We start from the raw sequence: 56,882 nt of genomic DNA, 5'->3' as shown, positions 1-56,882 counted from the left end.
CTCAACCGCGATACGTGTCATTACCCGGCCACGATATGCAGCAAGACGAGCAAGAAATTCAGGGAAGCGGCTGGAAGGTAACGCCGGGTAATGCCGCGCTTTGGTAGTTGATAACGCGCCAGCCATGTCACTGGCCGGGTTTGAGTCGATGTAATCATTCTGTACGGCATAGCGCATAATGGCCGTGACACGTTGTTGCAGGCGCTGCGCGACATCATGCTTACCGCTGGCATCAACTTTCTTGATCGGGGCAAGCAGGTGGCTGGTTTTAAGCTGCCGGATATCAGACGAGCCAATATAAGGAAAGATATACAGTTCAAGGTAACGAAGAACACGCGATCGATGGTCTTCGCTCCAGCGCTTATTGCTCGCATGCCATTCGAGGGCGATGGTTTGAAAAGTATATGCCCCAGCGTTTTCGGCCTGGGCTTCCTTCTGTTCAGCTTTTGGGTCGATGCCCTGTACTAACAGCTTTTTAGCTTCATCGCGCTTAGTTCTAGCCTGAGCAAGCGTAACAGTAGGCCAGACACCAAAAGCAAGGCGATCCTCTTTTTTATCAGAGGGTCGTCGGTATTTCATGCGCCAGTATTTAGAACCCTTGGCCGAAACCTCAAGATATAAACCGCCGCCATCGGCCATTTTGTAGTTTTTGTCTTTAGGCTTTGCGGTCTCTACCTGTCTGGCGTTGAGCTTCATTTTGGGGGCACATTTCTAATCGAAGTTAAGATGCCCCCAATTATGCCCCCAGTGCCCCCTGGATTTCAACGGACGGGCTCGGACAACACCGGATACAAAAACCGCTGTATGCCTTGATTTTAAAGGGTTTGATGGACTTTCTCGGATGGTCTTGGAAGAGGTCTTGGTGCCGAAGGCCGGACTCGAACCGGCACGTATTTCTACGGTTGATTTTGAATCAACTGCGTCTACCGATTTCGCCACTTCGGCACTGAAGGGGATGCGGAAACGTGTTGGATTATACCTGCCGCGGGCGGCTATGCAAGTCACGATGTTGTCATACGCCGCTAAGTGCTGAAAAAATCAACGTTCTACAAGCTGTCGCCTCTCTCTTTATAAATCCTTTCCTCCTTAACCCCCTTTTATCCTCTTAATCCCTTACCCGCTGCCCCCTTCGATCCATAACGTTCATCCTTCCAGCACCCATCGTTGAACATTCCACATCAGCCCCTGCCCTTCCAACATCACAATCCGCCAGCACTTCAACCTTCCCTTCTCCCTTCTTCTGCCAGTCTTGCAAATAACCCGACTAGCGAAATATACGTTCGCGCCACTCTGCCGATATTTGTAAAAACAAAGCTTGCTAACAATCCGTAAAATAGCAATGCGACCATTCTTCATATATAATATTTTTTTCATCACTTTATACCATCCAATAATGTTTAAACCGTCATATCGGTTAAAAGACCTATGACAATTAGCCTGTTTCTTTTTTTGCATTTCATTGAATACTTTGATGATTACCAGTCTCAATGGCGAACGCTATTACGTGGAGATAATGTATGCATGTACTCATGATTGACAAGCAGTCAATATTTATTGAAGGAATGGCATCAGTACTATCGCAATATATTCCGGAGGTAAAAGTTCGTGGGCTGAATAATCAAAAAGATATTGATGATACGCTTAATGAATTTCCGGCATCGTTAATTCTGCTCGATGGCGATGGTAATAAAACCTCAAGCCTCGAATTGCTGGATATTTTAGCTTGTCGTCATCCGAATATCCCCGTAGTGATGCTGATGAATAAATGTCAGCCGACATTATTACGGCTTTTTTTAAATCATCATGCCATGGCGTTTATCAGGCGTGATTCTCCCCCGGAAACCATCGCGCAAACGCTCCGTACCGCGTCGCTTGGCATGTTTTGTCTGCCACAGGAGAGCATTACGTTACTGGACAACGGGCAGAGCGCGCTTGCCCGCCTGAGTGAACGCCAGCGTGAAATCCTGAAACTACTGGCCGCCGGGGAGTCAAATAAACAAATTAGCCGCCATTTAAATATCAGCGCGGGCACGGTGAAAGCGCATCTGGAATCGATTTTCCGCCGTCTGAATGTGAATAACCGCACTCAGGCTGCGATGATGTATTCGGAAGAGTAGTCCTGATTATCGTTATTTGATTCACGTTAGCTTATTTTCGTTTTCCTGAGCGTAAAAGGAGCATTATGCGTGGGCATAATGCTCCTGTAGTTTAACTTAATTTCTTGGATAACTTGTTTGTACGCGCCACTGTCCACCGTTATTCACTAAGCGGATAAACGCGTGGCGATCGTTGGCGATATTATAAAAAGCCCCATTGCCATACGCCCTGCCCACGTTCGCAGTGCCATTCCCGCCCAGCGCAATGGTGAAATTAACCGCCGCGGTATGGTTGGCCGCGCCAGCACAGAACGCCTGAATGGTGTTACCGATCGAATTCCACGCCACATTCGCATCCGTCCATGTCGAAGCGGTATTCGTTTGCGGGCATCCCGGCTGGTTGGCAACAGTGCGCTGCTGCAGCCATGCGTCGGCTTTACCGACATGGCAAGTCGTCATATGCCCGCCGGCGTTATCCTGATTCTGCGCCCATTGCGCGGCAGTCAGGCCCGCACCGGGCAGGTTACAGGCCGGACCAACATTAACTGCCATCGCCGCTGTTGAAAAGCAAAATAGTGATACCGCAGCCACAGAAATAATGCTGCGCGTTTTAACCTTACGTGAAAAAACAGAGTTTACAGACATAATCATCTCCTGCGAGTGAAATAAAGGAAGTGCGAATTCGCAGGATTAAATTAGCGCCGCAGTGTATTACTGAATATTTGCCAGGTGACCAGTGCAGACGAGATAAATGGCCTGGGCCACTTCACGGAGCAGCAAAACAAATTTACTACTCCGCGTTAATTATTGGGCGGGCGTCTTCTTACGTGGTGCGCGTGGGGTTGGTGTTTTTTTAGCAACAGGGACTTTTTTAGCGACCGGCGTCTTTTTCACTCCCGCCGTTTTTTTACGTATCGGTGCTTTGCTGGATTTATCATCTTTGTGCATGGTGTGCCAAAAATAATAGATTGAGATTATCCCAATACCTACATCTTTTAAGATCCAGAAAGGTAACTCCTGAGCCATTAATATCACGTTAAACAACAGGTAGGGTAAATTCAAACAGCCCTGCACGGTAAAACCGAACGCCGTAATTAAAAGCCCAATGCGATACCACAGTGGAATATCAAGCATACGGCTGCTAAGGGCGCTAATAAAAATGATCACCGCAATCGCCACATCCACCAGCGTGATGGCCCAAAAAAGGAGTTTAAGCGTCATGATGGTTCCCCTGGTTTGCGTCGCGGCGCACGGCGACGCGGTGCGGCTTTCACGCCGCGAGCTGCGCGTTTTAACTCACCGGCCACCTGTAAAATGTCATGCCCTTCGCGGCGGTTAAAGAAGTTGGCCAGCCAGGCAATCATGCCAACGCTTATCGCGCCCACAAAATAGCCGATCCCCATGGCGATATCGCTGTCTTTAAAGTTCATCCCGAGCCAGCGGGCAATAAACCCGCCGAGCGTGAAAGTGGTGCTCACGCTAATCGCGCCAATGATGATCCCGGCGGCCAGGCGCCCGTGTTGATGCAGTTTTTTCGGCTGCCAGAAAAACGACACGCTCAGCCCGCCGAACAATCCGGCGAGCGCGGCCAGCCCCTGGCTTAGCAATTGCAGCCCATCTGCGGCCATCGTATTTCCCTCCTGAACAGGCGGCCTCAACGAATGGGATGAGGCCGCAATAGCGACTACTGGCAAGGAGGAAGCGTGACGGTTGTGGCGTCGTTATCTGTAGTGAGATAACGCGTCGCGCTTTCCGGGCTGTAAATCAGGTGCTTGTTACTGCGCAGACCACGCACGCTATCGATATCCGCGCTGTACCACTTGCCTTTGCCCGGCAGCGGTTTACCGCTCCACGGGTCGCCGCCCAACTGCTTCTTGTTCAGCGCCCACACGCTCCATAGCGAGTCCTCCGCCTTGCCGCTCCAGCCCAGTTTGATGGCCTGATCGCGCGTGACGTAATCGGCTGGCAGCACGTCATCGCGGTTCAGGGTTTTGAGCAGAGCCGTCAGTTTTTTGTCATCCTGAACGGTTTTCTTATTCAGTTTTGCTAACTCTTGATTAGCCGCCTGCACCACCGCGCTGCACTGCGGCAATTCTGCCCACGCGGGCTGCGTTAGCAGCAGACCGACAAAGGTGACTATCGGCAGATATCGTTTCATCTCTTCACTCCTGGGCTCAGTTAATCGGTGCCAGAAACAGCGCGCGTTCGGCGTCACGTCGGCGCGTCAGCCCCGCCAGAATCTTGCCGCCAGCTTTATTCCAGCGCGGCAGTTGATCGGCCGCCTCCTGATACTGGCCCTGGTTGAGCAGGCGCAGCAGCGTTGAGTTCTGCAGGTTGCCAAGCCCGACGTTAAAGGCGAAGGCGACCAGCGCGTCGAACTGGTTCTGGTTAAGATCCACCGTCACATACTTGTGGATGCCGCGTTCGGTCATCCCGAGATCGGCGCGCAACAGATCTTCCGCCTCCACTTTGCTCAGCGCCTGGGGGAAGTTTTCATTGGGCAAAATCAAATGCCCGTAGCCGATGGTCCATTTGCCTACCGCGTCGCGGTACTTCTCAAGGCTTAGCCCTTCGAAAGATTTAATCAGCGTCAGCCCGGCAACGCCGGTGCTCAGGGGTTGATTAGCCATTGTCATCGCTCCTGTCGGTTACTTGAGGAAGAACTTGTCGGGTGTACTCTTCGATAAGCCGCAGCACGCTCTCCGGCGGCTCCAGCACGGTGAACTGCATTTCGATATCCACATGCCCGCTGTCGCGCCCGCTGCTTCCATGGCTCGGCGGCGACATGCTGACGTGAAAACGGCTGACCGCGTCGTCAGGCGTGCCGGACATTGCGCTCTGCTGTTCCACCGCGTCGGTACGCACGGTAAGAAACACTTTCATTTTCTCGAGCATCAGCCCGCGCGGCGTCGCGAGCGCTACCAGCGGCAACTCAAAGTGGTGGCGATCATCAAGTGCCATTTCGATGATCTTCGGCACCAGCCGCCCGTCGTCGCTGTGTTCAAAAAAAGGATCCAGCGCCTGCATGTACTGGTGCGCAATAAGCTGGTTTGCCGCCGAGGCCGCATGCTGCATGCCGCGGGTGATATCGGCCAGCGTCACACCCGAAGCAGAAGGTGGCGTACCGTCGCCCGGAGACGGGGGCGGATCCTGTGGTGGATCGGCAGGCGGTAATCCGGCGATATCGTCGGGTGGCGGATCGGCAGGTGGCAGCCCGGCCCCCTCCTCCGGCGCAGGCTGCGGCGCGGGGGAATCCGCCTTCGGTGCCGCGCCACGGTTGCCGCGAAGCCAGTCTTTCATTGACATAGTGCGCTCCGTGAGAAATGAGGCTGCCAGGCAGCCTCAGGGTGGAGATAGCGAGAATTACGCCGGCGCTTTTTCCGCTGTGGCAGGCGTTTCGGGGTAGGCATCAAGCTGTTTCGATTCCAGCTTTTTCGCCTCTGACGGCAGGATAGCCGGGCGTGTTGCGGCATCCGTCAGGAAATCAATCACGCGCATCAGAGCTTCCGGCGGTGGCTGACGTTTAACCTGGGTATGGATGCTGTACTTCGCACGGGTATCGCTGGAGCGGGTTTGCTGGGCTTTGTGAGAGACGCGACCGGTGATTTTCACGCTGAACGGCCCCCAGCCAACAGACGCTTCCAGCGAGGCTTCCGCTTCGGTCTGGCTGCTGCTGGCTTCGCTCTGGGAGACTTCCAGCTCGAAGTCGATGGTGCCCTCTTCGATGCTGATGTTAGGGTGGGAAATGGCCGCCAGCAGCGGGATGCGCATGGTCTTTTTCACCACGCCCTGGATAACGCCCTTGTCATCCACCACGGTTTCGTCGTAGTCAAACTGCACCGACTCCGCCTTACCGTCCTTGATACACACCGAGAGCAGGAAGTCGGCGTACGCTTTACTCGCCTGCACCTGCGCTTTGATCATTGCCTGCAGTGGGCCGCCAATCATGTGCTCCAGCGGCAGTGCATTAATGACCGATCCAATAAATTGTGAATCCATAATGCATACTCCTGTGGGTTATACGAAAACATCGCGTTGCGAATTCGCAAACCCACAGTAATAGAGCGAAGAGGCTGAAAATATTGGCTGGATGGCGGTAAAAAACGGGGAAAATGGCCTAAGACACGTGCCCGGTTAAACAGGTTTTAAAAACAGCGCGCGCTCGGCTTCACGCCGCCTTGTCAGCCCGGCCAGCACTTTACCGCCCGCTTTGTTCCAGCGCAGAAACTGGTCTGCCGCCTGTGCGTACTCCCCCTGGTTGAGCAGTTTAAGCAGCGTCGAGCTCTGCAAATTGCCTGCGCCAAGGTTAAAGGTAAATGCCACCAGCGCATCAAACTGGTTCTGATTGAGATCCACCGTCACGGCTTTGTGTACCCCGCGCTCGGTCATCAGCAGATCGGTACGCAGGAGCGCTTCGGCCTCGGCTTCGGTAATCGGGTGGGAGAAGTTTTCATTCGGTAAGATCAAATGTCCGTAGCCAATGGTCCACTTACCCACGGCATCTTTGTATTTTTCCAGCCTAAGCCCTTCAAAAGATTTAATTAGCGCCAGGCCGCCAGCGCCTGTACTTTGCGGTTGATTCACCATGGTGGTTGCTCCGGGTTTGTGGGTGGGTACAGCACCTTTTGAGGATGGTTCGGACACATCGTGTTGCAAAGTCACCGCGCCAAAATAGCCGTATGGAAAATCCGAAAATAGCGGCCTGCGGCGTGCCATACACCGCCATACATTAACGAAACGGGCGGTATGTACACCCGCAAGCTGCCGCAGAGCCTGCCAATGCCCTACACTTCATGCGTCTCCCTCTAAATCAAAGGAATCCGTGATGAGCATCATTAAAAGTTACGCCGCACCGCAGGCTGGCGCCGCCCTGGAGCTGCAGGAGTATGACGCTGGCCCACTGGCGGCGGAAGATGTGGAAGTGCAGGTGGATTACTGCGGGATCTGCCATTCGGATCTCTCGATGATCGATAACGAATGGGGCTTCTCCCAGTATCCGCTGGTCGCCGGGCATGAAGTGATTGGCCGCGTGGTGGATCTGGGCAGCGCGGCACAAAATAAAGGTCTGAAAATCGGACAACGCGTGGGCATCGGCTGGACGGCGCGCAGTTGTGGGCACTGTGATGCCTGTATTGATGGCAATCAGATCAACTGCCAGGAAGGCGCGGTGCCAACCATTCTCAACCGCGGTGGCTTTGCCGATAAACTGCGCGCCGACTGGCAATGGGTGATCCCGCTGCCGGACAGCATTGATATCGAAACCGCCGGCCCGCTGTTATGTGGCGGCATTACCGTGTTTAAACCGCTGCTGATGCACAACATCACCGCCACCAGCCGCGTTGGCGTGATCGGTATCGGCGGGCTGGGCCATATCGCTATTAAACTGCTGCACGCGATGGGCTGCGAAGTGACGGCGTTTAGCTCGAACCCGGCGAAAGAGGCAGAAGTGCGTATTATGGGGGCCGATTACGTGGTGAACAGCCGCGATGCGGATGCGCTGAAAGCGCTGGCGGGTCAGTACGATCTGATCATCAACACGGTAAACGTTGATCTGAACTGGCAGCCCTACTTTGAGGCACTCACCCACGGCGGGCATTTTCACACCGTTGGCGCGGTGCTGAAGCCGCTCGAAGTCCCGGCCTTTACGCTGATCGCAGGCGATCGCAGCGTTTCCGGCTCCGCAACCGGCACACCGTATGAACTGCGTAAGCTGATGAAATTCGCCGGACGCGCGAAAGTGGCACCGACGACGGAGATGTTCCCGATGTCGCAGATTAACGAAGCGTTGCAGCACGTGCGCGACGGCAAAGCCCGTTACCGCGTGGTGTTAAAAGCGGATTTCTGATGTGAAAAAGCCTGGCTATTGCCGGGCTTTTTGATTGCTCTAACCCGTCTTGTTAACGCGACCAGTGCCAGAATTTGGGTTACCTTAATGTCTTTGGTTTGACTTCTGACTGGCCTGGCTGGCGGTTCTTTTACGGTTTTCGGGATACCCTTCAAAAGCGAAATCAAAGCCGCTTTCCAGCAAGGCGGGTTTTACCTGCTAATAGCAGCAAACACTTCCGCAATCGCGACAGCACCCGGATCGGTTACCCCGTCGAGATTTTCGCTGTTCACATACGATGAGCGCCCGGCCCCCGCTTTTTGCATTGTCGCCGTGCTGTCCGCACCAGTTTTAGCCGCAGCGACCGCGGCATCCAGCCCGCTATCGCGTAGCGCTTCAAGCGCCGGTTGCAGCGCGTCGATCAGTGTCCGATCGCCGAGATCCGCACCGCCGTAATGTTTCATCTGCTTCAGCCCCAGCAGTAACGCTGCCGGCAACGGCGTACCGTTGTGTACGGCCTGACCTGCGGCGGTGAAGAAAATCGACATCAGCACGCCGCTGGAACCGCCCATCACTGTCGCCAGCCGCTCGCCAACCAGTTGCAGCAGTTGCGAGGTGTTGTTCAACGGCAGAGCATTCTGCTCCAGCAACTGTTTGATTTCCCGCGCCCCTTCAGCAAAGGTGGAACCAGTATCGCCATCGCCTACCTTCGCATCCAGCGCGTTAAGCCGATTTTCCAGGCCAATCAACGTATTCACCGCCGTACTGACCAGCGCTTTCACCTGCGGGTTGTCGGATGGTTCAATCTCCAGTCCGTCATACACCGCGCTGTGTGGCTGGGTTTTCATCGGCGCGAACGGCACCGGTTTCTGCCAGCCTACGGTCTGCACATCGGCGCAAATCGCCTGCTCGAAAGTGTCATTCAGGCGCAAGACGGATAGCGAAAACCCTTTCATATCCAGTGAACTGACCAGCGGCGCGGGGCCAATCAGATAGGCGATTTGCTCTTTAAAGGCTGAGTGCGCCAGTTCTTTAGTCAGCAGCGCCATTTCCAGCGCCGAGACGCCGCCGAGGTTGTTAATCAGCACCGCCACCCGATCGTCACCTACCGCCGCTTTTAGCGGTTTAACCAGCGTATCGATAAGCTCCTTGCTGTTGTGCGTATCAACAGTGGTCGCGCCAGGTTCGCCGTGGATCCCCAGCCCCAGCTCGACTTTCCCGTGCTGAATGCGCCCCTCTTCGCTATCGCCGCCCGGCAGGTTGCAGGTCTCCATCGCCAGCCCGAGGCTGAAAACGTTGTCGCTGGCCTGCTGGGCGATATCGCGCACTTCGCTCAGTGACTTACCGTGTTCCGCAGCATGACCCGCAATCTTATGCACCAGCGCTGTACCAGCGATGCCGCGCGGCTGCTTGTTGTCTGGCAGGGCGATGTCGTCTGCGACAATCACCATTTCCACCTTCAGGCCGTAGCGCTTGGCTTTCTCTGCCGCGAGGCCGAAGTTCAGCCGGTCGCCGGTGTAGTTCTTCACGATCAGCAGACAGCCGCGATCGCCGGTGACTGCCACAATCGCGTTCAGCACCGCATCCACGCTTGGCGAAGCGAAGACATCACCACAGACGGCGGCGGTGAGCATCCCTTTGCCGACAAAACCGGCATGCGCCGGTTCATGCCCGGAACCACCGCCGGAAATCACCGCGACGCGGCTTTTATCCCAGTCGGCGCGGGCCACAATACGAATAGCGGGATCGATATCAAGTCGAACGAGGTTGCCGTGTGGTGCAGAAATTACCAAACCTTCAATGGCATCATTGACCAGCTGTTTGCGGTCATTGAAAAAGAATCTGGACATAATATTCCAAAAAGTTGTGAATCGTTCCTCAAGCATAGCCCGCGCGGTGCGGGACGGGGTAAAGAACAGATTTTACTGAATGGGTTTTACGGTGCTTTGCGACCAAAATCCACCGCGTATCCGCGCAGGTTGCGCAGCGTGTCGAGACGGTTGCCCAGCACAATCGCGCCGATAATCGCCAGTACCAGCAACGCAGCGTGCAAATACCTGGCAATATGCGAATCCAGCAGAAAGAACCCGGCGATGGCCGGAAGTGAAAAAACGACCCACAGACTGCTCAGCGTGTTTTCCGCCGCGCTAAAACGGGCGAGCACCCGGTCTGCCTGCGACTCTTGCGGCGAACCGCGTCGCACGGTGCCAACCTGCTGCGCCAGCGCATCCGCTCGCTGGATCAGCCAGCGTACCAGGCTCAGCGCAATAATGGCCACCAGCAGTTCAAGTACCAGCACCGCACTATCGCTGAGCATGGAAAGCGCCCACTGCGCGCCAAGCATTGCTATGGTAACCAGCGTACTCAACAAACAAGAGACAATCATGGCTGAGAGATGCGTTGCTGCGCGTATCAACATGCGGTGCTCCTTGCAGAAAAAAGAAGAGAGGCCTCAGCCTCTCTTTTCAGGTATCAACTAGCTTTTTCGCGTCATCAACCACAGGCTAATGAGGAAAAAGCTGGCGCTCGGCAACAGCGCGCCGACGACTGGCGGGATGCCGTACACCAGCGTCAACGGGCCGAAAATCTGATCCAGCACGTAGAAGACAAAGCCGAAACTGATGCCGGTGACAACACGTACGCCCATCGCCACGCTACGCAGCGGCCCGAAGATAAACGACAGCGCCATCAGCATCATCACCGCCACGGACAGCGGCTGGAAGATTTTGCTCCACATATTGAGCTGGTAGCGCCCGGAATCCTGGCCACTCGATTTGAGGTACTTCACGTAGTTGTGCAAACCGCTGATCGAGAGCGCGTCCGGATCCAGCGCCACCACGCCAAGTTTGTCCGGCGTCAGGTTCGTTTTCCAGGTGCCACTCACGGTTTGCGCACCGGTAACTTGTTTCGGGTCCGTCAGGTTAGATTCATCAACCTGCGACAGTCGCCAGAGTTTCTCCTGCGGATCGAACTTCGCCGACGCGGCATAACGCACCGACTGCAAACGACGCTCTTTATTGAAGGCATAAATGCTCACGCCGCCGAGTTCATCGTCGCCTTTTACACGCTCAATATAGATAAAGTTATTACCATCTTTCGCCCACAAACCTGACTGCGTGGAGAGCAGCGAGCCGCCATACATCGACTGCGCACGCTGGTTACGCGCCATTTGCTCACCCTGCGGCGCGACCCACTCGCCAATCGCCATGGTCAGCAGCACCAGCGGAATAGCGGTTTTCATTACCGACAGCGCCACCTGCATGCGGGTGTAGCCGGAAGCCTGCATGACCACCAGCTCACTGCGCTGCGCCAGCATGCCCAGCCCTAACAGCGCGCCAAGCAACGCCGCCATCGGGAAGAAGATCTGAATATCTTTCGGGATGCTGAGAATGGTGTACATCCCGGCGCCCAGCGCGTCATAGCTCCCCTGGCCTGCTTTTTTCAGCTGATCGACAAACTTGATAATGCCGGAGAGCGACACCAGCATGAACAGCGTCATCATGATGGTGGTGAAAATGGTTTTACCGATATAGCGGTCAAGTACGCCAAAAGCCTGCATTATAGCGCTCCTTTACGCGTAAAACGGGCGCGAACCCGGCGCATTGGCACCGTATCCCACAAGTTCAGCACCACAGCCAGCGCTAAATAGGCCAGGTTTACCAGCCACATCCACACCAACGGATCGAGTTTGCCTTTCGCACCGTTCGAGCGCAGCGTGGTTTGCAGCAGGAAGAAGACCAGATAAAGCAGCATGGCGGGGAGCATCGACAGTACGCGGCCCTGACGCGGGTTGACCACGCTCAGCGGCACTACCATCAGCGCCATCATAACGACCGTAAACACCAGCGTTAAGCGCCAGTGCAGTTCGGCGCGCGCGCGCGGCGTATCGGTTTTAAATAGCGTGCGCATGTCCATCTGCTCGGTATCTGACGGATCGAGCGCCACCGCCTGGTGACCAATAATCGCCTGATAGTTCTGGAAATCGGTGATGCGGAAATCGCGCAGCATAGCGGTGCCTTCAAAACGGGTACCAGTATTGAGCGTCACCACCTGAGAGCCATCTTTGTGCTGCGAGAGATGGCCGGAATCCGCCACGACGACTGATGGACGGGCGGAACCTTTAGTACGAATCTGCGCCAGGAAGACATTCTTGAAGTTTTTGCCCTCAACGCCTTCGATAAACAGCACCGAATTGCCATCCGTCGCCTGCTGGAATTGCCCTTGTGCCAGCGCCGCCATGCCGGGGTTCGCTTTCGCGTCGGCAAGCACCTGATCCTGATGGCGGGAAGACCACGGGCCCGCCCACATAACGTTGACCGCAGCGACAATGCCGGTGAATAACGCGAGGATCATCGCCGCTTTCACCAACACCGCGCGGCTCAGGCCGCAGGCGTGCATCACGGTGATTTCACTTTCGGTATAAAGTTTGCCCAGCGTCATCAACAGACCGAGGAACAGACTCAACGGCAGGATAAGCTGCGCCATTTCCGGCACGCCCAGCCCCAGCAGTGAGAGCACGAGGTTCGTCGGGATTTCGCCATCAGCGGCTGCGCCTAAAATCCTGACCAGTTTCTGACAAAAGAAAATCAGAAGCAGGATGAATAGGATCGCAAGCTGGCTTTTTAGCGTCTCCCGTACCAGATATCTTATGATTATCACTTTAAATACGCCCGTAAAAACCAGTGTTTTTGCTGGAAAATAGCTTGTTTCATGGCTTAAACGTCATTTATTCTCTTGAGTCGTCGAAATGATCGCTAAGATTAATATACTCAGCGGATACGCGCGTAAGACCCGATTTTGACGTGCCGAAACCGAAGTAACATTAAGATTAACACGAAGTCACCGCAACAGCGGACACGAGTTACGAAAGCTTGCAATTCTATCCGTAGCCGCCGCCGTTGTCTTTAAGATTCAGGAGCGTAGTGCATGGAGTTCAGTGTAAAAAGCGGTAGCCCGGAGAAACAGCGGAGTGCCTGCATCGTTGTGGGCGTCTTTGAACCGCGCCGGCTCTCTCCGATCGCCGAGCAACTCGATAAAATCAGTGACGGCTACATCAGTGCGCTGCTGCGTCGCGGGGAACTGGAAGGCAAGCCGGGGCAGACGTTGTTGCTGCACCACGTACCGAATGTCCTCTCCGAACGTATTTTACTGATTGGCTGTGGTAAAGAGCGTGAACTGGACGAGCGCCAGTATAAGCAGGTGATTCAAAAAACCATTAACACGCTGAATGATACCGGCTCAATGGAAGCCGTCTGCTTCCTGACCGAACTGCATGTAAAAGGGCGGAATACTTACTGGAAAGTACGCCAGGCCGTTGAGACCGCGAAAGAGACCCTTTACAGCTTCGACCAGCTGAAAACCAACAAAAGCGAGCCGCGCCGCCCGCTGCGTAAAATGGTGTTCAACGTGCCGACCCGCCGCGAGCTGACCAGCGGCGAGCGCGCCATTCAGCACGGTCTGGCGATTGCCGCCGGTATCAAAGCGGCGAAAGATCTCGGCAATATGCCGCCAAATATCTGTAACGCGGGCTACCTCGCTTCTCAGGCGCGCCAGTTAGCTGACACCTACAGCAAAAATGTGGTGACCCGCGTGATTGGCGAGCAGCAGATGCGCGAACTGGGCATGCACTCGTACCTCGCGGTCGGCCAGGGTTCGCAAAACGAATCGCTGATGTCGGTGATTGAATACAAAGGCAACCCGGCCGAAGACACGCGTCCAATCGTGCTGGTCGGTAAAGGCCTGACTTTTGACTCCGGCGGTATCTCCATCAAGCCTGCTGAAGGCATGGATGAGATGAAGTACGACATGTGCGGCGCCGCGGCGGTGTATGGCGTGATGCGCATGGTTGCTGAACTGCAACTGCCGATCAACGTAATTGGCGTGCTTGCTGGCTGTGAAAACATGCCTGGCGGGCGCGCTTATCGTCCGGGCGACGTGCTGACCACTATGTCCGGCCAGACGGTAGAAGTGCTGAACACCGATGCAGAAGGCCGTCTGGTACTGTGCGACGTGCTGACTTACGTTGAGCGTTTCGAGCCGGAAGCGGTAATCGATGTCGCGACATTGACCGGTGCGTGTGTGATTGCGCTCGGCCACCACATCACCGGACTGCTGTCGAACCACAACCCGCTGGCGCACGAACTGATTGGCGCGTCCGAGCAGGCGGGCGATCGCGCGTGGCGTTTGCCGATGGCCGATGAGTACCAGGAACAACTGGAATCTAACTTCGCGGATATGGCGAACATTGGCGGCCGTCCCGGCGGGGCAATCACCGCTGGCTGCTTCCTTTCTCGCTTTGCCCGTAAGTATAACTGGGCGCACCTGGACATCGCCGGTACTGCATGGCGTTCCGGTAAAGCCAAAGGCGCAACCGGTCGTCCGGTGGCGTTGCTATCGCAGTTCCTGCTGAACCGCGCCGGGTTTAACGGCGAAGAGTAAGCCTCATAAGGCCGGATAGCTGTGTTTGCCGGATGGCGGCTACGCCTTATCCGGCCTGGAGCCTCAGCAATGCTGAATTCAATACCCAATGGATTTCGCGTTGCATCGCGGCGGCAACTGAGCAAATCCCCGGCAGCATAGATAACTATGTGACCGGGGTGCGCCACAAATCTGCCGGGAGCAGATTTGAACGCTGCCTGTAGCGGCCCCTTGAGGGCGAGGCCCGGGGATGGGCAGACTATTCGCAGCCAACAAAGAGGCAGCGTGAAAGACCGACAGCAATAGCGTTTAAATCCTCAACCAAAAGCCCCATATATGAAAAATGCGACGTTCTACCTTCTGGACAATGATACCCAACAGGATGGCTTAAGCGCCGTCGAACAACTGGTGTGTGAAATTGCCGCAGAACGTTGGCGTAACGGTAAACGCGTGCTGATTGCCTGTGCCGATGAACAACAAGCTATTCGTCTGGATGAAGCGCTGTGGGCGCGCCCGGCGGAGAGCTTTGTCCCGCACAACCTGGCAGGCGAAGGACCTCGCGGCGGTGCGCCAGTGGAGCTGGCCTGGCCCCAAAAACGCAACAGCAGCCCGCGCGATATTTTGATCAGCCTGCGCGCGGAATTTGCAGATTTTGCCACCGCTTTCACAGAAGTGATAGACTTCGTTCCTCACGAAGATTCTCTGAAACAACTGGCGCGCGAACGCTATAAAGCGTACCGCATGGCTGGTTTCAACCTGAACACGGCAACCTGGAAATAATGGAAAAGACATACAACCCCAAAGATATCGAACAGCCGCTGTACGAGCAGTGGGAAAAGCAGGGCTATTTCAAACCGAACGGTGATGAAAGCCAGGAAAGCTTCTGCATCATGATCCCGCCGCCGAACGTCACCGGCAGTTTGCATATGGGCCACGCCTTCCAGCAGACCATCATGGATACCATGATCCGTTACCAGCGCATGCAGGGAAAAAACACCCTGTGGCAGGTCGGTACCGACCACGCCGGTATCGCGACCCAGATGGTGGTGGAGCGTAAAATTGCCGCGGAAGAAGGTAAAACCCGCCACGACTACGGCCGTGACGCCTTTATCGACAAAATCTGGCAGTGGAAGGCGGAATCGGGCGGCACCATCACCAACCAGATGCGCCGTCTCGGCAACTCCGTGGACTGGGAGCGCGAGCGCTTCACCATGGACGAAGGCCTTTCTAACGCCGTAAAAGAAGTGTTTGTCCGCCTGTATAAAGAAGACCTGATTTACCGCGGCAAACGCCTGGTGAACTGGGACCCGAAACTGCGCACGGCGATTTCCGATCTGGAAGTGGAAAACCGCGAGTCGAAAGGCTCAATGTGGCATATCCGCTACCCGCTGGCTGACGGCGCGAAAACCGCCGACGGTAAAGATTATCTGGTAGTTGCCACTACGCGTCCGGAAACCCTGCTCGGTGATACCGGCGTGGCGGTGAACCCGGAAGATCCGCGCTACAAAGATCTGATTGGCAAATTCGTGGTGCTGCCGCTGGTCAACCGCCGTATTCCGATTGTCGGCGACGAACACGCCGACATGGAAAAAGGCACCGGCTGCGTGAAAATCACCCCGGCGCACGACTTTAACGACTATGAAGTCGGCCGTCGCCACAAGCTGCCGATGATCAACATCCTGACCTTTGACGGCGATATCCGTGAAAGCGCACAAGTGTACGACACCAACGGCAATGAATCCGACGTTTACCCGGCGGATATCCCGGCAGAGTTCCAGAAGCTGGAGCGTTTTGCCGCGCGTAAAGCGATTGTCGCGGCGGTGGACGCGCTTGGCCTGCTGGAAGAGATCAAACCGCACGACCTGACCGTTCCGTACGGCGATCGCGGCGGCGTGGTTATCGAACCGATGCTCACCGACCAGTGGTACGTCCGTGCGGATGTGCTGGCGAAACCGGCGGTAGAAGCGGTGGAAAACGGCGATATCCAGTTCGTGCCGAAACAGTACGAAAACATGTATTTCTCCTGGATGCGCGACATTCAGGACTGGTGTATCTCCCGCCAGTTGTGGTGGGGCCACCGTATTCCGGCGTGGTACGACAACGATGGCAACGTTTATGTTGGCCGCAACGAAGAGGAAGTGCGCCAGGAAAACAATCTGGCCGCCGATGTTGCCCTGCGCCAGGACGATGACGTGCTGGATACCTGGTTCTCCTCCGCGCTGTGGACCTTCTCAACCCTCGGCTGGCCGGAAAACACCGACGCGCTGCGCCAGTTCCACCCGACCAGCGTGATGGTTTCTGGCTTCGACATCATCTTCTTCTGGATTGCGCGCATGATCATGATGACCATGCACTTCATCAAAGATGAAAATGGCAAGCCGCAGGTGCCGTTTAAAACGGTCTATATGACCGGACTTATCCGCGACGACGAAGGCCAGAAGATGTCCAAATCCAAGGGCAACGTCATTGACCCGCTGGATATGGTTGACGGTATTTCGCTGGCGGATCTGCTGGAAAAACGCACCGGTAACATGATGCAGCCGCAGTTGGCGGAGAAAATCCGCAAGCGCACCGAGAAACAGTTCCCGGACGGCATTGAACCGCACGGCACCGACGCCCTGCGCTTCACCCTCGCGGCGCTGGCTTCTACCGGTCGTGACATCAACTGGGATATGAAGCGCCTGGAAGGTTACCGTAACTTCTGTAACAAGCTGTGGAACGCCAGCCGCTTTGTACTGATGAACACCGAAGATCAGGATTGCGGCTTCAACGGCGGCGAAATGGTGCTGTCGCTGGCAGACCGCTGGATCCTCGCGGAATTCAACCAGACCATCAAAGCCTACCGTGAGGCGCTGGATAACTTCCGCTTCGATATCGCCGCAGGCATTTTGTATGAGTTCACCTGGAATCAGTTCTGCGACTGGTATCTGGAGCTGACCAAACCGGTAATGAACGGTGGTACTGAAGCGGAACTGCGCGGTACCCGCAACACGCTGGTCACCGTGCTGGAAGGTCTGCTGCGCCTTGCGCATCCGATCATTCCGTTTATCACTGAAACCATCTGGCAGCGCGTGAAAGTGCTGAAAGGCATTACCGCCGACACCATCATGCTGCAGCCGTTCCCGCAGTACGACGCGGCGCAGGTGGATGAGAAAGCGCTGGCAGACACCGAGTGGCTGAAGCAGGCGATCATCGCGGTACGTAACATTCGCGCCGAAATGAACATCGCGCCGGGTAAACCGCTGGAGCTGCTGCTGCGTAGCGCGAGCGAGGACGCGAAGCGCCGTGTGAACGACAACCTGAGCTTCCTGCAAACGCTGGCGCGTCTGGAGAGCATTACCATTCTGCCTGCCGACGATAAAGGCCCGGTTTCGGTAACCAAAATCGTTGATGGCGCAGAGCTGCTGATCCCGATGCTGGGTCTTATCGACAAAGAGGCGGAGCTGGCGCGTCTGGCGAAAGAAGTGGCGAAAGTTGAGCAGGAAATTGGCCGCATCGAAAGCAAACTGGGCAACGAAGGTTTCGTGGCGCGCGCGCCGGAAGCGGTAATTGCCAAAGAGCGCGAGAAGCTGGATGGCTATGCGGAAGCGAAAGCGAAGCTGATTGAGCAGCAGGCGGTTATCGCCGCGCTGTAATCACCGAGCATAAGAAAAAGCCGGGCATCGCTGCCCGGCTTTTTTATTTTGCAGGCCAGATAAGGCGTCACCGCCATCCGGCAAGTTTTCCCGAATTACAGTACCGCCGGGTAGAACGACAAACCGCGAGCCAGCAGGTTCGCCGGATCTTTTGCGGGCTGCACACCATGGTCTTCCAGCGGCAGCGCTTCCAGGTCACCATGAACATGGGTATTTTCCAGCAAATAACGGGTCATACGCACTTTCGCCCACGGCCATGCCAGGAACAGCGTGACGCCACACACCAGCATATTGGTAATGGAAATCCAGAACATACGCCCCATCGCCACCGTCGAGGAGAAACGAATGTTCCCTTCCAGCGCAAGTTGCCCGTAAATATAGGCGCGCAGTTTCACAAACGCGAAAAGGAAGCAGACAATCGCCCCGGCAATATAGATCAAATAGCTCAGCACCAATTTGCCGTAAATCGGCCCCATCATCATCGCTAATTGTTCCGGATCGCCACCTGCTGCGTAGGCATTCTCTTGCAGAGTCATCAGTGACGGCATAACCAGTACCATTACCAGCAAAATAAACGGTACAAACAGCAGCATCGATAGCACCACAATGGTGATGCATTTTTTCATTGAAATTTCAGCGGAGAATTTCAGTTTGCCGTACTGCAAATTATTAATCAGCATGCCAAACCATTGCGCAACATATACGCCCTGCATAATGGCAATCCCCAGCAGCAATACCAATGTACCGATACCAATTATCACAGAAATAGCGCCATATGAGCCGCTACTTAATGCAGACGTCACAAAGAGGGAGAACACCACCACCGAGGCGATAATAACCAGCAACGGGCATCCCATCATCACCCACCAGGCACGCAACGGACTGGCGTAGAAATTAAAACGCACACCGTTAATCTCTGTCATCAGCATTTGATAACGCAGGCCCTGAGTAATCAACCACGGGAAGAAAATCAGGAACAGCCCCATCATACAGAGCTGTAACAGCACGTTCTGGTAGGCCACGTTAATAAAGAAAATCACATACAGCACCAGCAGGCAGAGCCAGCCGACAAAAATAGAACGCCCGGTCGCGTGATAAGAAAAACGCGCACCGCTAAGTTCAGTATTCTCATAAAAATAACGACGCGCGCGCACTAACGCCCACGGCAAATATAACCCCAGCGTTATTAAGGTCAGTAAAATATTAACCAGCCAAACCACTAAATAGCCTTTCCCGCTGCCCTGAAAGAGAAAACGGCGCACGGGAACCGCCACGGAACCATGAGTTTCGGGAGTCATAACAATCCTTATCGAAAAAAAGAAGCCAGGAAAAAGGCAGTCAACCATAACAATATTGCGAAATGGTTATCTCCACTATTAAGTCTAAATAGCTGCCGGTCAAAAAAATAGCGCCCAATATTCCTGGTCTTGCCAGAACGCCCCTGTAGTGGTATTAAGCAGGATCAGCTTATAACCCCGAAAACAGAGTGCAGAGATGAATGTGACCGCGCCGGTAGAGGTAAAAATGCGCCGGATTGCTGCCGCCGACAACGCAGCAATCGCATCTGTGATCCGCCAGGTATCTGCGGAATATGGCCTCACTGCCGATAAAGGCTACACCGTTGCCGACCCCGAACTGGATGAGCTCTATCAGCTTTATAACCGACCGGGTTGCGCCTATTGGGTGGTGGAGCAAAACGGCGAAGTCGTGGGCGGCGGCGGCGTCGCGCCGCTGAAATGTAGCGAGCCGGATATCTGCGAACTGCAAAAGATGTATTTCCTGCCCAGCGCGCGTGGGCAAGGGCTGGCGAAGAAACTGGCGCTGATGGCGCTGGAACATGCCCGCGCGCAGGGCTTTAGCCGTTGTTATCTGGAAACCACCGCATTTCTGACCGATGCCATTGGGCTTTATGAGCACCTTGGTTTTGAGCATATCGACGGCCCGCTCGGCTGCACCGGTCACGTAGACTGTGAAGTGCGGATGCTGAAAACGCTGTGACGCCAACGCGTACCGGCGTTTTACACCGGTACGCCGCTGTGAAAACGAAACTCCGCATCCGGTGTGGAGATAAGCGCCGCTTCCACTTCGCCGAAATGGCGTACGCGCGGGCTGATATCCGTAGTCGAAATCTGCTGCGCCAGCGCCAGGTAATCCTGATAATGGCGCGCTTCTGAACGCAGCAACGACAGGTAAAATTTCTGCAAGTCATCGTCAAGCCACGGCGCCAGTGCAGCAAAACGCTCGCAGGAACGCGCTTCGATATAGGCACCGCAGATTAACTTATCGACCAATGTCAGCGGTTCATGCGTGCGAACCTCTTTTAGTATCCCTTTCGCATAACGGCTGGCGGTAATTTTCACGTAGGGAATGTTACGGGCGAGCATCGCTTCCCGCACCTGCCAAAAGTGGTGCAACTCCTCTTTGATCAACAGCACCATGCTGTCAATCAGCGCCTGGCCCCAGGCATCGTCCGTTTGTGGCATCACACTTTTGCCAATCTGCTTATGCAGCGCGACAAAATCCGGCTCCGGTCCTTCGCGAAAGGTAAATTCTTCATAGGGTTTCAGCCACGCCAGTAGCGCGTCCGACCCGCTTTTATCCGCCACATAACGGCGCACCAGCAGCATGGCGGTTTGCGCCGCTTTCAGTTCGCACACCATATGATCGGTAAGCAGCAGCGGCAGCATTGATGGATCGCGTGCTTTGTCCAGCCAGGATTGCGGTGTCGGGCAGTGCAGAAAGTTTAAAACCGGGGAGAGTATTTGCGGGTAATCCATTGTGGTTCCTTGCATTGCGGCAGCGAGCGCTGCCGCAATATTTACTCAGTGACGAACACCGTCATCTTCTTCGTCGACGTAATCCTCGTCATCATCGTCACCCTCTTCGCCGTTCGGGTCTTCGTAGTAGGTTCCCCAACCGTCGTATTCCACATCGAATTTCTCAGCCAGGTTAAGCAGCTGTTCAACTTGCGCGTCGATCAAATCAGCGTTCAGCGCGCTTTCGCTCAGCACATCGCAGCAAATAACCACTTCGCCTTCGTCCAGTTCCAGCTCTTCCGGCTCTGTTACTTCGTAGCCCAGTTTAAAGGCTTCAACAGCGGCTTTTTCCAGCGTTTCGAAATCATCTGCCGACAGGTGATGCTCAATGGTATACAGCGCATCAGGATCGCTGCCGTCTTCGAGCAGTTCTTCAATAATCAAACGCGTCTCTTCGCGCTGTTCTTCCAGGTGTTCCGGGTTCGCCATGGCTCGTTCCTCATCAATGTGGCAGATACACTTATTGTCACACACCGCTGGCATTGCCTCCACTCCTCGCCGAAAAGATTTATATCCCGGGGTTGCAAATGCATATTCATACATATAAATTGAATTTTAATTCAATAAGTGGCCTTCGCCATGTGAGGGGAATATGTCCGCGTTTTATCAAAAGCATTTTTTGAAACTGCTCGATTTTACACCTGCTGAAATCAATACCCTGCTGCAACTCGCCGCTCAGCTGAAAGCGGATAAGAAAAAAGGCCAGGAAGTCCAGAAACTTACCGGGAAAAATATCGCGCTCATCTTCGAAAAAGACTCAACCCGCACACGATGCTCTTTCGAAGTTGCCGCATATGATCAGGGTGCTCGCGTGACATATCTCGCCCCAAGCGGCAGCCAAATCGGGCATAAAGAGTCAATTAAAGACACCGCGCGCGTGCTGGGGCGCATGTACGACGGCATTCAGTATCGCGGTTATGGCCAGGAGATTGTCGAAACGCTGGCGCAATACGCCGGTGTGCCGGTGTGGAACGGCTTAACCAATGAATTTCACCCGACCCAGTTGCTGGCCGATCTGCTGACCATGCGCGAGCACTTGCCGGGCAAAGCTTTTAATCAGATGAAACTGGTTTATGCCGGTGACGCGCGTAACAACATGGGCAACTCGATGCTGGAAGCCGCCGCGCTGGTGGGTTTGGATCTGCGCCTTGTCGCGCCAAAAGCCTGCTGGCCGGACGCGAGCCTGGTCGCCGAATGCAAAGCGCTGGCGGTGAAAAACGGCGGCAACATTCTGCTGACGGAAGATATCGCGAACGGAGTGAAAGATGCCGATTTCATTTACACCGATGTGTGGGTATCGATGGGCGAAGTGAAAGAGAAATGGGCGGAGCGTATCGCGCTGCTGCGGCCTTACCAGGTCAATAGCAAAATGTTGTCGCTCACCGGCAACCCGCAGGTGAAATTCCTGCACTGCCTGCCCGCGTTTCATGACGATAAGACCACGCTCGGCAAAAAAATGGCAGAAGAGTTTGGCCTGCACGGCGGCATGGAAGTAACTGACGAGGTGTTTGAATCACCGGCAAGTATTGTGTTTGATCAGGCGGAAAACCGGATGCACACCATCAAAGCGGTGATGGTCGCCACCTTAAGCCAGTGACCTAACAAGCCCGGTTGCGCAGCGCGACCGGGCATTACGCTTACGCCATCAGCAGTTTCACCACCACTTTACGCACCTGGGCTGGCGCGTTTACCGCACACAGCGGTTTGTGCACTTCACCCGGGTAGAACACTACAAAATCCCCTTCGTTCAGTACCACGGTTTTTTCCTGCACGCCTTCCGGCAAAAAGGCGATGTCTTTATCCGCCAGCCAGTCGGTGTCCGGCGCGCCCGCAGGCTGGGTGCTAAAAGTCATCCCTTCCTGGCCTTTCAACACAATCTGGATATCCAGATAACGGGCGTGATACTCGGCGCGGCGTTCTGCAAACGGCTGGGTCATATCTTCAGAAACGAGGAAAAACAGGCGGTTGCCGTCGATATCATGTTTGCCAACAGGCGTGGCATCGGTAACGTGCTGCTTAACGTGCTCAATAGCCTGGCGCAGCTCTTCCGGTAGCCAGGATTGTAAATTGTGAATATTGCCAACGATCATGGTGTAGCCCTCAACATAAAACATCGTTTCATTTTCAGCTTTTATACGAAAATTCACACTGCCATACCACCACTTTTTACGGGAGATTTGTTGCAACGCATGTTTATCGGAAAATATGTTATATGCCTGTTAAGGCCGATTACGCTTTTATGCAACATAGATGCATAAAGCAGACGCCTGTGCGCGGGCGTAAAGTTGTTACTCACTGATTAACAAGTATTTATTTAAATAAACCTTTCCCGATCACACTTCAGCAGCCTGGTAATTTGCGCATTCATTCACTGGTTATTTCCGTTTTTTGCGCCCGGCAGCACCGCTCTATTCATTTTTATGCATATCTATTCCACTCACTGTTGAAAAAACTTATCAATCAACGGGTTACATATTCACAAAAATAGGTGTATAGCTACAAAACAATAACAACCATGAATAAGTCCAGCCGTTAATGCGTAAGCATTCATCCTGATAATTAGGCTAATTGTCTATTCTCTGATGCGAATCATGCATTTGAACGGCGGCGATTTAATTCCCTATTCGACGTGAGCACAATCACACTATTAATTCTTACGGCTTCTACTATGAGCCATGAAATTAATCGTTATTAATGCGCGATGAAATTAATCACATTTCATTGCCGCCCCCTTTTTATTCTGAAAAAAGTTAAAGGAATAATTATGGAAAAGCACTACGTCGGTTCTGAAATAGGTCAATTGCGTAGCGTTATGCTGCACCGCCCCAATTTAAGCCTGAAACGGTTAACACCCTCGAATTGTCAGGAGCTGTTATTCGATGACGTGTTATCAGTCGAGCGCGCCGGGGAAGAGCATGACGCCTTCGCAAACACACTGCGCGAGCAGAGTGTGGAAGTCCTGCTGTTGACCGATCTTCTGACACAAACGCTTGATATTGCAGAGGCAAAAGCCTGGCTGCTGGAAATGCAGATCTCCGATTATCGCCTTGGCCCGACCTTCGCCGCAGATGTGCGCAGCTGGCTGGCGGATATGCCGCACCGCGAACTGGCGCGGCGGCTCAGCGGTGGACTAACCTACGGCGAGATCCCGGCATTTATTAAAAATATGGTGGTTGATACCCATACAGCGAATGATTTTATTATGAAGCCGCTGCCCAACCATTTATTTACCCGTGACACATCGTGCTGGATTTATAATGGCGTGTCGATTAATCCGATGGCTAAACCGGCCCGCCAGCGTGAAACGAATAATCTGCGTGCTATTTATCGCTGGCACCCCGCATTCGCCGATGGCAATTTTATTAAATATTTTGGCGACGAGAATATTAATTACGATCACGCCACCTTAGAGGGCGGCGATGTATTAGTCATTGGTCGCGGCGCGGTATTAATTGGCCTCTCTGAACGAACCACACCGCAGGGCGTGGAATTTCTTGCCAATAGCCTGTTCAAACACCGCCAGGCCGAACGCGTTATCGTCGTTGAACTGCCAAAACACCGTTCCTGTATGCACCTCGACACGGTGATGACCCATATCGATATCGACACTTTTTCTGTTTACCCCGAAGTAGTGCGCAAAGACGCCCAGTGCTGGACGCTCACCCCGGACGGGCGCGGCGGTCTGCAACGCACGCAGGAAAGCGACCTGCTGCACGCCATCGAAAAAGCGCTCGGTATTGACCAGATCCGGCTTATCACCACCGGCGGCGACGCTTTTGAAGCCGAACGCGAACAGTGGAATGACGCCAACAACGTCCTCACGCTGCGCCCCGGCGTAGTCGTCGGCTACGAGCGCAATATCTGGACCAACGAGAAATATGACAAAGCCGGGATCACCGTGCTGCCCATTCCCGGAGATGAGCTGGGACGCGGGCGCGGCGGTGCACGCTGCATGAGCTGCCCACTGGAACGCGACGGCATTTAAAGGAGCCATCATGGAAAGAAAACCTACCCTGGTTGTCGCGCTGGGCGGCAACGCGCTGCTAAAACGCGGCGAACCGCTGGAAGCGAACATCCAGCGCCAGAACATTGATCTTGCCGCGCGTACCATCGCCGGGCTGACCGCGCAGTGGCGCGTGGTGCTGGTACACGGCAACGGGCCGCAGGTCGGCCTGCTGGCGCTGCAAAACAGCGCTTACGACAAAGTTACCCCCTACCCGCTCGATATTCTCGGTGCGGAAAGCCAGGGGATGATTGGCTACATGCTGCAACAGTCGCTGAAAAACAGCCTGCCACAGCGCGAAGTGAGCGTACTGCTCACCCAGGTGGAAGTCGACGCCAGTGACCCGGCGTTCAGCAACCCGAGCAAATACATCGGCCCGGTTTACAGCGAGGCGCAAGCCCAGACGCTGCAGCAGGAGAAAGGCTGGGTATTTAAGGCTGATGGTCGCTATTTCCGCCGCGTTGTGCCCTCCCCGCAACCCAAACGCATTGTCGAAAGCGACGCCATTAGCGCGCTGATAAACCGCGATCACCTGGTGATTTGCAACGGCGGCGGCGGCGTGCCGGTGGTGGAAAACGCCAACGGCTACCACGGCATCGAAGCGGTGATCGACAAAGATCTCTCGGCGGCACTGCTGGCGCGGCAAATCGAAGCCGACGCGCTGTTGATTCTTACCGACGCCGACGCGGTGTACCTCGACTGGGGCAAACCCACGCAGCGCCCGCTGGCGCAAGTCACCCCGGACATGCTGCAGGGCATGCAGTTTGACGCAGGCTCGATGGGGCCGAAGGTCGCCGCCTGCCGCCAGTTTGTTGAGCAGTGTCACGGCATTGCGGGCATCGGTGCGCTGGCGGATGGTCCGGCCATTCTCGCCGGGGACAAAGGCACATTGATTCGTTACTGATTTAAAAAAGGAAATCTCATGAGCATCAACCTGAAAAACCGCAACTTTCTCAAACTGCTCGACTACACCCCGGCGGAGATCCAGTACCTGATCGATCTGGCTCTTCAGCTCAAAGCAGACAAAAAAGCAGGTCGTGAAAAGAAAACGCTGGTCGGCAAAAACATCGCGCTGATTTTTGAAAAAACCTCCACCCGTACCCGCTGCGCGTTTGAAGTCGGTGCATTCGATCAGGGCGCACAGGTCACTTATCTCGGCCCAAGCGGATCGCAGATTGGCCACAAAGAGTCGATGAAAGACACCGCCCGCGTACTGGGACGCATGTATGACGGCATCGAATATCGCGGTTACGGCCAGCAGATTGTGGAAGAGCTGGGTCAATACGCAGGCGTGCCGGTGTGGAACGGGCTGACCAATGAATTTCACCCCACGCAGATCCTCGCCGATCTGATGACCATGCTGGAACACGCGCGGGGCAAACGCTTGTCGGAATTGCGTTTTGCTTATCTGGGTGATGCGCGCAACAACATGGGCAACTCGCTGATGGTCGGCGCGGCGAAAATGGGCATGGATATTCGCCTGGTGGCACCGAAATCCTTCTGGCCAGAGGCTGCACTGGTGGAACAGTGTCGCGCCATCGCCCGTGAAACCGGCGCGCGCATCATGCTCACCGAGGATGTGGAAGAAGGCGTGCAGGGCGTTGATTTCCTCTACACCGATGTGTGGGTGTCGATGGGCGAGCCGAAAGAAGCATGGTCTGAGCGCGTCAGCCTGATGAAACCCTACCAGGTAAACGCTGCGGTGGTGAAAGCCACCGGTAATCCGCAGGTGAAATTTATGCACTGCCTGCCCGCGTTTCATAACGAGCACACCAAAGTGGGCGGCGAGATCGAAATGGCGTATGGCCTGAAAGGGCTGGAAGTCACCGAAGAGGTTTTCGAATCGCCTAACTCTATCGTTTTTGATGAAGCAGAAAACCGGATGCACACCATCAAAGCGGTGATGGTGGCAACCCTCGGCGACTAACCACTCCCCCGGCGCGCCGCGGGTGCGCCGGGGTTAAGGAGCACATCATGGGCAAGTTCAAGTTCCCTTCCGCTTACACCATCCTCTTTTTGTTGATTGCCATTGTCGCCGCGCTCAGTTGGGTGATCCCCGCCGGGCAATACCAGATGGCAATGAACCCAGCCCTCGGTAAAGAAGTACCGATTGCCGGTACTTACGCGCATGTCGCCGCGCATCCTCAGGGGTTAATCGCGGTGATCATGGCGCCAATAAGCGGCCTTTACGATCCTGATACCGGCCAGGCCGGCGCAATTGATGTGGCGCTGTTTATTCTGATCATCGGCGGGTTTCTGGGCATCGTCACCAAAACCGGTGCCATCGACGCCGGGATCGAGCGCGTCACCACCCGTTTGCGTGGCCGTGAAGAGTGGATGATCCCGATCCTGATGGCGCTGTTCGCCGCAGGCGGCACCATCTACGGTATGGCCGAAGAGTCGCTGCCGTTTTATACGCTGCTGGTTCCCGTGATGCTCGCCGCCCGTTTTGATCCGGTTGTCGCCGCCTCCACCGTGCTGCTCGGCGCGGGGATCGGCACGCTGGGATCGACCATCAACCCGTTCGCCACGGTGATCGCCGCTAATGCCGCCGGGATCCCGTTTACCCACGGCATCCTGCTGCGCGTTGCGCTGCTGGTGATTGGCTGGGTGATTTGCGTTGCGTGGGTGATGCGCTACGCCCGCAACGTGCGCGCCAACCCGGCGCGGTCGATCGTCGCCGACAAGCAGGACGAAGATCGGGCGTTTTTCCTCGGCAATAAATCGCCGGAGATGCTCGAATTCACGCCGGTGCGCAAACTGATCCTGCTTATTTTCGCGCTGGCCTTTGTGGTGATGATTTACGGCGTGGCGGTGCTCGGCTGGTGGATGGCGCAGATTTCGGCGGTGTTTCTGGCAAGCGCCATCATCGTGGGTTTGATCGCCCGCATGAGCGAAGAGGAGCTGACCTCAACATTTATCAACGGCGCGCGGGATCTGCTGGGCGTAGCGCTGATTATCGGCATTGCCCGCGGTATCGTAGTGATCATGGATAAAGGTATGATTACTCATACTATTTTGCACAGTGCCGAAGGCATGGTCAGCGGGTTATCCACCGTCGCGTTTATCAACGTTATGTACTGGCTGGAAGTGGTGCTGTCGTTCCTCGTGCCCTCGTCCTCTGGCCTTGCCGTGCTGACCATGCCGATTATGGCGCCGCTGGCCGATTTCGCTAACGTCAACCGCGATCTGGTCGTTACCGCGTACCAATCGGCGTCCGGCATCGTCAACCTGGTGACGCCTACGTCGGCGGTGGTGATGGGCGGGCTGGCTATCGCCCATGTCCCCTATGTGCGCTACCTGAAGTGGGTCGCGCCACTGCTGGCGATATTGACGGTGGTGATCATGGCGGCGCTCAGCCTTGGCGCTCTGCTGTAACGCACCGGGTGGCGCTTTGCTTACCCGGTCTGTGGCTAATATACAGGCCCGGTAAGCATGGCGTTGCCGGGCGTTTTGTTTCGGCAACCAATACGGGAAAAGAGATGATGGAATATGGAGATTATTCACCGAAAGAGCAGCTACAACTGGCGGTCTGCCAGCGCCTGATTAGCGAAAAAAGTTATCTTTCACAGGAGGAGATCCGGCGCGATTTGCAGCGCCACGGCTTCGATAGTATCAGCCAGTCCACCGTTTCACGCCTGTTGAAGCTGCTCGGTGTAATCAAAATTCGCAACGCCAAAGGACAAAAAATTTATTCGCTGAATCCGCAGTCACGCCCGGTGCCGGACGCCGCCCGCTCCGTCTCCGAAATGGTGGTTAGCGTTGAGCACAATAGCGAATTTATCCTTATTCACACCGTGGCGGGATATGGCCGCGCAGTGGCACGTATTCTGGATTACCACCAGTTGCCGGAGATCCTCGGCGTGGTGGCAGGAAGCAGTATCGTCTGGGTCGCGCCGAGAATAGTGAAGCATACGGCGCTGGTGCATAAGCAAATTAATTATTTACTTAGAACGCATTAATATTCAAAGAGAACCGTTTGCATTGCGTAAAATGTGCATCAATCGCTTGATCCGCGAAAACAGCTGCGTATAATCCGGGACAATTTGCCGGGAGGAAGCATGAATCAGTGTGTACGACAAACTGTCTTACCGCGTCTGAAAAAAGGCGCTGGCCTGCCGTTTTCCTTCCCGTTGATCACCGAATTCCACAGCCCCTCTATTGAGGGGCTTTTTTTTGCGCAGTCGTCAGGAGATAACCATGGCTAACCCGCTATATCAGAAACATATCATTTCCATAAACGATCTCAGCCGCGAAGAACTCGAACTGGTGCTACACACCGCCGCACGACTGAAGGCCAACCCGCAGCCGGAGTTGCTCAAGCATAAAGTGATCGCCAGTTGCTTCTTTGAAGCCTCCACCCGCACGCGTTTATCGTTTGAAACCTCCATGCACCGCCTCGGCGCGAGCGTGGTCGGCTTCTCCGACAGCAGCAACACGTCGCTGGGCAAAAAAGGCGAAACGCTGGCCGACACCATTTCGGTAATCAGCACCTATGTGGACGCCATTGTGATGCGCCATCCGCAGGAGGGCGCGGCGCGACTGGCCACCGAGTTCTCCGGCGGCATTCCGGTACTCAACGCTGGCGACGGGGCTAACCAGCATCCGACGCAAACGCTGCTCGATCTGTTCACGATTCAGGAAACGCAAGGCCGCCTTGAGAACCTCAACATCGCGATGGTCGGCGACCTGAAATATGGTCGCACCGTGCATTCGCTGGCACAGGCGCTGGCGAAATTCAGCGGCAACCGCTTTTACTTTATCGCCCCGGACGCGCTGGCGATGCCGCAGTACATTCTCGATATGCTGGACGAAAAAGGCATGGCCTGGAGCGTACACGCCAGCATCGAAGAGGTGATGGCAGAGGTGGATATTCTCTATATGACGCGCGTGCAAAAAGAGCGTCTGGATCCGTCGGAATACGCCAACGTCAAAGCCCAGTTTGTCCTGCGCGCCAGCGACTTAACCCACGCGCGCAGCAATATGAAGGTGCTGCACCCGCTGCCGCGCGTGGATGAAATCACCACCGACGTGGATAAAACGCCGCACGCCTGGTATTTCCAGCAGGCCGGTAACGGCATCTTCGCTCGCCAGGCTCTGCTGGCGCTGGTTCTCAATCGCGATTTGGCGCTGTAAGGAGAAACGACAATGACACACGATAACAAACTGCAGGTCGAAGCCATCAAACGCGGCACCGTGATTGACCACATCCCGGCGCGCGTCGGATTTAAACTGCTGACGCTGTTTAAGCTGACGGAAACCGATCAGCGCATCACCATTGGCCTGAACTTGCCGTCCGGCGAGATGGGGCGCAAAGATTTGATCAAGATCGAGAACACATTTCTGACCGACGAGCAGGTAAACCAGCTGGCGCTGTACGCACCCCAGGCCACCGTTAACCGCATTGATGAGTATGAAGTGGTGGGTAAATCGCGCCCGAGCCTGCCGGAGCGCATTACTGGCGTGCTGGTGTGCCCGAACAGCAACTGCATCAGCCATGCTGAACCGGTCGCCTCCAGCTTTGCGGTGAAAAAACGCGAAAGCGACATCGCGCTGAAGTGCAAATATTGTGAGAAAGAGTTCTCGCACCATGTAGTGCTGGCTAACTAATTGCGGTTGGTATTGCGTTTTTCCCTCCCTATAATGGGGCGGAACCTCAATACCGCTGTCATTCAGGAGTTATTATGACCAAAGTTATCGCCACGGAAAACGCGCCAGCAGCGATTGGCCCTTATGTTCAAGCTGTTGATCTTGGCAACATGATCCTGACCTCAGGTCAGATCCCGGTTGATCCGAAGACCGGTAGCGTACCGGAAGATGTGGCGGCGCAGGCGCGTCAGTCGCTGGACAACGTGAAAGCGATTGTTGAAGCGGCGGGTCTGAAAGTAGGCGACATCGTGAAAACCACCGTTTTCGTGAAAGATCTCAACGATTTCGCTACCGTTAACGCCACGTATGAAGCCTTTTTCAACGAACATAACGCCAGCTTCCCGGCGCGTTCCTGCGTGGAAGTCGCCCGTCTGCCAAAAGACGTGAAAATCGAGATTGAAGCCATCGCCGTTCGCCGTTAATGACGGCTAAGCGAGAGATAAAAGGCAGCTTACGCTGCCTTTTTTATTGCCCACTTAAAACTAAAACGCGACCGGTTTTTGGCTCTGCCCGCTTACCTTTAAATTTAAATCTCACAGGCTGCCAGAGATTTCTTTCGAAGAAGTGGGTACACCTTTCCAGGGAATCAATTTATGTACGCTTATCCCCCAGGCGTTCAGCGGTTGCGCGTAGCGCGCAGCAGCTTTTCCAGCGGATAGACCGCAGCTATCACCACTTCGTCCTGAATTTGCGCCGCGTTATCCAGTTCTCCCTGAATAGACGCTATCTCGCCATCGTCCAGCGTCCCCTGACGCGCTACCAAATCCGTCAGCCGCAGCCCAATAGTGGCGAGCTTATCCACCTGCAAAATCACCGGGCGCATCGCTTTTAGCTGGTAATTGCTGTCGCTGAGCGCCAGCGCATCGCTGGTGTTACCCTGCCAGCGGCTAAAGAGGTGGCGCAGCGCCACCGCGCTGGTGTTGTCTTCCGCATCGCTCACCAGCCTGTCGACCCACTGGTTCATCTGGCGAACGGTGCTGCTCTCCGGTGCCAGCGCATCGGCAAAGCGGTTCAGCGGCTCGAACTGATGATAGTTACCGGCCTGGAATTTCAGATGCTGGCGCGTGTAGTAGTGCGCTGGTTCGACAGTCTGGGCGAGGATCTGCAGCGGCAATGTATCGGCGCTGTTCGCAAGGCGCGTGAACTGCACCGATTGCTGGTTGTGTTGTTGCAGGCCGACCGATACCGTCGACCAGCTGTCCATCGCCTGTAAACGGCTGTACATGTTATCGGTGTCGTTCACATCCTGCGCCGACCATAACCGTTCCGCCACGGCAAACGCACGCGGCCACAGTTTGATATCCAGCACCGGCGCGACCACATTTTCCGCCCACAGCGCGGCTTCGCCTCCCAGTAAATTCGCCTGCTGGCTGGCGTCCGGCACCGCGGGAGCAATGCCTTTCGGCACCTCGTTTAACCGCGTGCCGGTGACGGGGTAGCGCGCGTTGCCCAGCAGGAAGTAACCGCCAAGTTTATCGTCGGTGAGAGTGATGACCGGGCGGGTTTCGCCCATCCACGTATCGACGACAAAACTCACCTGGCGATCGCTGCGCCAGTCGATATGCTGCACGGCGCGACGAGATTTGCCTTTGAAATCAATAAATCCGCGCCATCCACTTTCGCCTTTCACCAGCGTAAACGTCCCTTCCACCGGGCTGCCTTTCAGGCGCGGCATCGAAAACGACCAGCTTTGCGCGCTGTCATTATCGGCAATCACATCCACACCATTTAAGCCCTGCGGCACAATCTCATTGCGGTAGTGATAGGCGGTGTACTGCGGCTGATCGAGGTAGAAACCGGTCGAGAGAATGCCTTTGTAACCCTGCTTTGCCACCTCGCCCAGCGCGTCCTGCCCCTGCCAGGACTGGATGACAATACTTTTGGGCAGATCCGGGTGGAAGATCTCATCCCAGCCCACCATCTGACGCTGATGTTTTTCGAGGATCGCCTCCAGTTTGCGGTTGAAATAGGCCTGCAACGCGTGGCTGTCGGCCAGTTTGTTGTCGCGCATAAATTGCTGGATCGCCGGGTTGTTTTTCCACTGCGTATCGTCCACCTCATCGCCGCCGATATGCAAATACGCATCCGGGAAGATCGCCGCCAGTTCGCTGACTATCGCTTCAGCAAAGGTGTACGTCGCCGCTTTTGTCGGATCCAGCACCGGTTTCAGCACGCCCCAGTGGCGCTCCATCTGATACGACCCCGGCGCGCTCATCAGTTCCGGGTAGGCGACGGCAATCGCCGACGCGTGTCCCGGCATGTCGATTTCCGGCACCACGCGAATACCACGCGCCGTGGCGTAACGCACCACATCGCGCATTTGTTCTTCGCTGTAAAAGAGACCATCGCTGGCAAGCTGCGTCAGTTTGGGGTAGCGCCTGGAGCTAAAACGCCAGCCCTGGTCGTCGGTTAAATGCCAGTGCAGCACGTTCAGTTTCGCCGCCGCCATGCCGTCGATCTGCCGTTTAATATCCTCGACCGGTATAAAATGGCGGGCGGAATCGAGCAGCAAACCGCGCCACGGGAAGCGCGGCGAATCGTCAATGGTCACCCACGGCAAGGTGGTATTTTCCGTGCCGTTTTGTATCAACTGGAGCAACGTTTCCATGGCGCGTAGTGCGCCAAAGCGGGTATTTGCGGCGATCTGCACACCATTCGCATCAATGGTCAGCGTGTAATGCTCATCGCTATCCAGCTTCGGCAGCGGTGCCACTTTTTTGGCAATGGTTATCGAAATGGTGGGATGTTGCGGTTTTTCGGCCTGCGGTTGCAGCGTCCAGCCGGTTTGCCGGGCGATGCGCTGGCGCAATCGCGTAACGGCGTCGCCCAGATCGTCGCCGCTGACGCTGACAGAGAGCGTCTCCGTCAGTACCAGCGAGCCCTGCGTTGCCGGACGTTCAACCTTTGCCGGCCACGGCATCAGTGGCAAGTCACCTGCGGGTGCAGCAAAAGCGGAAGAACCGAGCAGCAACCCGGCAGTTAACAGGCTGTAACGCAACATAAATGTTCCTTCAGACGACGTCAGGCGAGGGAAAACATTTTGTTAACATGCGCCCTCAGGAGCGTCAAGCGCGCCGGGCGACGGGGATCACAGCTTGCGGGAATTGAGATAAATACCCGGCCTGCACAGAGTGCGCAGACCGGGTTTAAGACAAAAGTTTATTGCCAGCCGTAGCGACGGCTATAGAAGCCTTTCATCCACTGCGTGAGCGTCATATAACCTGCGAGGATCGCCACCAGCCACGGGAAGTACGCCAGCGGCAGCTCCTGTAATTGCAGGTATTGCGCCAGCGGCGAGAACGGCAGCGCGATGCCGACACAAATCACCATCAGCGTCATCGCCACCAGCGGCCAGGCGGCGCGGCTCTGGATAAACGGCACGCGGCGGGTGCGGATCATATGCACAATCAGCGTTTGCGACAGCAAACCGACGACAAACCAGCCGGACTGGAACAGGGTTTGCGCTTCCGGCACGTTAGCTTTAAACACCCACCACATCACGCAAAACGTCACAATGTCGAAGATCGAACTGATCGGGCCAAAGAAGATCATAAAACGGCCCAGATCCGCCGGGTTCCAGCGTTGTGGTTTGGCGATCTGTTCTTCATCGACGTTATCAAACGGGATCGCCACCTGCGAGACGTCATACACCAGATTCTGAATCAGTAAGTGCAGCGGCAACATGGGCAAAAACGGCAGAAACGCGCTCGCCACCAGCACACTGAAGACGTTACCGAAGTTGGAACTGGCGGTGATTTTGATATATTTCAGCATGTTGGCAAAAGTACGGCGCCCTTCGATTACGCCCTCTTCCAGCACCATCAGGCTCTTTTCCAGCAAAATAATATCGGCCGCTTCGCGGGCGATATCGACGGCGCCATCGACGGAAATCCCGATGTCCGCCGCGCGCAGCGCCGGGGCGTCGTTTATGCCATCGCCCATAAAACCGACCACGTGCCCTTCGCGTTTCAGCAGACGGACAATGCGTTCTTTATGCATCGGCGTCAGGCGGGCAAAGAGCGTGATGTGCTTCGCCATCTGAGCCAGTTCATCATCGCTCATGTGCTCAATTTCGCTGCCGATCAGCGCATCGCCCACTTCCAGCCCCACCTCGTGACACACTTTCGCCGCCACCAGTTCGCTGTCGCCGGTGAGGATTTTGACGGTGATCCCGCTCGCTTTTAGCGCTTTGAGCGCTGGTGCGGTGGTCTCTTTCGGCGGATCGAGGAAAGCGATGTAGCCTTCGAGGATCAGATCCGACTCGTCAATACGCTGGTAGTCACCGCTACGCGCCGGCAGATATTTGGTCGCCACCGCAACCACGCGCAGCCCCTGGCGGTTCAGTGTGCTGGTTACGCGCTCAATGCGGCGCAGCATGGTGTCATCCAGCGGGAAAATTTCGCCGTTGAAACGCACCTGCGAGCAGACGCTGAGGATCTCCGTTAACGCGCCTTTGCAAATCAGTTGATGAACATCCGTCTGCTGCGCCACCACCACCGACATGCGGCGGCGCTCGAAATCAAAGGGGATCTCATCCACTTTGCGCCAGCTCGCCGCCAGCGTCTGCGCCGCTTCCGCGTCCACACCTTCCAGTACGGCGGTATCGAGCAGGTTTTTCAGTCCGGTCTGGTAGTGGCTGTTCAGCCAGGCGCTGTGCAGCACCAGCTCGCTGACTTTACCGCTGATATCTGTATGATTTTCCAGCACAATTTTGTCCTGCGTCAGGGTGCCGGTTTTATCGGTACAGAGGATATCCATCGCGCCAAAGTTCTGAATGGCGTCCAGATGTTTAACGATCACTTTCTGTTTCGACAGTTTCACCGCACCGCGCGCCAGCGTGGAGGTGACAATCATTGGCAGCATTTCCGGCGTCAACCCCACGGCAACCGACAACGCAAACAGCGCCGCTTCCCACCAGTCACCTTTGGTAAAGCCGTTGATCAGCAGCACAATCGGCGTCATCACCAGCATAAAACGGATCAACAACATGCTGACGCGGCTGATGCCTTTCTGAAATGCGTTTTGCTCGGTTTCTTGCTCACTGACACGCCCGGCCAGTTGGCCAAACCAGGTATTGCCGCCGGTGGCGATGACTATCGCCTGCGCCGTGCCGCTCACCACATTGGTGCCCATAAAGCACAGCGTATCGGCTTCCAGCGGGTTGCGCTGCGCGGCCTGGCGCGTCGTCGCCACTTTCTCTACCGGCAAGGATTCGCCGGTCAGCGAAGCCTGGGCGACAAACAGATCCCGCGCCTGCAACACGCGCAGATCCGCCGGGATCATATCTCCTGCGGCCAGCTTGACGATATCGCCCGGCACCAGTTGGTTGATAGGCAATTCGCACCAGCCATTTTCACCTTTCTCATTCACCACGCGCAGCACCGTCGCGGTGTTGCTGACCATTGCTTTCAGCGCATCGGCCGCTTTGGTCGAGCGCGCCTCTTGCAGGAAATTGAGCAGCGTAGAAATCGCCACCATCAACGCAATTACGCAGGCGGCGAACAGATCTTCCGAGGCATAGGAAATAATGCCTAAGCAGGTCAGCAGCAGGTTAAACGGGTTGCGATAGCACACCCACAGATGCACCCACCAGGGGGCGGGTTTCTGCGCCGGGATCAGGTTTTCGCCGTGGGTTTCCCGCGCCAGTTCCACTTCCTGCGGGTTCAGCCCTTCCGGGTGGCTGGCAAAAGTGTGCCAGAGCTGCTCATGTTCCATCGCAGCAATCTGCAGACAGCGTTCACCCATCGAGGCGGGGATAGCGCCCTGGGCGATATGTTGTACGCCGGGAAGCGGATCGCGCTGCACCAGACGACGCGGTAAATGGCGGTTGAGGCGAGCGAAAAGCTGCCGGGTAATGTTTTTCAGCATGATAGTGTCCTTGCCCCCGCATCACGCGGGTGCGATTGACAACTGGCGTAACAAAGCCGCGCCAGCTGGCGTTTTTAATCGGGCAGGGACGAAAACGACGTCGCTGCCTTACGCATCCGGTAAGGCAGCAACAGCAGGCTTACCGGAAAAAGTATCTCCGTCGCGGGAGAGGGGTGGGATCGGGATCCATCTGGCCTCCGGTAAGGTGTGAAGGGCGAATCATAACGTAGCGGTATCATAGCTCCGCTGAATTAAACCAAACATATACACACCATCAATTGGTAGCACAAAGTGCATAAACCAGACTTTGCTCATTGCTGGCGCTTGGAAGGGATGCAAAACTCCTTTATCCTGCAACCCGCCCCCATCAGGAAAGGATTGAAGTATGCAAAACCGGCTGACAATCAAAGACATCGCACGCTTAAGCGGCGTGGGCAAATCCACTGTTTCCCGTGTGCTGAATAACGAAAGCGGCGTCAGCCAGCGCACACGCGAACGGGTGGAAGCGGTGGTCAATCAGCACGGTTTCTCCCCTTCCCGCTCCGCGCGCGCCATGCGCGGACAGAGCGATAAAGTGGTGGCGATTATCGTCTCGCGTCTGGATTCACTCTCGGAAAACCTTGCCGTACAGACCATGCTCCCGGCGTTTTACGAACAGGGTTATGACCCGATTATGATGGAAAGCCAGTTCTCGCCGCAGTTAGTCGAAGAGCATTTGCAGATGCTGAGCCACCGTAATATTGATGGCGTGGTGCTGTTTGGCTTTACCGGCGTCACCGAAAGCCTGCTTACTGCCTGGCAGTCGTCGCTGGTGCTGCTGGCGCGCGATGCCAGCGGTTTCGCCTCGGTCTGTTACGATGATGACGGCGCAATCCAGCTATTGATGGAAAATCTTTATGCCCGTGGGCATCGCCATATCAGTTTTATTGGCGTCCCGCACAGCGATGCCACCACCGGCAAACGCCGCCACGACGCCTATATGGCGTTTTGTCAAAAACACCAGCTCGAACCAACGTTCGCCTTACCGGGCCTTGCCATGAAGCAGGGTTATGAACATGTCGCCCACGTTTTAACCCCTGACACCACCGCGCTGCTCTGCGCGACCGATACGCTGGCGCTCGGTGCCAGTAAATATTTGCAGGAACAGCGCATTGATAATCTGCAACTGGCCAGCGTCGGCAATACGCCGCTGATGAAGTTTCTGCACCCGGAAATTGTAACCGTTGATCCCGGTTACGCCGAAGCGGGTCGCCAGGCCGCCGCGCAATTAATAGAACAGGTTAATGGCCGCGCCACGCCTCGCCAAATCGTGATCCCTGCCCGCCTCGTTTAAGCCGCTTTATCGTTTATTGTGATCCTCGCCAAGTTTCGGGAACGTTCCCATTTTTAATTTTTTTGCCTGCGGTTACGCTTTGCCTCGGTCATGTTACGCATCATTTCTCCCCCCGAGAGGCACCAGGATGAGCAAAGTCAATCCATCAGATATTGAACAACTTATTACGCTGGTTGGCGGACGCGAAAACATCGCGACGGTCAGTCACTGTATTACCCGCTTGCGTTTTGTATTAAATAACCCGGGCGCCGCCGACCCAAAAGCGATTGACCAGCTTCCGATGGTCAAAGGCTGTTTCACCAACGCCGGGCAGTTCCAGGTGGTGATCGGCACCAACGTCGGCGACTACTATCAGGCGTTGCGCGCCGCCACCGGTCTGGCTCATGCGGATAAAGAGCAGGCCAAACAGGCAGCGCGACAAAATATGAAATGGCACGAGCGCTTAATCTCCCACTTCGCGGAAATCTTCTTCCCGCTGCTGCCCGCACTGATTAGCGGCGGTTTGATCCTCGGTTTTCGCAACATTGTCGGCGATGTGCCGATGAGCAACGGCCAGACGCTGGTGCAGATATTTCCGCCATTGAAAACCGTGTATGACTTTCTCTGGCTGATTGGTGAAGCGGTCTTCTTCTATCTGCCGGTCGGCGTTTGCTGGTCTGCGGTGCGCAAAATGGGCGGAACGCCAATCCTCGGCATCATCCTCGGCGTAACGCTGGTTTCACCACAGTTGATGAATGCTTATTTACTGGGTTCGCAGGTGCCGGAAGTGTGGAACTTTGGTCTGTTCAGCATCGCGAAAGTGGGCTATCAGGCGCAGGTGATCCCGGCATTGCTGGCGGGCCTGGCGCTCGGCATTATTGAAACGCGGCTTAAAAAGCTGATACCGGACTCCCTCTATCTGGTGATTGTTCCGGTCTGTTCGCTGATCCTGGCGGTCTTCCTGGCACATGCGCTAATCGGCCCGTTCGGTCGCATGATTGGTGACGGCGTGGCGTGGGCGGTTCGCCATCTGATGACAGGCAGCTTCGCCCCGATTGGCGCGACGCTGTTTGGTTTCCTCTACGCACCGCTGGTGATTACCGGTGTGCACCAGACCACGCTGGCTATCGACATGCAGATGATTCAGAACATGGGCGGTACGCCGGTGTGGCCGTTGATTGCGCTGTCAAACGTTGCACAGGCCTCGGCGGTAGTGGGCATCATTATCTCCAGCCGTAAAGAGAATGAACGTGAAATCTCGGTTCCGGCGGCTATCTCCGCGTTTCTCGGCGTAACCGAGCCGGCCATGTACGGCATCAACCTGAAATATCGCTTCCCGATGCTGTGCGCGATGATCGGTTCCGGCCTTGCCGGGTTGTTGTGCGGCCTTAACGGCGTGCTGGCGAACGGAATTGGCGTGGCGGGTCTGCCGGGTTTCCTCTCGATTCAACCCGCTTTCTGGCAGGTCTTCGCACTGGCTACAGCGGTGGCGGTTGTCATCCCGCTGGTGCTGACCTCCTTTGTTTATCAGCGTAAGTTCCGTCACGGCACATTGCAGATTGTGTAATTTTTGGGGCGCGTTTGCGCCCCTTCGTTTTCGCAGGAAATCATGATGAATACCCTTCCCCACTGGTGGCAAAACGGCGTTATCTACCAGATTTACCCAAAGAGTTTTCAGGACACGACCGGCACTGGCACCGGTGATTTACGCGGCGTGATTACGCGCCTCGACTACTTACAAACCCTCGGCGTCGACGCCATCTGGCTGACACCATTTTATATCTCCCCGCAGGTGGATAACGGCTACGACGTGGCGAATTACACCGCCATCGATCCGCTTTACGGCACACTGGCAGACTTTGATGAACTGGTCGCCCAGGCGCACCAGCGCGGTATCCGCCTGGTGCTGGATATGGTGTTCAACCACACCTCGACCCAGCATGCCTGGTTCCAGGCATCGCAGGATCCGGACAACCCATACCGTTCTTTCTATATCTGGCGCGACGGCGAACCAGAAACGCCGCCGAATAACTGGCGTTCGAAATTCGGCGGCAGCGCATGGCGCTGGCACAGCCAGAGCGGCCAGTACTATTTGCATCTGTTCGCGCCAGAGCAGGCAGATCTCAACTGGGAAAACCCGGCGGTACGCGACGAGCTGAAAAAAGTCTGCACCTTCTGGGCCGATCGCGGTGTCGACGGTTTGCGTCTCGATGTGGTGAATTTAATCTCCAAACAGCAGGATTTCCCCGACGATCACAGCGGCGACGGGCGACGTTTTTATACCGATGGCCCGCGCGCCCATGAGTTTTTGCAGGAGATGAGCCGCGAGGTTTTTCGCCCGCGCGAGTTGATGACGGTCGGTGAGATGTCATCCACCACGCTGGAACATTGCCAGCGCTACGGCGCACTCGACGGCAGCGAGCTGTCGATGACGTTTAACTTCCACCATCTGAAAGTTGACTATCCCGACGGCGAAAAATGGTCGCTGGCGAAACCGGATTTTGTGGCATTGAAATCGCTGTTCCGCCACTGGCAGCAAGGGATGCACAACGTGGCGTGGAACGCGCTGTTCTGGTGTAACCACGATCAACCGCGCATTGTGTCGCGCTTTGGCGAAGAAGGCGCGCTGCGCGTGCCCGCCGCCAAAATGCTGGCGCTGGTGCTGCACGGCATGCAGGGCACGCCGTACATTTATCAGGGCGAAGAGATCGGTATGACCAACCCGCACTTTGCGCGCATTACCGACTACCGCGATGTGGAAAGCCAGAATATGTTTGCCGAACTGCGTGCCGCCGGGCGCGAGCCGGAAGCGCTGCTGGCGATCCTCGCCAGTAAATCGCGCGATAACAGCCGCACGCCGATGCAGTGGACCGCGCGTAAAAACGCCGGTTTCACCACTGCCGATCCGTGGATTGGTCTGTGCGATAACTATCGGGAAATCAACGTCGAAAACGCGGTCAACGATCGCGATTCGGTGTTCTATACCTACCAGTCGTTGATTCGCCTGCGTAAAAACTTGCCGATACTCAGTTGGGGCGATTATCAGGATCTGCTCCCCTCTCACCCACATTTATGGTGCTACCGCCGTCAGTGGCAGGGAGAAACGTTGTTGGTTATCGCCAACCTCAGCAATCAGTTCCAGCCGTGGCGGCCAGAAACCCTGCCGGGCGACTGGCAGGTGGTCATCAGCAACTATGCGGAAGTTTCCCCTGTTCCCGGTGAAATGACCCTGCGGCCGTTCGAAGCCGTGTGGTGGCATCAAAAATAAGCGTTTTTCACTTCCCTGGCGCAAAAAAACAGCAGGCTTAAACCTGCTGTTTTTGTTGAATTTTTAGTCAAAACAAGAATGCCTGAATTTACATTTCCTCAGAGCGCCCGTCCTCTGCGCTATCCGGTTTTTACTTTGTCCTGAGTCAATAAAAACGCAAACATGTTTGATGCAAATCACTATATATAGAAATTAGAATGCACCCCGGCCCTATATGTTGTATTAATCGACTACTATTCGAACAAGCTGACCACCGCGAAAGCGATACACGCTGTGGATAACACGGGCCTGGATGGGACGAACTTATTGGTTTTAGTAATGAATAACCAGCCAGTCTGCGCGTCCTCATATTGTGGATAACCTGTTTTCTAAAATGGAGTGATCATGACACCGCATGTGATGAAACGAGATGGCTGTAAAGTGCCTTTCAACTCAGAGCGCATACAAGAAGCCATTTTGCGTGCAGCTAAAGCAGCGGGAGTCGATGACGCAGACTATTGCGCCACCGTCGCAGAGGTAATTAGTCGTCAGATGCAGGGCCGATCGCAGGTCGATATTAGCGAAATCCAGACTGCCGTCGAAAACCAGTTGATGTCCGGGCCGTACAAACAACTGGCACGTGCCTACATTGAGTATCGCCACGATCGCGATATCGCCCGTGAAAAACGCGGCCGTCTGAACCAGGATATTCGCGGTCTTGTTGAGCAAACCAACTCGGCACTGCTCAATGAGAACGCCAACAAAGACAGTAAAGTGATCCCGACTCAGCGCGATCTGCTGGCGGGAATTGTCGCCAAACACTACGCGCGCCAGCACTTGTTGCCGCGCGATGTGGTACTGGCGCACGAACGCGGTGAGATCCACTATCACGATCTCGACTACTCCCCGTTCTTCCCGATGTTCAACTGTATGCTGATCGATCTGAAAGGCATGCTGACCCACGGCTTCAAAATGGGCAACGCGGAGATTGAACCGCCAAAATCGATCTCAACCGCCACGGCGGTTACCGCGCAGATCATCGCCCAGGTCGCCAGCCATATTTATGGCGGCACCACCATCAACCGGATCGATGAAGTGCTGGCACCGTTCGTCAGCGCCAGCTTCGAAAAACACCGCAAAGTCGCCAGCGAGTGGAACATCCCGGATGCCGACGGCTATGCGCGCAGCCGCACCGAGAAAGAGTGTTACGACGCGTTCCAGTCGCTGGAATATGAAGTTAACACCCTGCATACCGCGAACGGCCAGACACCGTTTGTCACCTTCGGTTTCGGGCTGGGCACCAGTTGGGAATCCCGCTTGATCCAGCAGTCGATCCTGCGTAACCGCATTGCAGGTCTGGGTAAAAACCGTAAAACCGCCGTGTTCCCGAAACTGGTATTCGCCATTCGCGATGGTCTGAATCACAAGTTCGACGATCCGAATTACGACATCAAACAACTGGCGCTGGAGTGCGCGAGCAAGCGCATGTACCCGGATATTCTCAATTACGATCAGGTCGTGAAAGTGACCGGTTCGTTTAAAACGCCGATGGGCTGCCGCAGCTTCCTTGGCGTGTATGAAGAGAATGGCGAACAAATTCATGACGGGCGTAACAACCTCGGTGTCATCAGCCTTAACCTGCCGCGCATCGCGCTGGAAGCGAAAGGCGATGAAGCGGCGTTCTGGAAACTGCTGGACAGCCGCCTGCAACTGGCGAAAAAAGCGCTGATGACCCGCATCGCGCGCCTCGAAGGGGTGAAAGCCCGCGTTGCGCCGATCCTCTATATGGAAGGAGCCTGCGGCGTGCGCCTGAAAGCGGACGACGATATCGCGCCGATCTTTAAAAACGGCCGCGCGTCGATTTCGCTGGGTTATATCGGCATACACGAAACGATCAACGCGCTGTCCGGCAACAAACATATCTACGACAGTGAAGCACTGCGCGCCAAAGGCGTGGCAATTGTGGAACGCCTGCGCCAGGCGGTGGATCAGTGGAAAGAAGAGACCGGTTACGGTTTTAGCCTTTACAGCACGCCGAGCGAAAACCTGTGTGACCGTTTCTGCCGTATCGATACCGCCGATTTCGGCGTGGTGGAAGGGGTAACCGATAAAGGTTACTACACCAACAGCTTCCACCTTGATGTCGAGAAAAAGGTGAACCCGTACGACAAAATCGATTTCGAAGCGCCGTACCCGCCGTTAGCCAGCGGTGGTTTTATCTGCTACGGCGAGTATCCGAACATTCAGCACAACCTGCGCGCACTGGAAGATGTCTGGGATTACAGCTATCAGCACGTGCCGTATTACGGCACCAACACGCCAATTGATGAGTGTTACGAGTGCGGTTTTACCGGCGAGTTCGAATGCACCAGCAAAGGCTTTACCTGCCCGAAATGCGGTAACCACGACGCGTCCCGCGTCTCCGTTACCCGCCGCGTTTGCGGCTACCTCGGCAGCCCGGACGCGCGTCCGTTCAACGCTGGCAAGCAGGAAGAAGTGAAACGCCGCGTGAAACACCTCGGCAACGGGCAAATCGGTTAACAACTCCGTCGCCCGGTGAGTGGCGTTTACCCGCGCCGGGCACGCGGTCAGTGATTTCACCGTACCTGATTGCCCGATGGCGCTACGCTTATCGGGCCTACGTTTTCTGCCGCTACGATTGTTCTCTGATACGTTTTCTCTAAGCAGTTGACGTTGTAGCAAGGCGGCAAACGAGTAAATCCCGGGGAGCTTACATAAGTAAGTGACCCGGGTGCGCGAGAGTAGCCAACGCAGCTACAGCGCCAAATGCGACGAGGAAACATGAATTACCACCAATACTACCCAGTCGACATCGTCAACGGCCCCGGCACCCGCTGCACACTGTTCGTCTCCGGCTGCGTACACGAATGCCCTGGCTGCTACAACAAAAGCACCTGGCGGTTGAATTCCGGCGTGCCGTTTACCGAAGAAATGGAAGATCGGATCATTGCCGATCTCAACGATACGCGCATCAAACGCCAGGGAATTTCGCTCTCCGGCGGCGATCCGCTGCACCCGCAAAACATACCGGATATTTTAAAGCTGGTGACCCGCATTCGCTCGGAATGCCCGGGTAAAGATATCTGGGTGTGGACCGGTTACAAAATGGACGAACTGAACGCCGCGCAGCGGGAGGTGGTCGGGTTGATCAACGTGCTGATCGACGGCAAATTTGTTCAGGATCTGAAAGACCCGATGCTTATCTGGCGCGGCAGCAGCAACCAGGTTGTACATCACTTGCGTTGATTTCCTCGCGCAATTTTCACAATACTTCCCTGCATATTTTCATTTCAGTGCGACGATATGTATTCCGACGCTGAATGCGCCGGAGGAACGGCAAAACTGTTTTGCATACGTCTGACCTCCTCCGCCGGCGGTAAACCGAAGAGCCGTTTGAATTCGCGGTTAAACTGTGACGGGCTTTCGTAACCGACGGCGTAACAGGCCGCTGCGGCAGTGAGTCGCTGGCGAACCATCAACATCCGTGCCTGGTGCAGCCGTACCGATTTCACATACTGCATTGGCGGCATGCGGGTTATCGCTTTGAAATGGCTGTGGAATGTTGGCACGCTCATCCCGGATTGCTGAGCCAGTTGCGACAGCGTTAAGGGTTGAGCATAAGTCGCATGAATGTAACGCAGCGTTTTGCCAATTTTACCGAACTGCCCCTGCAAGGCTAACGCGGCGCGCATCGCATTGCCTTGTGCGCCGGTCAAAACACGAAAATAGAGTTCCCGTACCCGCGCCGGACCAAGGATTGCCGCCTCAAGCGGGTTACCGAGCGTCTCCAGTAAACGCAGCACCGCTGTTTTCAGCGTCTCGTCCATCGGGCTGGAGATCATGCTTTGCGGCGAAGCGGATAACAGCGGAAAGCCGTGCTGTTCAATTTGCAGCATCACATCTGCGGCGACCTGAAAATCCAGATGCATGTAAATTGCCAGCAACGGGTGGTCTGCCGATGCATCCGTTTCCATCACAAAAGGCACAGGAACCGATACCGCCAGGTAGTGCTGTTCGTCGTAAAGATAGATCTGCTGACCGAAATACCCCCGCTTGCTGCCCTGGCAGACAATCACGATCCCCGGATCGTACAGCACCGGCGTGCGGGCCAGCGGGCGATCGGAACGCAAAATGCGCACATCCGCCAGCGCGGTCAGGTTGTACCCCTCCTGCGGGGCAAGTTCCATTAACCTCGCGATCATGTCAGACATCGCGCACCTCATAAGATCAGGCAATAAAAAAAGAAGATATGGCCTAAAAAGCCAGCAAATCTGAGAATACTATGCAGCTTCCATTTTTCATGGGAGTAGGCGTTATGTCACCTGTAAAAACACTTTTCATCACCGGCGTCAGCAGCGGCTTTGGTCGTGCGCTGGCGCAGGAAGCACTGGCTGCGGGTCACAAGGTCATTGGCACGGTGCGCAACCACGACGCGCAGCAGGCATTTGAAGCCCTGCATCCGCATCGGGCGTTTGCCCGTCTGCTTGATGTCACTGATTTTGCGCAAATCAATGACGTAGTCGCAGAGGTTGAATCACACATCGGGGCCATCGACGTGCTGGTAAACAACGCCGGTTACGGCCATGAAGGGATCATGGAAGAGTCCTCGCTTGCAGAGATGCGCCACCAATTCGACGTCAATGTATTTGGTGCCGCGGCCATGATGAAAGCCGTGCTGCCCGGCATGCGCCAGCGCCGCAGCGGGCACATTATCAATATCACCTCGATGGGCGGTTATATCACCATGCCGGGGATCGCCTGGTACTGCGGGAGCAAATTCGCGCTGGAAGGGATCAGCGAAACGCTGGGCAAAGAGGTGAAGCCTTTTGGTATCCACGTCACGGCAGTAGCGCCGGGATCGTTTCGTACCGAGTGGGCCGGGCGCTCGATGATCCGCACCCCGCGCGCCATTGCCGATTACGATGCGCTTTTTGATCCGATTCGCCAGGCGCGCGAGGAAAAGAGCGGAAAGCAGCCCGGCGATGCCGTCAAAGCGGCTCGCGCCATGCTGGCGATAATAGACAGTGACACGCCGCCCGCGCACCTGCTGCTGGGCAGCGATGCGCTCAGCCTGGTGCGTGAAAAACTGGCGGCACTCACTGCGGAGATTGACGCATGGGAGGCACTGACCCGCTCTACCGATGGTTAACGGGCACGGGGCGTGCAAGCGCCCCGGTATAGGCTCAAAAGCGGCTCAGCGACTCCATCGCCACGCTTTTAAACGACGCGAAATCCGCGCAGGCACAGAGCCTCGCCGTTACGCGCTCGCGCAGGAAGGTGACGAAAATATCGTAGATAGCCATCGCTTCTTCATACTCGCTCTTGCTGATCGCCAGCAAGAAGATGACATGCGCGGTTTCATCGCCCCACGCGATCCCCTGCGGAGCCAGCACGGTGTAGACCACCGTCTTTTTCGCCAGCAGCCCGAGGGCGTGCGGCAACGCAATACCCTCGCCGAGCAGGGTGCTGACAATCGCTTCACGCTCGACCACCGAATCGAGAAACTCCGCATCGACAAAGCCTTCATCCTGCAATTGATGGCATAAGGTGTTGAACAGCGTTTGTTGATCCATCGCGCCGTTAATGATGCGGAAATGCGCGGCATCAAAATACTTTTCCAGCATCCACGGCCGCGTTCTGTCTACCAGCACCAGCTTGCCGATCTGCTCCAGTTGATACTCGCTGGGAAACGGCGCGATGGTGACGACCGGCTTATCTTTTTCATTTACCCGCGCGGTGGAGATGACAAAATCTTCCGCGATGCCGTCGCACTGCTCGTACTCACGCAGCGTCACGGTGCGTGTTACCAAAATCTGCGGATATTTACGCGACAGCACCGCTTCAATCATCCGCACCATCGCATTTCCGACATCGCATACCAGCAACACCCGCGGCTGGCGCTGATAACCCACGTTGTAATGGCGCTCAAGACCCACGCCGATATGCAGCACCAGAAAACCGATCTCGTTTTCGCTGATCACATACGGCGTGTATTTCCCCCAACTGGAGACCGCCGCCAGCGTCATATCCCACGCCATGGGGTAGTGCTGTTTAATGTTATCCAGCAACGGGTTAGGGATCATTATCTGGTAGCGCACGCGGGTGATCATGGTTTTGATATGGGTGAGCAGATCCGCATGTAGCTGGTCATCGTTTTGCAGGTTGTAGTTATAGTGCGTGTTGATGTAGCCAAGGATGTAGTTGACCAGCGCTTCGTCGTCATCGGCGCTGATGGCGCTGGGTGCGATCGCCTGCACGCGTCGCCCGGCGATATGCACCCGCAGCCAGTGCTCTTCCGCCGCCGCCAGCGGTTTTCCCGCCAGATGTTGCAGCGCAGCAGAGATATCCCGCGCCGCCTCTTTGACATTTTCGTCCCCATCTTCGGCGCTGAATTCAGAGAGCGGATAGCCCTCGCTGATGCGGCGAACCGCCACCGCGCAGTAAAGGCGGATAAACAGATCGCCCTCATCCGTCAGGCGAATATGATGGCGGTTAAAACAGTCATGCAGAATAGTAGCCAGCGCCTCAGGCACCCCCGGATTAAGCGCTTCTTCCGTGATCAGCGGGTTATCGGCATTTTGCTGCGCCAGTTCCCACAACAGATCCGTCAGACAGGCGCGCAGCGCCATTTCGCTGCCAAACAGTTTCATGCCGTGGCGCGGGCGCGTTTCCAGCGTCAGACGGTAGCGGGAAAACCACTCCCGCACCTCGGTCATATCATTTTGCAGCGTGGCGCGGCTAACAAACCACTCATCCGCCAGATCTTCCAGCTTGAGCGAGAAGGCGGAGGTGAGAAAACGCACCACCAGATAATGCACGCGCTCCGGCCCGCTACGCGGAATGCGCAGCGCGCGCGGGCGCGACGCCTGCAAGCTCTGGTAACGCGTGACGTCATCAATTTTCAGTTGATAGCCGCTGCCGCGCGTCAAAATAAACTGCGCGCCGTGGTGCAGCAGCAGAGCGTTCAGTGCGGTGATATCGGCCCGAACGGTACGCGTCGAGACCGACAAGCGCTGTGCCAGCTCATCCTGCGGTAGCGTCTCGTTTTGCAACATCATGAACAGTTGCGCCAAACGTTGGTTCGGGAATCGCACGTCGCTCTCCAGGCTTAGGGGTGAGATGAAATAACCATCTGAGATGGGCTGCCTATCGGCGTGTAGTCCGGCTCAAACTGCAATTTACCGTCGCGTTCCACGCGAAAACGGGTGATGTTATCGCTGCGCTGATTCATCACGTATAGCCAGCGGCCATTCTCCGCCAGCGTTAGCGTGCGCGGGTAATCGCCGCGCGTCCAGACATCGTCCTGATGGGTTAGCGAACCATCGGCTTTCACCGTAAAGTGCGCGATGCTGTTATGCAACCGGTTGGCGACATACAGCTGTTTACCGTCACCACTTAATACCAGCCCGGCGGCAAAACTGGTGCCTTTATACTCTTTCGGCAGCGCCGAAAAGGTTTTCCCCGGCTGCAACGTGCCGGTGGTTTTGTTCAGCGCATAGTGTGTAAGCGTTGAGGCCTCTTCATTGATCAGCCACAGGCCATCGCCCTTTGGCGTGAACACAAAATGGCGCGGCCCGGCACCTTGCGAAGAGGCGCTAATAAAGGGTGGATCATTCGGCGTTAACGCGCCCGTTTTGCCATCAAACTGATACTGATAAATGCGATCCAGCCCAAGATCGGTGGAAAAGACGAATTTCCCGCTCGGATCGACGGCGATCATATGCGCATGCGGACCATTGTGATCGCTAATCGCAAAACTACCTTCCACCGCCGCAGCCGGTTTCGCGGCCCCCGGTTCGCCCTGATCCTGACGCGTATCCACCGCTTCGCCGAGGCTGCCATCCGCTTTCACCGGCAGCACGGCAATCGATCCGCTGACATAGTTCGCCACCAGCAGAAAACGCCCATCCGGCGTCAGCGACAGATAGACCGGTCCGGCACCGCCGGACGCCACCTGGTTCAGCACACTTAACTCGCCGTTAGCGCCAATACGCAGCGCCTGTACCGCGCCCTTTTCCACTTCGCTGGCGAGGTAGAGGGTTTTACCATCCCGCGCCACCGTTAGCTGTGCCGCATTCGGCAACGGGCTGACCAGCGTTTTATTGCCAAGCGCACCGGATTGCGGATCAACGGTAAAGCGATAAAGCCCTTCGCCGTTCGGGTTGTAGGTTCCGACCCAGGCGTACTGCGTTTGTGCCATGGCGCTGGTTGCCAGCAGAGAAAGTGAAGCGGTAAGCAGATGACGAGCGGTAAGCATGGTGGCTCCTTACGTGACGAGGTGGCCCTCCCGTATCGGGAGGGAAGATCGTTTACTTCACCAGTGCTTTGGTCATATCCAGCAACTGGCGAACATCCGCCGGGCGCGTGTCGCCACTCGCCTTATCAATGATCGAACTGTAAATATGCGGGATCACCTTGCGAACACCCGCATCCAGCGCGATTTGCAGGATTTCACTGAAGTTGTCCAGATCGATGCCGCCGGTCGGCTCCAGCCAGAAATCATGGCGCGCACAGGCTTGCGCCACGGCGATAAATTCGTCGCGGCATTTCAGCCCGCCCATCGGGAAGTATTTAATGGAGCTGCCGCCCATATCTTTTAGCAGTGCAATGGCGGTTTCCACCGGCACAATGCCGTCTGGCGCCTGGCTGCTCAGCGGCCCGGTGGAAATTTTTACCCTTCCCGGCGTACCGGTTGGCGAGACCAGGCCATTAACCACCGTGTCGTTCTGCCCGAGCAGCGCGCGGCTGGTCGCCACGCCGGTGAACACCTGGTTAACGTGCTGCGGTTGAACTTCACGGGAGATGGCGCTGACCATGGCCGACTGGTTTGGATCGCCTGCGCCGAGGCCAACGGAAAGTGCATTATCGATACGCGCCGCGTAGTCGCGCATATCCGCGACGGCAGTAGCGACATCGGGGTAGTTTTTCGACAGCACGCCGACCAGCACATGGCCTTCCGCGGCCTCGTAAATCGCGCTGGCGTTCTCTTTGCTGCCCGCCAGCACGTTCAGGCATACGCGGTCGCGGTAAAAATTCGGCGTCAGTTTCATGCATTTGCTCCCTTGTTCAGTTCTTCGGCGATGCGGCGATAAATGATCGTCAGTTGATCGGCGGTGACGCTGCGCACATCGGCTTCGATAATCCCTTCGTTGGCTTTATAACCACGGAAGTAAATGGCGTATTCCCCCTGTTTCAGGGCGCTGACCAGCTCGCCGGTAGAGATACCGGTGACGGCTTCATCAAATTTGATTTCGCTGCGGGCAATATCGCGCCCGGCGCTATCCCACACCACGCGCGCACTCACGCCTTTTAGCGTGTTGAGCTGCTCAATAAACGGTGTCATTTTGGCGACCATCTCCGCCCCGCTCTCTTTGCTGGCAGAAAGATAGTGTTCAATGGCGCAGGTCAGACCGAGAATGCCTTCCTTGCCCACTTTCATTGCGCGGCCAATGCCCGCCGTCTGGCGTTTTACCCACTCCACATACTGCGTTTTGCCGATCACCAGCCCGCTGGTTGGCCCTTCAATCGCTTTTGCGCCGCTGTAGATAACGAGGTCGGCTCCGGCGCGGTAGTAGCACTGCAAATCCTCTTCGGCTGCGGCATCGACAATCAGCGGCAGGTTGTGCTTGCGTGCCACCACGGCGGCCTGCTCCACGCTGAGCATGCTTTTTTGTACGCAGTGATGAGATTTGATAAAGAGGATCGCTGCAGTACGCGGTGAGATTGCCGCCGCCAGTTGATCGGCAGAGCATTCATTGGCGTAACCGGCTTCCACCACTTTGCCGCCGCCCAGCGCCACCATGGTGCCTACCGGCGCGCCAAAGTTAACGTTGTGCCCGCGCGGCAGTACGATTTCGTTGTTCTCAATCGGTGTGCTGTGCAGGTTTTCCAGCAGCCAGTCGCTGTCTTTCACCAGCACGGCGGCGACAGATTGCGCAATGCCGGCGGAAGCGCACGACACCACGGTCGCGCCTTCGACATCCAGCAGTTTTGCAATGTACTCCCCGGTTTTATTCACCAGGTCTTTCATTTCGAAGTAGTGATTCATGCCGCTGACTACAGCGTCGACCACTTCCGGGCGCGGCGTGGAAACGCCGAGCGCCGTCATGCGCCCGGAAGCATTAATCACCTGTTTTAGCTGGTACTTATCATAAATCGAAGGCATGTTCGGCACTCCCTTGTTCGGTCATATAGCCCTTGCCCGCGCGAATGGCGGCAAGCGGCGTGAGGATCTGTTCGGCCTGTAACGTCTCGTTTTCCGCATCGGTGAACAGCACCGGCTGGCGTTTCAGGTCGAAAATGGTCAGATCGGCGTCGAAACCCACGGCAAGACGCCCTTTATGCTGCAGGCGCAGACCATCAGCGGCGTGGTCGGTCACACAGGCGATCACCTGCGGCAGCGACATGCCGATGGCGAGGAATTTCGCCATCACATTCGCCAGCGAGCGCACCGGGCCATCGATGCGGTTGCGGCAGTAAATGTCGGAGCTGATGGTCTGCGGCAAAATACCCAGCGCGATGGCCTGCTGTGCCACCGCAAAGCTGAAACTGGCGCTGCCGTGCCCGACATCAAGCCGCACCCCGCGCGCAATGGCGCGCATCACCGAGGCGCGCAGCTCGCCGGAAGGCGTCAAAATGCGGTTCGGTTTGCCGTTATAGCAGTGGGTAATGATGTCGCCGGAGGTCAGCAGCTCAGCAATCTCATCAAGGTTTGGCGGGTTGTTGCCAATATGCACCATCAATGGCAAATCGCCGTTTTCCTGCTGGATGACTTTGGCGCGTTGCAGCGGTGTGATGCCGTTGTCGCCGACCACGCTGCTGCTCATGCGCGCTTTCAGGCCGACAATAAAATCCGGGTGGCGTTTTATAGCCTCACGCGCAGCTTTGGCGTCGATATTATTCAGGTTCGCCAGCTCGTTTTGCGCAATCAGCCCGACGCGCGAGATATTCAGCAGCGCATAGACGTCCGTCGACGCCTTACGGGTAATGGCATAGAAATCATCGATGTCATCCGCGCCGGTGCTCCCGGCGTCAATGACCGTGGTAACACCGGTCTGGATACCGACGCTATCGGGCTCGTCGTGATAAATGGGTGAGTTCGGGTAACAGTGGACATGGGAGTCGATCCACCCGGCGCTGACATAGTGTTCGCCGCGTAAATCCACGCTTTTCGCCGCCGGGCCGTCGATATCGCCAAGCGCTGCGATTTTGCCCGCCGCGATGGCGATATCCGTCACCGTATCGTCAACCAGACGCGCCCGGCGCAGGAGTAAATCAAACATGCGTATCTCCAGGAGTAACGGGCGCCGCAGCGCCCGTGGGTGTCAGAGGGCTACCGGGAAAATGGAGCCCAGCAGCATCGCGCCGAGGATCGCGCCCCCGGTGATCGGCTTCTGCCAGAGGTAAAACAGCAGCACGCCAATCAGCGAACCAATACCAATCGGAATGGAAGCGGTCATCGCGCTGAGGATAATCAACGGGCCGAGGAAGCGGCCGGACGCGTTACCCGCGCCCATCATCACGTCTGCGCCGTAGGTGGAGTCGCTCTGGTTGATGGTGAACTTACGCGCCAGGATAATCAGGTAGCCAATCGCCAGGCCGATGATCAGCCCGGTAGCCAGCGAAGCCACAAAGTTCGCCACCGGGAAGACAAAGCCCGCGCCGAGCAGCAGCGCCGGCACGCCAAGCCCCACTCCGGTCTGGATAGCGCCGCCGATATCGAGAATACCGACCAGCGAACCTTCGATAATGCGGGCAAACAGGAAGCTCGCGCCAAATGCCGCCACCGCGCCGTAAACGCCGGTATCCATGCCGGAACGCAGCATCGAAACAAACGCCACTTCGTTAAACGCGCCAATGCCGTACAGGTAGTACATATGTGTCCCGGCGAACACGCCGGAAGAGAGCAGGCCGACGAAAATCGGGAATGACCAGTCGGCGTACCAAAAGCCTTTATTCTGTTCCATCTCGGTTCCTTATTTGCCGCTGAGCGAGTTGTGGATAAGCGACAGCCAGTCCGGCGCGCTCAGGTGGAAGGACTCGATCATTTTCAGATCAAAGCCGCGGAAGAACGCACTCAGCACAAACAGCGCGACAATCGCTGTCATCATCACTTTGGTGACGCGGTTCCAGCCGCTCTCTTCCACACCTTTACCAATCAAAATGCCCAACACCAGACCCGGTACGGCGTTACCCATAATGAGCTGTGCCGCGCCGCCAAAAACGGTCGCCCAGAAACCGGATTTCTTGCCTGCATCAATTGCCGCCAGCCAGAAAATCACCGGCATCACGGTGTTGACCAGCAGGTTCGCGGCCGGAACCAGCACTTTCACCGCCGTCACCTGCAACGCCGCCGGAACGGAGGAAGCAGTCAGGTTGAGGAAGGTGACGACCACCATGCCGATCAAGCCGCAGGCGATAGCCATCTTTTTCGGATCGTGCAGGGTTTCGCCCACGTTGCGGTTTTTCACCATCAACGCAGCAGCGCCCCAGTTCGGAATAATGCGGTGGTCAACGTCCTGGGTGAACGACCCCGCCGCAACGGATGACGCCCAGGCGTTAAAGAAGAAACCCAGACCAAAAGAGAAGTGCGAAGCCGGGTCCCCTTCGCAGGAGTTCAGTTCGCCCAGTGTACGAAACGCGCCCATCCCTTGCGTGGTCGGCGCATGGAACATGCGTGCAGCCCCTGCGCCCACGCCGACGCCCACCAGGCCGCCGATAATGAGCGATTTTATTAGTATGATTAAGAACATCAGTCTGCCCTCTTCTACCCTGTGATAGTGATTTCTGGGGTATGCGGTGAGTTATTGCGTGACGAAATCCACTTTATCGAGATTGATGGCGGTCACGTTGACGGTGACGTCCAGCTCCACGCTGTACGTGCGTCTTATACGGCGCAGAAAGAGGAACAAAAACGCCTCTTTGCGCGTCGTTTCCTGCGCCTGAACAACCTGCACGTCCTGTGGCTCAATGCGCAGTAAAATGTGCGGCGACGTTTTCATCACCGCGGCCTGAACATGGTTCAGCGCATCGGCGAAGGCGCGCGCTTTCGCATCGCCCTTGCCCTTTACCCTGACCGTGGTGGTGAACTGTTCTTTCATGGTTATGCGCCGTATTTTTTCTGCCACGCCTGCACCAGACGCTCGCCTAACTCTTCTTTGTCCATAAAGCCAAAGCCCAGCACGTTGCAGCCTTCATTAATCGCCGTCACGCCCTCTTCCACAGAACGCATGCCGTATTTGGCTTTGTAGCCATGTTTGTTTTGCGCGGTGATTGCGCCCGCGCCGCCGCTGCCGCAAAAGGAGATGCCAAAGGTGGCGTTTTCCGCTTTCATCACGTCGCCAAGTTTCATATCCGCCGCCACGCCCGGCACGACCACCGCGCGGCCGCCCGCTTTTTCTACACCGGCCGCCACTTTCTGGCCTTTCCCCAGACGGTCGCCAATCACTACGGTAATCTGTTCCATTGTTCGCTCCTTAAAGGTTGTCTTTCGCCACTTCGAAATGCACCGACAGCAGCCAGGCTTCTTCTTCCGGAAGGTTGCCAAAGGCCGCCACGACGTCGCGGGCAAGGTTCATGGAATCCGCCGAGATCTCATCAAACAGGCTGGCGTCCACTTCCGGTAGCGGTTCGCCGGTTACCGACCGGTGCGCCATCGCGCGGACATGAGAGGTCAGCATCTGTTGCTGCACCGCGTTCGGCGTAATGTTCTGAGAACTGAGTAAGGCATACACCTGCTTCAGCATGCGTTCAGCGAGGGTTGCCGTTTGCGCAGCCTGCTCCGCGTCGTTTATTACCGCTCCGTTATTCACTCGTCGTACCCCGTTAATGGCTTCGGAATAAAACTAACGTTGCAGGTTAAGAGTTTGTAGCGAGGAGTTTTCCACTTCGAAGTGGAAACGCGGAAGGCTTTAGTGATCTGCGCCTCAAAATAAGGCCGCTGAGGGATTTTTCACTGTATTGCGGTCACAATTTTGACCAAAAGCGGCGGAAAAACGGCAGCCCAAAAGCACAAAAAAACGGCGGACGGGAGAGGAAAAGTGTGAGGTGAATAAGGTTTACTTATTCCTGCCCGTTGTTCAGCGCCCGCAACAGATAATCTGTGAATGACGACACCAGCGGCAGCAACGGCCTGCCGGGTAAATGTAATAAGTGCATCGGGCGCGGCGGCGGTAAATAGCCCGGCAGTACAGCACACAGGCGACCTGCGTCGATATCCCGCTGCAACATGATGTCGGCGTGCTGCACAATCCCCAGCCCGGCCAGCGCCGCCTGGCGAATCGCCTCGCCGGAATCTACCATCAGCCGCGGGGTAATCGCCACCTCTTGCTTACCGTCCGGCCCTTGCAGCTGCCAGCTGTGATCGGATCGCCACTGGCTAAAACTGATGCAGTGGTGCTGTTTCAACTCTTCCGGGGTTTCGGGCGTGCCGTGTCGCGCTAAATAGTCTGGCGATGCGGCGAGGATCATCTGGTACGGCGCCAGCGGAATGGCAATCATCCCTTCATCGTTGACAGCACCGACGCGCACAGCGAGCTGGAAGCGCTCCTCAATCAGCGAGACTTTGCGATCGCCCAGCACCATTTCCGCATTCACGCCGGGATATTGCTGTAAAAAACGCGACAGAATGGGGGTTAAAACATGGTTGCCCCAGGCCACCGGCGCGCTGATGCGCAGCAGGCCAGAGACATTTTCATAAAGATGACTGGCTAACCCGTCTGCTTCGCGAACAGTGGCGAGGATTTGCAGACCATACTGGTAAAAACGCTGGCCCGCTTCGGTGAGACCCTGGCGGCGCGTGGTGCGGTGCAGCAGCTTGCAACCGGTGCGACGCTCAAGTTCGCGCACATGTTTACCGACCATTGCCGGCGTGATGCCTAACGAGTCGGCGGCGGCGGTAAAACTGCCGAACTTGATGGTGCTGACAAACGACTCAACGCATTTGAGATAATCCATTTTCCACCCGCATTCTAAACCCACAGTATCAAATGAAGATAACAACGCCCCATTTATCCGCAACAGGACGCGGAAAATAATAGCGCCATTATCGTTTATAGGGTTCTTAATGATGCAATCGCTGGTTTTCAATGAATTTGGCGCATCGGATGTGCTGTACCTGCACAATCACCCTACACCGCAGCCCGGCGCGGGTGAGTTGCTGGTTGACGTGTCTGCCGCCGGGCTGAATTTTGCGGATATTTATCGCCGCCAGGGGCGTTACCCGCTGGCAGGAAGTGCCCCCTGGGTTGCCGGATATGAAGGCGCCGGTCAGGTGATTGCTGTGGGAAGCGGGGTAAGCGGCTGGCAGCCGGGCGATCGCGTGGGTTTTGCCGATGTGCCGCTGGCGCACGCCAGCCATATTGTGGTGGCACAGGAAAAAGCTATTCGCCTTCCCGACTGGCTTTCTGAAGCGCAGGCCGCGTCGATTCTGTTGCAAGGCTTAACCGCAGATTATCTGGTGCATGATGTGTTACCGGTGCTACCCGGCATGCGTGTCGCCGTGCTGGCCGCCGCTGGCGGCGTGGGCAGCCTGCTGACGCAAATGCTGGTACACCGGGGGGTGCAGGTGTTCGCCGTGGCTTCAAACCAGGCCAAGCAACGCCTCTGCCTGCGTAACGGCGCAGACGCCGCCGCCGATTACGACTCATGGCCTGAACAGGTTCGCGCGTGGTATACGCCGGGTTGCGATATCGTGTTTGATTCGGTTGGCAGCACGCTGCAACAAAGCCTGGACAGCCTGAAAGATGGCGGGCGCGTTGTGCTGTTCGGTATGTCCGGCGGCACGATCCCCACGCCGGATCCGGCGCAGTTTTTGTTGCGTTCCACCGGCGTTATCGGTGCCGATCTGTGGACTTATCTGACCTCGCAGCAAGAGCGGCAGCGCCGCGCCGATCGCCTGTTTGCGCTGCTGAAAGCAGGACATATTAAATTGCCGGAGGTGACATCTTTTCCGCTCTACCGGGGTAAAGAGGCGCATGACTTGCTGGAAAACAGA

At 56.0% G+C, this 56,882-nt stretch carries 57 protein-coding genes and 1 tRNA gene (2 of these 58 running past the window's edge); 24 read left to right on the top strand and 34 right to left on the bottom strand.

Translation table 11 applies throughout. The annotated features are described in order from the left end of the window. Positions 1 to 696: the 5' portion of a tyrosine-type recombinase/integrase gene (locus tag O3S68_RS21495; RefSeq protein WP_269232423.1), read on the bottom strand. The gene continues 564 nt to the left of window position 1, outside the view; only the first 696 of its 1,260 coding nucleotides appear in the window; the start codon lies at positions 694 to 696; the stop codon falls past the left edge of the window. Between the two features lie 164 nt (positions 697 to 860). Continuing rightward, a tRNA-Leu gene (locus O3S68_RS21490) sits at positions 861 to 945 on the bottom strand. A 572-nt stretch (positions 946 to 1,517) separates the two neighbouring features. On the opposite strand from O3S68_RS21490, the gene O3S68_RS21485 reads away from it, so the two are divergent. Further along, entirely contained in the window at positions 1,518 to 2,117 is a 600-nt protein-coding gene (locus O3S68_RS21485; protein ID WP_045513596.1) for a response regulator transcription factor, read from the top strand. 96 nt (positions 2,118 to 2,213) lie between these two features. On the opposite strand, the gene O3S68_RS21480 is transcribed toward O3S68_RS21485, so the two are convergent. The 8 genes from O3S68_RS21480 to O3S68_RS21445 all read right to left on the bottom strand — a co-directional run bounded on the left by O3S68_RS21480 (position 2,214) and on the right by O3S68_RS21445 (position 6,683). Then, the gene (locus O3S68_RS21480) at positions 2,214 to 2,741 is read right to left on the bottom strand and encodes an RNase A-like domain-containing protein (RefSeq protein WP_020456329.1); all 528 of its coding nucleotides are present in this window, start codon (positions 2,739 to 2,741) and stop codon (positions 2,214 to 2,216) included. Positions 2,742 to 2,900: 159 nt separating this feature from the next. Beyond that, entirely contained in the window at positions 2,901 to 3,317 is a 417-nt protein-coding gene (locus tag O3S68_RS21475; RefSeq protein WP_269232422.1) for a hypothetical protein, read from the bottom strand. Continuing rightward, positions 3,314 to 3,724, bottom strand: coding sequence for a hypothetical protein (locus O3S68_RS21470; RefSeq protein WP_045513587.1), 411 nt, complete (start codon positions 3,722 to 3,724; stop codon positions 3,314 to 3,316). The genes O3S68_RS21475 and O3S68_RS21470 overlap by 4 nt, the downstream gene beginning before the upstream one ends. A 56-nt stretch (positions 3,725 to 3,780) precedes the next feature. Further along, complete coding sequence (locus O3S68_RS21465) at positions 3,781 to 4,254, bottom strand: ribonuclease domain-containing protein (RefSeq protein ID WP_045513584.1); 474 nt, start codon at positions 4,252 to 4,254, stop codon at positions 3,781 to 3,783. 16 nt (positions 4,255 to 4,270) lie between these two features. After that, positions 4,271 to 4,726: a lysozyme gene (locus O3S68_RS21460; protein ID WP_269232421.1), complete on the bottom strand. Its 456-nt coding sequence runs from the start codon at positions 4,724 to 4,726 to the stop codon at positions 4,271 to 4,273. Further along, positions 4,719 to 5,402 carry a DUF2589 domain-containing protein gene (locus O3S68_RS21455; RefSeq protein ID WP_020456324.1) on the bottom strand — a complete coding sequence of 228 codons (684 nt, stop codon included), beginning with the start codon at positions 5,400 to 5,402 and terminating at the stop codon, positions 4,719 to 4,721. Before O3S68_RS21455 ends, O3S68_RS21460 begins: the two co-directional genes overlap by 8 nt. A gap of 57 nt (positions 5,403 to 5,459) precedes the next feature. Continuing rightward, a complete protein-coding gene (locus tag O3S68_RS21450; protein WP_045513580.1) occupies positions 5,460 to 6,095 on the bottom strand; it encodes a DUF2589 domain-containing protein in 636 nt (211 codons plus the stop codon). Positions 6,096 to 6,230: 135 nt separating this feature from the next. Next, positions 6,231 to 6,683, bottom strand: a complete 453-nt coding sequence (locus tag O3S68_RS21445) for a lysozyme (RefSeq protein ID WP_020456323.1) — start codon at positions 6,681 to 6,683, stop codon at positions 6,231 to 6,233. A 238-nt stretch (positions 6,684 to 6,921) separates the two neighbouring features. Between O3S68_RS21445 and ahr the strand changes: the two genes are divergently transcribed. Next, entirely contained in the window at positions 6,922 to 7,941 is a 1,020-nt protein-coding gene (gene ahr / locus O3S68_RS21440) for an NADPH-dependent aldehyde reductase Ahr (RefSeq protein ID WP_020456322.1), read from the top strand. 191 nt (positions 7,942 to 8,132) lie between these two features. Here ahr and O3S68_RS21435 read toward each other — a convergent pair whose 3' ends face one another. The 5 genes from O3S68_RS21435 to O3S68_RS21415 form a co-directional block, all read right to left on the bottom strand. Further along, on the bottom strand, positions 8,133 to 9,770 hold the full coding sequence (locus O3S68_RS21435) for a dihydroxyacetone kinase subunit DhaK (RefSeq protein WP_269232420.1): 1,638 nt from the start codon (positions 9,768 to 9,770) through the stop codon (positions 8,133 to 8,135). An 86-nt stretch (positions 9,771 to 9,856) separates the two neighbouring features. After that, complete coding sequence (locus tag O3S68_RS21430) at positions 9,857 to 10,339, bottom strand: hypothetical protein (RefSeq protein WP_160271281.1); 483 nt, start codon at positions 10,337 to 10,339, stop codon at positions 9,857 to 9,859. A gap of 57 nt (positions 10,340 to 10,396) precedes the next feature. Further along, positions 10,397 to 11,479, bottom strand: coding sequence for an LPS export ABC transporter permease LptG (lptG, locus tag O3S68_RS21425; RefSeq protein ID WP_017459070.1), 1,083 nt, complete (start codon positions 11,477 to 11,479; stop codon positions 10,397 to 10,399). Beyond that, entirely contained in the window at positions 11,479 to 12,579 is a 1,101-nt protein-coding gene (gene lptF, locus O3S68_RS21420; RefSeq protein WP_020456319.1) for an LPS export ABC transporter permease LptF, read from the bottom strand. The genes lptG and lptF overlap by 1 nt, the downstream gene beginning before the upstream one ends. 63 nt (positions 12,580 to 12,642) lie before the next feature. Beyond that, a complete protein-coding gene (locus O3S68_RS21415) occupies positions 12,643 to 12,693 on the bottom strand; it encodes a hypothetical protein (RefSeq protein WP_216848985.1) in 51 nt (16 codons plus the stop codon). A gap of 153 nt (positions 12,694 to 12,846) precedes the next feature. Here O3S68_RS21415 and pepA point away from each other — a divergent pair, with 153 nt between their 5' ends. The 3 genes from pepA (at position 12,847) to O3S68_RS21400 (ending at position 17,972) form a co-directional block, all read left to right on the top strand. Then, a complete protein-coding gene (gene pepA, locus O3S68_RS21410; RefSeq protein ID WP_269232419.1) occupies positions 12,847 to 14,358 on the top strand; it encodes a leucyl aminopeptidase in 1,512 nt (503 codons plus the stop codon). Between the two features lie 315 nt (positions 14,359 to 14,673). Then, positions 14,674 to 15,117, top strand: a complete 444-nt coding sequence (gene holC, locus O3S68_RS21405; protein ID WP_020456318.1) for a DNA polymerase III subunit chi — start codon at positions 14,674 to 14,676, stop codon at positions 15,115 to 15,117. Further along, positions 15,117 to 17,972, top strand: a complete 2,856-nt coding sequence (locus O3S68_RS21400; RefSeq protein ID WP_097406645.1) for a valine--tRNA ligase — start codon at positions 15,117 to 15,119, stop codon at positions 17,970 to 17,972. Before holC ends, O3S68_RS21400 begins: the two co-directional genes overlap by 1 nt. A gap of 95 nt (positions 17,973 to 18,067) precedes the next feature. On the opposite strand, the gene O3S68_RS21395 is transcribed toward O3S68_RS21400, so the two are convergent. Beyond that, positions 18,068 to 19,270 carry a YjgN family protein gene (locus O3S68_RS21395; RefSeq protein WP_269232418.1) on the bottom strand — a complete coding sequence of 401 codons (1,203 nt, stop codon included), beginning with the start codon at positions 19,268 to 19,270 and terminating at the stop codon, positions 18,068 to 18,070. 196 nt (positions 19,271 to 19,466) lie between these two features. Here O3S68_RS21395 and O3S68_RS21390 point away from each other — a divergent pair, with 196 nt between their 5' ends. Then, entirely contained in the window at positions 19,467 to 19,970 is a 504-nt protein-coding gene (locus O3S68_RS21390; RefSeq protein ID WP_020456315.1) for a GNAT family N-acetyltransferase, read from the top strand. Between the two features lie 20 nt (positions 19,971 to 19,990). Here the strand turns inward: O3S68_RS21390 and miaE are convergent, their stop codons facing one another. Both miaE and rraB read right to left on the bottom strand, forming a co-directional pair. Further along, positions 19,991 to 20,749: a tRNA isopentenyl-2-thiomethyl-A-37 hydroxylase MiaE gene (gene miaE, locus O3S68_RS21385; RefSeq protein ID WP_269232417.1), complete on the bottom strand. Its 759-nt coding sequence runs from the start codon at positions 20,747 to 20,749 to the stop codon at positions 19,991 to 19,993. Between the two features lie 45 nt (positions 20,750 to 20,794). After that, the gene (gene rraB, locus O3S68_RS21380; RefSeq protein WP_017459078.1) at positions 20,795 to 21,217 is read right to left on the bottom strand and encodes a ribonuclease E inhibitor RraB; all 423 of its coding nucleotides are present in this window, start codon (positions 21,215 to 21,217) and stop codon (positions 20,795 to 20,797) included. 98 nt (positions 21,218 to 21,315) lie between these two features. On the opposite strand from rraB, the gene argL reads away from it, so the two are divergent. After that, positions 21,316 to 21,411, top strand: a complete 96-nt coding sequence (gene argL / locus O3S68_RS24330; RefSeq protein ID WP_238328355.1) for a putative translational regulatory protein ArgL — start codon at positions 21,316 to 21,318, stop codon at positions 21,409 to 21,411. Next, the gene (gene argF / locus O3S68_RS21375) at positions 21,381 to 22,385 is read left to right on the top strand and encodes an ornithine carbamoyltransferase (RefSeq protein WP_269232416.1); all 1,005 of its coding nucleotides are present in this window, start codon (positions 21,381 to 21,383) and stop codon (positions 22,383 to 22,385) included. The genes argL and argF (O3S68_RS21375) overlap by 31 nt, the downstream gene beginning before the upstream one ends. Positions 22,386 to 22,425: 40 nt before the next feature. On the opposite strand, the gene O3S68_RS21370 is transcribed toward argF (O3S68_RS21375), so the two are convergent. Next, positions 22,426 to 22,878: a YhcH/YjgK/YiaL family protein gene (locus tag O3S68_RS21370; RefSeq protein WP_269232443.1), complete on the bottom strand. Its 453-nt coding sequence runs from the start codon at positions 22,876 to 22,878 to the stop codon at positions 22,426 to 22,428. 674 nt (positions 22,879 to 23,552) lie between these two features. Between O3S68_RS21370 and arcA the strand changes: the two genes are divergently transcribed. From arcA to ridA, 9 genes are all read left to right on the top strand, one after another. After that, positions 23,553 to 24,773, top strand: coding sequence for an arginine deiminase (gene arcA, locus O3S68_RS21365; protein ID WP_269232415.1), 1,221 nt, complete (start codon positions 23,553 to 23,555; stop codon positions 24,771 to 24,773). Between the two features lie 10 nt (positions 24,774 to 24,783). After that, positions 24,784 to 25,695, top strand: coding sequence for a carbamate kinase (gene arcC / locus O3S68_RS21360; protein WP_020456311.1), 912 nt, complete (start codon positions 24,784 to 24,786; stop codon positions 25,693 to 25,695). 18 nt (positions 25,696 to 25,713) lie between these two features. Beyond that, positions 25,714 to 26,718, top strand: coding sequence for an ornithine carbamoyltransferase (argF, locus tag O3S68_RS21355; RefSeq protein WP_269232414.1), 1,005 nt, complete (start codon positions 25,714 to 25,716; stop codon positions 26,716 to 26,718). Positions 26,719 to 26,765: 47 nt separating this feature from the next. Continuing rightward, positions 26,766 to 28,169, top strand: coding sequence for a YfcC family protein (locus O3S68_RS21350; RefSeq protein ID WP_020456309.1), 1,404 nt, complete (start codon positions 26,766 to 26,768; stop codon positions 28,167 to 28,169). Between the two features lie 104 nt (positions 28,170 to 28,273). Then, entirely contained in the window at positions 28,274 to 28,753 is a 480-nt protein-coding gene (locus tag O3S68_RS21345; RefSeq protein WP_020456308.1) for an arginine repressor, read from the top strand. Positions 28,754 to 28,852: 99 nt separating this feature from the next. Beyond that, on the top strand, positions 28,853 to 28,999 hold the full coding sequence (locus tag O3S68_RS21335; RefSeq protein WP_020456307.1) for a pyrBI operon leader peptide: 147 nt from the start codon (positions 28,853 to 28,855) through the stop codon (positions 28,997 to 28,999). After that, entirely contained in the window at positions 28,992 to 29,927 is a 936-nt protein-coding gene (gene pyrB / locus O3S68_RS21330) for an aspartate carbamoyltransferase (RefSeq protein WP_020456306.1), read from the top strand. Before O3S68_RS21335 ends, pyrB begins: the two co-directional genes overlap by 8 nt. A gap of 12 nt (positions 29,928 to 29,939) precedes the next feature. Next, a complete protein-coding gene (gene pyrI / locus O3S68_RS21325) occupies positions 29,940 to 30,401 on the top strand; it encodes an aspartate carbamoyltransferase regulatory subunit (RefSeq protein WP_017459088.1) in 462 nt (153 codons plus the stop codon). Positions 30,402 to 30,475: 74 nt separating this feature from the next. Beyond that, positions 30,476 to 30,862, top strand: coding sequence for a 2-iminobutanoate/2-iminopropanoate deaminase (gene ridA, locus O3S68_RS21320; protein WP_017459089.1), 387 nt, complete (start codon positions 30,476 to 30,478; stop codon positions 30,860 to 30,862). Between the two features lie 194 nt (positions 30,863 to 31,056). On the opposite strand, the gene O3S68_RS21315 is transcribed toward ridA, so the two are convergent. The 3 genes from O3S68_RS21315 to mgtL all read right to left on the bottom strand — a co-directional run bounded on the left by O3S68_RS21315 (position 31,057) and on the right by mgtL (position 36,498). Continuing rightward, positions 31,057 to 33,441: a beta-N-acetylhexosaminidase gene (locus O3S68_RS21315; protein WP_269232413.1), complete on the bottom strand. Its 2,385-nt coding sequence runs from the start codon at positions 33,439 to 33,441 to the stop codon at positions 31,057 to 31,059. 158 nt (positions 33,442 to 33,599) lie between these two features. Then, positions 33,600 to 36,308, bottom strand: coding sequence for a magnesium-translocating P-type ATPase (gene mgtA, locus O3S68_RS21310; protein ID WP_269232412.1), 2,709 nt, complete (start codon positions 36,306 to 36,308; stop codon positions 33,600 to 33,602). Between the two features lie 139 nt (positions 36,309 to 36,447). After that, positions 36,448 to 36,498, bottom strand: coding sequence for a mgtA regulatory leader peptide MgtL (gene mgtL / locus O3S68_RS24325; RefSeq protein WP_228007843.1), 51 nt, complete (start codon positions 36,496 to 36,498; stop codon positions 36,448 to 36,450). A gap of 195 nt (positions 36,499 to 36,693) precedes the next feature. Here mgtL and treR point away from each other — a divergent pair, with 195 nt between their 5' ends. From treR to nrdG, 5 genes are all read left to right on the top strand, one after another. Next, complete coding sequence (treR, locus tag O3S68_RS21305; RefSeq protein ID WP_020456302.1) at positions 36,694 to 37,641, top strand: trehalose operon repressor TreR; 948 nt, start codon at positions 36,694 to 36,696, stop codon at positions 37,639 to 37,641. A gap of 127 nt (positions 37,642 to 37,768) precedes the next feature. Further along, positions 37,769 to 39,187 (top strand): PTS trehalose transporter subunit IIBC, encoded by a 1,419-nt coding sequence (gene treB / locus O3S68_RS21300; RefSeq protein WP_045514261.1) that lies wholly within the window; start codon positions 37,769 to 37,771, stop codon positions 39,185 to 39,187. Positions 39,188 to 39,232: 45 nt separating this feature from the next. After that, positions 39,233 to 40,888 carry an alpha,alpha-phosphotrehalase gene (gene treC, locus O3S68_RS21295; RefSeq protein WP_269232442.1) on the top strand — a complete coding sequence of 552 codons (1,656 nt, stop codon included), beginning with the start codon at positions 39,233 to 39,235 and terminating at the stop codon, positions 40,886 to 40,888. A 384-nt stretch (positions 40,889 to 41,272) separates the two neighbouring features. Then, positions 41,273 to 43,408 (top strand): anaerobic ribonucleoside-triphosphate reductase, encoded by a 2,136-nt coding sequence (nrdD, locus tag O3S68_RS21290; protein ID WP_020456299.1) that lies wholly within the window; start codon positions 41,273 to 41,275, stop codon positions 43,406 to 43,408. Between the two features lie 261 nt (positions 43,409 to 43,669). Beyond that, positions 43,670 to 44,134, top strand: a complete 465-nt coding sequence (nrdG, locus tag O3S68_RS21285; RefSeq protein ID WP_269232411.1) for an anaerobic ribonucleoside-triphosphate reductase-activating protein — start codon at positions 43,670 to 43,672, stop codon at positions 44,132 to 44,134. A gap of 44 nt (positions 44,135 to 44,178) precedes the next feature. Here nrdG and O3S68_RS21280 read toward each other — a convergent pair whose 3' ends face one another. Beyond that, complete coding sequence (locus O3S68_RS21280; RefSeq protein WP_269232410.1) at positions 44,179 to 45,099, bottom strand: AraC family transcriptional regulator; 921 nt, start codon at positions 45,097 to 45,099, stop codon at positions 44,179 to 44,181. A 104-nt stretch (positions 45,100 to 45,203) separates the two neighbouring features. On the opposite strand from O3S68_RS21280, the gene O3S68_RS21275 reads away from it, so the two are divergent. Continuing rightward, positions 45,204 to 46,037 (top strand): oxidoreductase, encoded by an 834-nt coding sequence (locus O3S68_RS21275; RefSeq protein ID WP_269232409.1) that lies wholly within the window; start codon positions 45,204 to 45,206, stop codon positions 46,035 to 46,037. Positions 46,038 to 46,071: 34 nt separating this feature from the next. Here the strand turns inward: O3S68_RS21275 and O3S68_RS21270 are convergent, their stop codons facing one another. From O3S68_RS21270 to O3S68_RS21220, 11 genes are all read right to left on the bottom strand, one after another. Then, positions 46,072 to 47,982 carry a BglG family transcription antiterminator gene (locus O3S68_RS21270; RefSeq protein ID WP_269232408.1) on the bottom strand — a complete coding sequence of 637 codons (1,911 nt, stop codon included), beginning with the start codon at positions 47,980 to 47,982 and terminating at the stop codon, positions 46,072 to 46,074. A 14-nt stretch (positions 47,983 to 47,996) separates the two neighbouring features. Further along, positions 47,997 to 49,145 (bottom strand): lactonase family protein, encoded by a 1,149-nt coding sequence (locus O3S68_RS21265; RefSeq protein ID WP_269232407.1) that lies wholly within the window; start codon positions 49,143 to 49,145, stop codon positions 47,997 to 47,999. Positions 49,146 to 49,197: 52 nt separating this feature from the next. Then, positions 49,198 to 49,938, bottom strand: coding sequence for a 2-dehydro-3-deoxy-phosphogluconate aldolase (dagF, locus tag O3S68_RS21260; protein ID WP_020456293.1), 741 nt, complete (start codon positions 49,936 to 49,938; stop codon positions 49,198 to 49,200). Next, positions 49,935 to 51,053 (bottom strand): DgaE family pyridoxal phosphate-dependent ammonia lyase, encoded by a 1,119-nt coding sequence (locus O3S68_RS21255; RefSeq protein WP_269232406.1) that lies wholly within the window; start codon positions 51,051 to 51,053, stop codon positions 49,935 to 49,937. Before O3S68_RS21255 ends, dagF begins: the two co-directional genes overlap by 4 nt. Beyond that, the gene (locus O3S68_RS21250; RefSeq protein ID WP_269232405.1) at positions 51,037 to 52,170 is read right to left on the bottom strand and encodes an amidohydrolase/deacetylase family metallohydrolase; all 1,134 of its coding nucleotides are present in this window, start codon (positions 52,168 to 52,170) and stop codon (positions 51,037 to 51,039) included. The genes O3S68_RS21255 and O3S68_RS21250 overlap by 17 nt, the downstream gene beginning before the upstream one ends. A gap of 42 nt (positions 52,171 to 52,212) precedes the next feature. Next, entirely contained in the window at positions 52,213 to 52,854 is a 642-nt protein-coding gene (locus O3S68_RS21245; RefSeq protein ID WP_269232404.1) for a DUF4310 family protein, read from the bottom strand. 9 nt (positions 52,855 to 52,863) lie between these two features. Beyond that, positions 52,864 to 53,640 (bottom strand): DUF4311 domain-containing protein, encoded by a 777-nt coding sequence (locus O3S68_RS21240; RefSeq protein WP_017459108.1) that lies wholly within the window; start codon positions 53,638 to 53,640, stop codon positions 52,864 to 52,866. 51 nt (positions 53,641 to 53,691) lie between these two features. Then, positions 53,692 to 53,988: a DUF4312 family protein gene (locus O3S68_RS21235; RefSeq protein WP_020456289.1), complete on the bottom strand. Its 297-nt coding sequence runs from the start codon at positions 53,986 to 53,988 to the stop codon at positions 53,692 to 53,694. 2 nt (positions 53,989 to 53,990) lie between these two features. Beyond that, entirely contained in the window at positions 53,991 to 54,353 is a 363-nt protein-coding gene (locus O3S68_RS21230; protein WP_020456288.1) for an SFCGS family glycine-rich protein, read from the bottom strand. 10 nt (positions 54,354 to 54,363) lie between these two features. Continuing rightward, complete coding sequence (locus O3S68_RS21225; RefSeq protein WP_020456287.1) at positions 54,364 to 54,699, bottom strand: glycine dehydrogenase; 336 nt, start codon at positions 54,697 to 54,699, stop codon at positions 54,364 to 54,366. 250 nt (positions 54,700 to 54,949) lie between these two features. Continuing rightward, positions 54,950 to 55,843: a LysR family transcriptional regulator gene (locus O3S68_RS21220; RefSeq protein WP_045514238.1), complete on the bottom strand. Its 894-nt coding sequence runs from the start codon at positions 55,841 to 55,843 to the stop codon at positions 54,950 to 54,952. Between the two features lie 109 nt (positions 55,844 to 55,952). On the opposite strand from O3S68_RS21220, the gene O3S68_RS21215 reads away from it, so the two are divergent. Beyond that, a protein-coding gene (locus O3S68_RS21215; protein WP_269232403.1) for a quinone oxidoreductase family protein crosses the window boundary here: on the top strand, positions 55,953 to 56,882 show its 5' portion. 33 nt of this gene lie beyond the right edge of the window; 930 of the gene's 963 nt are visible here — the first part of the coding sequence; it begins with the start codon at positions 55,953 to 55,955; its stop codon lies beyond the right edge, outside the window.

The sequence above is a fragment of the Kosakonia sp. SOY2 genome, assembly GCF_027109175.1.
In the GTDB taxonomy this organism is placed as follows: Bacteria; Pseudomonadota; Gammaproteobacteria; order Enterobacterales; family Enterobacteriaceae; genus Kosakonia.
The sequence above is the reverse complement of the archived record's forward strand: the minus strand, read 5'-3'. Positions and strand labels throughout refer to the sequence as shown.

Coding starts and splice junctions, on each gene's coding strand:
- ridA (WP_017459089.1), top strand. CDS start 30,476: ATGACCAAAGTTATCGCCACGGAAAACGCGCCAGCAGCGATTGGCCCT.
- O3S68_RS21390 (WP_020456315.1), top strand. CDS start 19,467: ATGAATGTGACCGCGCCGGTAGAGGTAAAAATGCGCCGGATTGCTGCC.
- O3S68_RS21280 (WP_269232410.1), bottom strand. CDS start 45,099: ATGTCTGACATGATCGCGAGGTTAATGGAACTTGCCCCGCAGGAGGGG.
- O3S68_RS21450 (WP_045513580.1), bottom strand. CDS start 6,095: ATGGATTCACAATTTATTGGATCGGTCATTAATGCACTGCCGCTGGAG.
- rraB (WP_017459078.1), bottom strand. CDS start 21,217: ATGGCGAACCCGGAACACCTGGAAGAACAGCGCGAAGAGACGCGTTTG.
- O3S68_RS21240 (WP_017459108.1), bottom strand. CDS start 53,640: ATGTTCTTAATCATACTAATAAAATCGCTCATTATCGGCGGCCTGGTG.
- treR (WP_020456302.1), top strand. CDS start 36,694: ATGCAAAACCGGCTGACAATCAAAGACATCGCACGCTTAAGCGGCGTG.
- O3S68_RS21445 (WP_020456323.1), bottom strand. CDS start 6,683: ATGGTGAATCAACCGCAAAGTACAGGCGCTGGCGGCCTGGCGCTAATT.
- O3S68_RS21275 (WP_269232409.1), top strand. CDS start 45,204: ATGTCACCTGTAAAAACACTTTTCATCACCGGCGTCAGCAGCGGCTTT.
- arcC (WP_020456311.1), top strand. CDS start 24,784: ATGGAAAGAAAACCTACCCTGGTTGTCGCGCTGGGCGGCAACGCGCTG.
- O3S68_RS21315 (WP_269232413.1), bottom strand. CDS start 33,441: ATGTTGCGTTACAGCCTGTTAACTGCCGGGTTGCTGCTCGGTTCTTCC.
- argF (WP_269232414.1), top strand. CDS start 25,714: ATGAGCATCAACCTGAAAAACCGCAACTTTCTCAAACTGCTCGACTAC.
- O3S68_RS21235 (WP_020456289.1), bottom strand. CDS start 53,988: ATGAAAGAACAGTTCACCACCACGGTCAGGGTAAAGGGCAAGGGCGAT.
- O3S68_RS21475 (WP_269232422.1), bottom strand. CDS start 3,317: ATGACGCTTAAACTCCTTTTTTGGGCCATCACGCTGGTGGATGTGGCG.
- O3S68_RS21485 (WP_045513596.1), top strand. CDS start 1,518: ATGCATGTACTCATGATTGACAAGCAGTCAATATTTATTGAAGGAATG.
- O3S68_RS21255 (WP_269232406.1), bottom strand. CDS start 51,053: ATGCCTTCGATTTATGATAAGTACCAGCTAAAACAGGTGATTAATGCT.
- treC (WP_269232442.1), top strand. CDS start 39,233: ATGAATACCCTTCCCCACTGGTGGCAAAACGGCGTTATCTACCAGATT.
- O3S68_RS21430 (WP_160271281.1), bottom strand. CDS start 10,339: ATGTTGATACGCGCAGCAACGCATCTCTCAGCCATGATTGTCTCTTGT.
- argF (WP_269232416.1), top strand. CDS start 21,381: ATGTCCGCGTTTTATCAAAAGCATTTTTTGAAACTGCTCGATTTTACA.
- arcA (WP_269232415.1), top strand. CDS start 23,553: ATGGAAAAGCACTACGTCGGTTCTGAAATAGGTCAATTGCGTAGCGTT.
- holC (WP_020456318.1), top strand. CDS start 14,674: ATGAAAAATGCGACGTTCTACCTTCTGGACAATGATACCCAACAGGAT.
- dagF (WP_020456293.1), bottom strand. CDS start 49,938: ATGAAACTGACGCCGAATTTTTACCGCGACCGCGTATGCCTGAACGTG.
- O3S68_RS21400 (WP_097406645.1), top strand. CDS start 15,117: ATGGAAAAGACATACAACCCCAAAGATATCGAACAGCCGCTGTACGAG.
- O3S68_RS21455 (WP_020456324.1), bottom strand. CDS start 5,402: ATGTCAATGAAAGACTGGCTTCGCGGCAACCGTGGCGCGGCACCGAAG.
- treB (WP_045514261.1), top strand. CDS start 37,769: ATGAGCAAAGTCAATCCATCAGATATTGAACAACTTATTACGCTGGTT.
- O3S68_RS21470 (WP_045513587.1), bottom strand. CDS start 3,724: ATGGCCGCAGATGGGCTGCAATTGCTAAGCCAGGGGCTGGCCGCGCTC.
- O3S68_RS21345 (WP_020456308.1), top strand. CDS start 28,274: ATGATGGAATATGGAGATTATTCACCGAAAGAGCAGCTACAACTGGCG.
- pyrB (WP_020456306.1), top strand. CDS start 28,992: ATGGCTAACCCGCTATATCAGAAACATATCATTTCCATAAACGATCTC.
- ahr (WP_020456322.1), top strand. CDS start 6,922: ATGAGCATCATTAAAAGTTACGCCGCACCGCAGGCTGGCGCCGCCCTG.
- O3S68_RS21480 (WP_020456329.1), bottom strand. CDS start 2,741: ATGTCTGTAAACTCTGTTTTTTCACGTAAGGTTAAAACGCGCAGCATT.
- O3S68_RS21245 (WP_269232404.1), bottom strand. CDS start 52,854: ATGGAACAGAATAAAGGCTTTTGGTACGCCGACTGGTCATTCCCGATT.
- nrdD (WP_020456299.1), top strand. CDS start 41,273: ATGACACCGCATGTGATGAAACGAGATGGCTGTAAAGTGCCTTTCAAC.
- miaE (WP_269232417.1), bottom strand. CDS start 20,749: ATGGATTACCCGCAAATACTCTCCCCGGTTTTAAACTTTCTGCACTGC.
- O3S68_RS21395 (WP_269232418.1), bottom strand. CDS start 19,270: ATGACTCCCGAAACTCATGGTTCCGTGGCGGTTCCCGTGCGCCGTTTT.
- O3S68_RS21465 (WP_045513584.1), bottom strand. CDS start 4,254: ATGAAACGATATCTGCCGATAGTCACCTTTGTCGGTCTGCTGCTAACG.
- nrdG (WP_269232411.1), top strand. CDS start 43,670: ATGAATTACCACCAATACTACCCAGTCGACATCGTCAACGGCCCCGGC.
- O3S68_RS21460 (WP_269232421.1), bottom strand. CDS start 4,726: ATGGCTAATCAACCCCTGAGCACCGGCGTTGCCGGGCTGACGCTGATT.
- pyrI (WP_017459088.1), top strand. CDS start 29,940: ATGACACACGATAACAAACTGCAGGTCGAAGCCATCAAACGCGGCACC.
- O3S68_RS21335 (WP_020456307.1), top strand. CDS start 28,853: ATGAATCAGTGTGTACGACAAACTGTCTTACCGCGTCTGAAAAAAGGC.
- O3S68_RS21435 (WP_269232420.1), bottom strand. CDS start 9,770: ATGTCCAGATTCTTTTTCAATGACCGCAAACAGCTGGTCAATGATGCC.
- O3S68_RS21370 (WP_269232443.1), bottom strand. CDS start 22,878: ATGATCGTTGGCAATATTCACAATTTACAATCCTGGCTACCGGAAGAG.
- O3S68_RS21350 (WP_020456309.1), top strand. CDS start 26,766: ATGGGCAAGTTCAAGTTCCCTTCCGCTTACACCATCCTCTTTTTGTTG.
- O3S68_RS21220 (WP_045514238.1), bottom strand. CDS start 55,843: ATGGATTATCTCAAATGCGTTGAGTCGTTTGTCAGCACCATCAAGTTC.
- O3S68_RS21230 (WP_020456288.1), bottom strand. CDS start 54,353: ATGGAACAGATTACCGTAGTGATTGGCGACCGTCTGGGGAAAGGCCAG.
- lptG (WP_017459070.1), bottom strand. CDS start 11,479: ATGCAGGCTTTTGGCGTACTTGACCGCTATATCGGTAAAACCATTTTC.
- mgtA (WP_269232412.1), bottom strand. CDS start 36,308: ATGCTGAAAAACATTACCCGGCAGCTTTTCGCTCGCCTCAACCGCCAT.
- pepA (WP_269232419.1), top strand. CDS start 12,847: ATGGAGTTCAGTGTAAAAAGCGGTAGCCCGGAGAAACAGCGGAGTGCC.
- O3S68_RS21265 (WP_269232407.1), bottom strand. CDS start 49,145: ATGCTTACCGCTCGTCATCTGCTTACCGCTTCACTTTCTCTGCTGGCA.
- O3S68_RS21250 (WP_269232405.1), bottom strand. CDS start 52,170: ATGTTTGATTTACTCCTGCGCCGGGCGCGTCTGGTTGACGATACGGTG.
- argL (WP_238328355.1), top strand. CDS start 21,316: ATGCATATTCATACATATAAATTGAATTTTAATTCAATAAGTGGCCTT.